At 70.1% G+C, this 48,910-nt stretch carries 84 protein-coding genes (2 of these 84 only partly in view); 63 read left to right on the top strand and 21 right to left on the bottom strand.

Annotated features, from left to right (window positions below; translation table 11 throughout):
* The 12 genes from AB0I79_RS51505 to AB0I79_RS51450 form a co-directional block, all read left to right on the top strand.
* Window positions 1-44 carry the 3' portion of a hypothetical protein gene (locus AB0I79_RS51505; protein WP_357890605.1) on the top strand. 382 nt of this gene lie to the left of the window's left edge, so 44 of the gene's 426 nt are visible here — the last part of the coding sequence; its start codon lies beyond the left edge, outside the window; its stop codon occupies window positions 42-44.
* On the top strand, window positions 37-441 hold the full coding sequence (locus AB0I79_RS51500; RefSeq protein ID WP_357890602.1) for a hypothetical protein: 405 nt from the start codon (window positions 37-39) through the stop codon (window positions 439-441). The genes AB0I79_RS51505 and AB0I79_RS51500 overlap by 8 nt, the downstream gene beginning before the upstream one ends.
* Window positions 434-1,405 (top strand): NADAR domain-containing protein, encoded by a 972-nt coding sequence (locus tag AB0I79_RS51495; RefSeq protein WP_357890599.1) that lies wholly within the window; start codon window positions 434-436, stop codon window positions 1,403-1,405. The genes AB0I79_RS51500 and AB0I79_RS51495 overlap by 8 nt, the downstream gene beginning before the upstream one ends.
* Window positions 1,398-1,877, top strand: coding sequence for a hypothetical protein (locus AB0I79_RS51490; RefSeq protein WP_357890596.1), 480 nt, complete (start codon window positions 1,398-1,400; stop codon window positions 1,875-1,877). The genes AB0I79_RS51495 and AB0I79_RS51490 overlap by 8 nt, the downstream gene beginning before the upstream one ends.
* A gap of 87 nt (window positions 1,878-1,964) precedes the next feature.
* Entirely contained in the window at window positions 1,965-2,369 is a 405-nt protein-coding gene (locus tag AB0I79_RS51485; protein ID WP_357890593.1) for a hypothetical protein, read from the top strand.
* A gap of 725 nt (window positions 2,370-3,094) precedes the next feature.
* Window positions 3,095-3,919, top strand: a complete 825-nt coding sequence (locus AB0I79_RS51480; protein ID WP_357890590.1) for a hypothetical protein — start codon at window positions 3,095-3,097, stop codon at window positions 3,917-3,919.
* A 56-nt stretch (window positions 3,920-3,975) separates the two neighbouring features.
* Window positions 3,976-4,635, top strand: coding sequence for a hypothetical protein (locus tag AB0I79_RS51475; protein ID WP_357890588.1), 660 nt, complete (start codon window positions 3,976-3,978; stop codon window positions 4,633-4,635).
* Between the two features lie 88 nt (window positions 4,636-4,723).
* Window positions 4,724-5,422 (top strand): hypothetical protein, encoded by a 699-nt coding sequence (locus tag AB0I79_RS51470; protein ID WP_357890585.1) that lies wholly within the window; start codon window positions 4,724-4,726, stop codon window positions 5,420-5,422.
* Window positions 5,423-5,612: 190 nt separating this feature from the next.
* Complete coding sequence (locus AB0I79_RS51465) at window positions 5,613-6,374, top strand: TFIIB-type zinc ribbon-containing protein (protein WP_357890583.1); 762 nt, start codon at window positions 5,613-5,615, stop codon at window positions 6,372-6,374.
* The gene (locus AB0I79_RS51460) at window positions 6,371-6,658 is read left to right on the top strand and encodes a hypothetical protein (RefSeq protein WP_357890580.1); all 288 of its coding nucleotides are present in this window, start codon (window positions 6,371-6,373) and stop codon (window positions 6,656-6,658) included. Before AB0I79_RS51465 ends, AB0I79_RS51460 begins: the two co-directional genes overlap by 4 nt.
* A gap of 169 nt (window positions 6,659-6,827) precedes the next feature.
* Complete coding sequence (locus AB0I79_RS51455; RefSeq protein WP_357890577.1) at window positions 6,828-7,115, top strand: hypothetical protein; 288 nt, start codon at window positions 6,828-6,830, stop codon at window positions 7,113-7,115.
* A 248-nt stretch (window positions 7,116-7,363) separates the two neighbouring features.
* Window positions 7,364-8,068: a hypothetical protein gene (locus tag AB0I79_RS51450; protein WP_357890574.1), complete on the top strand. Its 705-nt coding sequence runs from the start codon at window positions 7,364-7,366 to the stop codon at window positions 8,066-8,068.
* A gap of 68 nt (window positions 8,069-8,136) precedes the next feature.
* Here AB0I79_RS51450 and AB0I79_RS51445 read toward each other — a convergent pair whose 3' ends face one another.
* The 3 genes from AB0I79_RS51445 to AB0I79_RS51435 form a co-directional block, all read right to left on the bottom strand.
* Window positions 8,137-8,280, bottom strand: a complete 144-nt coding sequence (locus tag AB0I79_RS51445) for a hypothetical protein (protein WP_357890571.1) — start codon at window positions 8,278-8,280, stop codon at window positions 8,137-8,139.
* Window positions 8,281-8,390: 110 nt separating this feature from the next.
* Window positions 8,391-8,786, bottom strand: a complete 396-nt coding sequence (locus tag AB0I79_RS51440; RefSeq protein WP_357890568.1) for a hypothetical protein — start codon at window positions 8,784-8,786, stop codon at window positions 8,391-8,393.
* A gap of 64 nt (window positions 8,787-8,850) precedes the next feature.
* Window positions 8,851-9,063 (bottom strand): hypothetical protein, encoded by a 213-nt coding sequence (locus tag AB0I79_RS51435; protein WP_357890565.1) that lies wholly within the window; start codon window positions 9,061-9,063, stop codon window positions 8,851-8,853.
* 349 nt (window positions 9,064-9,412) lie between these two features.
* Here AB0I79_RS51435 and AB0I79_RS51430 point away from each other — a divergent pair, with 349 nt between their 5' ends.
* On the top strand, window positions 9,413-9,646 hold the full coding sequence (locus AB0I79_RS51430) for a hypothetical protein (RefSeq protein ID WP_357890562.1): 234 nt from the start codon (window positions 9,413-9,415) through the stop codon (window positions 9,644-9,646).
* Window positions 9,647-9,649: 3 nt separating this feature from the next.
* Here the strand turns inward: AB0I79_RS51430 and AB0I79_RS51425 are convergent, their stop codons facing one another.
* Complete coding sequence (locus AB0I79_RS51425) at window positions 9,650-9,976, bottom strand: DUF6225 family protein (protein ID WP_357890559.1); 327 nt, start codon at window positions 9,974-9,976, stop codon at window positions 9,650-9,652.
* A complete protein-coding gene (locus AB0I79_RS51420) occupies window positions 9,973-10,224 on the bottom strand; it encodes a hypothetical protein (RefSeq protein WP_357890556.1) in 252 nt (83 codons plus the stop codon). The genes AB0I79_RS51425 and AB0I79_RS51420 overlap by 4 nt, the downstream gene beginning before the upstream one ends.
* 73 nt (window positions 10,225-10,297) lie before the next feature.
* Between AB0I79_RS51420 and AB0I79_RS51415 the strand changes: the two genes are divergently transcribed.
* From AB0I79_RS51415 to AB0I79_RS51405, 3 genes are read left to right on the top strand one after another with little or no spacing between them, the layout of a single operon-like run.
* Window positions 10,298-10,513 carry a DUF2829 domain-containing protein gene (locus AB0I79_RS51415; RefSeq protein WP_357890553.1) on the top strand — a complete coding sequence of 72 codons (216 nt, stop codon included), beginning with the start codon at window positions 10,298-10,300 and terminating at the stop codon, window positions 10,511-10,513.
* A complete protein-coding gene (locus AB0I79_RS51410; protein ID WP_357890550.1) occupies window positions 10,494-10,763 on the top strand; it encodes a helix-turn-helix domain-containing protein in 270 nt (89 codons plus the stop codon). The genes AB0I79_RS51415 and AB0I79_RS51410 overlap by 20 nt, the downstream gene beginning before the upstream one ends.
* On the top strand, window positions 10,760-10,930 hold the full coding sequence (locus AB0I79_RS51405; RefSeq protein ID WP_357890547.1) for a hypothetical protein: 171 nt from the start codon (window positions 10,760-10,762) through the stop codon (window positions 10,928-10,930). Before AB0I79_RS51410 ends, AB0I79_RS51405 begins: the two co-directional genes overlap by 4 nt.
* A gap of 67 nt (window positions 10,931-10,997) precedes the next feature.
* On the opposite strand, the gene AB0I79_RS51400 is transcribed toward AB0I79_RS51405, so the two are convergent.
* From AB0I79_RS51400 to AB0I79_RS51350, 11 genes are all read right to left on the bottom strand, one after another.
* Complete coding sequence (locus AB0I79_RS51400; protein WP_357890544.1) at window positions 10,998-11,207, bottom strand: hypothetical protein; 210 nt, start codon at window positions 11,205-11,207, stop codon at window positions 10,998-11,000.
* A gap of 12 nt (window positions 11,208-11,219) precedes the next feature.
* A complete protein-coding gene (locus AB0I79_RS51395) occupies window positions 11,220-11,528 on the bottom strand; it encodes a hypothetical protein (RefSeq protein WP_357890541.1) in 309 nt (102 codons plus the stop codon).
* Window positions 11,525-11,824 (bottom strand): hypothetical protein, encoded by a 300-nt coding sequence (locus AB0I79_RS51390; RefSeq protein ID WP_357890539.1) that lies wholly within the window; start codon window positions 11,822-11,824, stop codon window positions 11,525-11,527. Before AB0I79_RS51390 ends, AB0I79_RS51395 begins: the two co-directional genes overlap by 4 nt.
* A complete protein-coding gene (locus AB0I79_RS51385) occupies window positions 11,821-12,123 on the bottom strand; it encodes a hypothetical protein (protein ID WP_357890536.1) in 303 nt (100 codons plus the stop codon). Before AB0I79_RS51385 ends, AB0I79_RS51390 begins: the two co-directional genes overlap by 4 nt.
* Window positions 12,116-12,544: a hypothetical protein gene (locus tag AB0I79_RS51380; protein ID WP_357890533.1), complete on the bottom strand. Its 429-nt coding sequence runs from the start codon at window positions 12,542-12,544 to the stop codon at window positions 12,116-12,118. Before AB0I79_RS51380 ends, AB0I79_RS51385 begins: the two co-directional genes overlap by 8 nt.
* Window positions 12,541-13,071, bottom strand: coding sequence for a hypothetical protein (locus AB0I79_RS51375; RefSeq protein ID WP_357890530.1), 531 nt, complete (start codon window positions 13,069-13,071; stop codon window positions 12,541-12,543). The genes AB0I79_RS51380 and AB0I79_RS51375 overlap by 4 nt, the downstream gene beginning before the upstream one ends.
* Complete coding sequence (locus AB0I79_RS51370) at window positions 13,068-13,427, bottom strand: hypothetical protein (RefSeq protein ID WP_357890527.1); 360 nt, start codon at window positions 13,425-13,427, stop codon at window positions 13,068-13,070. Before AB0I79_RS51370 ends, AB0I79_RS51375 begins: the two co-directional genes overlap by 4 nt.
* Window positions 13,427-13,819: a hypothetical protein gene (locus tag AB0I79_RS51365; protein WP_357890524.1), complete on the bottom strand. Its 393-nt coding sequence runs from the start codon at window positions 13,817-13,819 to the stop codon at window positions 13,427-13,429. Before AB0I79_RS51365 ends, AB0I79_RS51370 begins: the two co-directional genes overlap by 1 nt.
* A 98-nt stretch (window positions 13,820-13,917) precedes the next feature.
* Window positions 13,918-14,292, bottom strand: coding sequence for a hypothetical protein (locus tag AB0I79_RS51360; protein ID WP_357890521.1), 375 nt, complete (start codon window positions 14,290-14,292; stop codon window positions 13,918-13,920).
* Window positions 14,293-14,435: 143 nt separating this feature from the next.
* Window positions 14,436-14,624: a hypothetical protein gene (locus AB0I79_RS51355; RefSeq protein WP_357890518.1), complete on the bottom strand. Its 189-nt coding sequence runs from the start codon at window positions 14,622-14,624 to the stop codon at window positions 14,436-14,438.
* Window positions 14,625-15,051: 427 nt separating this feature from the next.
* Window positions 15,052-15,642: a recombinase family protein gene (locus AB0I79_RS51350; protein ID WP_357890515.1), complete on the bottom strand. Its 591-nt coding sequence runs from the start codon at window positions 15,640-15,642 to the stop codon at window positions 15,052-15,054.
* A gap of 219 nt (window positions 15,643-15,861) precedes the next feature.
* Between AB0I79_RS51350 and AB0I79_RS51345 the strand changes: the two genes are divergently transcribed.
* Genes AB0I79_RS51345 through AB0I79_RS51290 form a run of 12 tightly spaced genes read left to right on the top strand, consistent with a single transcriptional unit; the run spans window position 15,862 to window position 19,642 of the window.
* Window positions 15,862-16,143: a hypothetical protein gene (locus AB0I79_RS51345; protein ID WP_357890512.1), complete on the top strand. Its 282-nt coding sequence runs from the start codon at window positions 15,862-15,864 to the stop codon at window positions 16,141-16,143.
* Window positions 16,140-16,448 carry a hypothetical protein gene (locus AB0I79_RS51340; RefSeq protein WP_357890509.1) on the top strand — a complete coding sequence of 103 codons (309 nt, stop codon included), beginning with the start codon at window positions 16,140-16,142 and terminating at the stop codon, window positions 16,446-16,448. Before AB0I79_RS51345 ends, AB0I79_RS51340 begins: the two co-directional genes overlap by 4 nt.
* Window positions 16,449-16,495: 47 nt before the next feature.
* The gene (locus AB0I79_RS51335; RefSeq protein ID WP_357890506.1) at window positions 16,496-16,843 is read left to right on the top strand and encodes a hypothetical protein; all 348 of its coding nucleotides are present in this window, start codon (window positions 16,496-16,498) and stop codon (window positions 16,841-16,843) included.
* Complete coding sequence (locus AB0I79_RS51330; RefSeq protein WP_357890503.1) at window positions 16,840-17,139, top strand: hypothetical protein; 300 nt, start codon at window positions 16,840-16,842, stop codon at window positions 17,137-17,139. Before AB0I79_RS51335 ends, AB0I79_RS51330 begins: the two co-directional genes overlap by 4 nt.
* Entirely contained in the window at window positions 17,136-17,447 is a 312-nt protein-coding gene (locus AB0I79_RS51325; RefSeq protein ID WP_357890500.1) for a hypothetical protein, read from the top strand. The genes AB0I79_RS51330 and AB0I79_RS51325 overlap by 4 nt, the downstream gene beginning before the upstream one ends.
* Window positions 17,444-17,620 (top strand): hypothetical protein, encoded by a 177-nt coding sequence (locus AB0I79_RS51320; protein ID WP_357890497.1) that lies wholly within the window; start codon window positions 17,444-17,446, stop codon window positions 17,618-17,620. The genes AB0I79_RS51325 and AB0I79_RS51320 overlap by 4 nt, the downstream gene beginning before the upstream one ends.
* Window positions 17,617-18,066, top strand: a complete 450-nt coding sequence (locus AB0I79_RS51315; protein WP_357890494.1) for a hypothetical protein — start codon at window positions 17,617-17,619, stop codon at window positions 18,064-18,066. The genes AB0I79_RS51320 and AB0I79_RS51315 overlap by 4 nt, the downstream gene beginning before the upstream one ends.
* 32 nt (window positions 18,067-18,098) lie before the next feature.
* Window positions 18,099-18,416 carry a hypothetical protein gene (locus AB0I79_RS51310; RefSeq protein WP_357890490.1) on the top strand — a complete coding sequence of 106 codons (318 nt, stop codon included), beginning with the start codon at window positions 18,099-18,101 and terminating at the stop codon, window positions 18,414-18,416.
* Window positions 18,413-18,793: a hypothetical protein gene (locus tag AB0I79_RS51305; RefSeq protein WP_357890487.1), complete on the top strand. Its 381-nt coding sequence runs from the start codon at window positions 18,413-18,415 to the stop codon at window positions 18,791-18,793. Before AB0I79_RS51310 ends, AB0I79_RS51305 begins: the two co-directional genes overlap by 4 nt.
* Window positions 18,793-19,044 (top strand): hypothetical protein, encoded by a 252-nt coding sequence (locus AB0I79_RS51300; protein ID WP_357890484.1) that lies wholly within the window; start codon window positions 18,793-18,795, stop codon window positions 19,042-19,044. Before AB0I79_RS51305 ends, AB0I79_RS51300 begins: the two co-directional genes overlap by 1 nt.
* Window positions 19,041-19,295 (top strand): hypothetical protein, encoded by a 255-nt coding sequence (locus AB0I79_RS51295; RefSeq protein WP_357890481.1) that lies wholly within the window; start codon window positions 19,041-19,043, stop codon window positions 19,293-19,295. The genes AB0I79_RS51300 and AB0I79_RS51295 overlap by 4 nt, the downstream gene beginning before the upstream one ends.
* Window positions 19,292-19,642: a hypothetical protein gene (locus AB0I79_RS51290; protein WP_357890478.1), complete on the top strand. Its 351-nt coding sequence runs from the start codon at window positions 19,292-19,294 to the stop codon at window positions 19,640-19,642. Before AB0I79_RS51295 ends, AB0I79_RS51290 begins: the two co-directional genes overlap by 4 nt.
* A 209-nt stretch (window positions 19,643-19,851) precedes the next feature.
* Here the strand turns inward: AB0I79_RS51290 and AB0I79_RS51285 are convergent, their stop codons facing one another.
* Entirely contained in the window at window positions 19,852-20,106 is a 255-nt protein-coding gene (locus AB0I79_RS51285; protein WP_357890476.1) for a hypothetical protein, read from the bottom strand.
* Between the two features lie 24 nt (window positions 20,107-20,130).
* Here AB0I79_RS51285 and AB0I79_RS51280 point away from each other — a divergent pair, with 24 nt between their 5' ends.
* From AB0I79_RS51280 to AB0I79_RS51270, 3 genes are all read left to right on the top strand, one after another.
* A complete protein-coding gene (locus AB0I79_RS51280) occupies window positions 20,131-20,745 on the top strand; it encodes a hypothetical protein (protein WP_357890473.1) in 615 nt (204 codons plus the stop codon).
* Between the two features lie 13 nt (window positions 20,746-20,758).
* Complete coding sequence (locus AB0I79_RS51275) at window positions 20,759-21,850, top strand: GNAT family N-acetyltransferase (protein ID WP_357890470.1); 1,092 nt, start codon at window positions 20,759-20,761, stop codon at window positions 21,848-21,850.
* Window positions 21,851-22,036: 186 nt separating this feature from the next.
* Window positions 22,037-22,174, top strand: a complete 138-nt coding sequence (locus AB0I79_RS51270) for a hypothetical protein (protein ID WP_357890467.1) — start codon at window positions 22,037-22,039, stop codon at window positions 22,172-22,174.
* A 71-nt stretch (window positions 22,175-22,245) separates the two neighbouring features.
* On the opposite strand, the gene AB0I79_RS51265 is transcribed toward AB0I79_RS51270, so the two are convergent.
* Complete coding sequence (locus AB0I79_RS51265) at window positions 22,246-22,638, bottom strand: hypothetical protein (protein WP_357890464.1); 393 nt, start codon at window positions 22,636-22,638, stop codon at window positions 22,246-22,248.
* A 69-nt stretch (window positions 22,639-22,707) separates the two neighbouring features.
* Between AB0I79_RS51265 and AB0I79_RS51260 the strand changes: the two genes are divergently transcribed.
* The 9 genes from AB0I79_RS51260 (at window position 22,708) to AB0I79_RS51220 (ending at window position 30,089) form a co-directional block, all read left to right on the top strand.
* Window positions 22,708-23,766: a hypothetical protein gene (locus tag AB0I79_RS51260; protein ID WP_357890461.1), complete on the top strand. Its 1,059-nt coding sequence runs from the start codon at window positions 22,708-22,710 to the stop codon at window positions 23,764-23,766.
* 2 nt (window positions 23,767-23,768) lie between these two features.
* Window positions 23,769-24,104, top strand: coding sequence for a hypothetical protein (locus AB0I79_RS51255; RefSeq protein WP_357890458.1), 336 nt, complete (start codon window positions 23,769-23,771; stop codon window positions 24,102-24,104).
* Window positions 24,104-24,364 carry a hypothetical protein gene (locus tag AB0I79_RS51250; protein ID WP_357890455.1) on the top strand — a complete coding sequence of 87 codons (261 nt, stop codon included), beginning with the start codon at window positions 24,104-24,106 and terminating at the stop codon, window positions 24,362-24,364. The genes AB0I79_RS51255 and AB0I79_RS51250 overlap by 1 nt, the downstream gene beginning before the upstream one ends.
* Window positions 24,365-24,408: 44 nt before the next feature.
* Complete coding sequence (locus AB0I79_RS51245) at window positions 24,409-24,903, top strand: hypothetical protein (RefSeq protein ID WP_357890452.1); 495 nt, start codon at window positions 24,409-24,411, stop codon at window positions 24,901-24,903.
* The gene (locus AB0I79_RS51240) at window positions 24,900-26,195 is read left to right on the top strand and encodes a PBSX family phage terminase large subunit (protein ID WP_357890449.1); all 1,296 of its coding nucleotides are present in this window, start codon (window positions 24,900-24,902) and stop codon (window positions 26,193-26,195) included. The genes AB0I79_RS51245 and AB0I79_RS51240 overlap by 4 nt, the downstream gene beginning before the upstream one ends.
* A 202-nt stretch (window positions 26,196-26,397) precedes the next feature.
* The gene (locus AB0I79_RS51235) at window positions 26,398-26,880 is read left to right on the top strand and encodes a hypothetical protein (protein WP_357890446.1); all 483 of its coding nucleotides are present in this window, start codon (window positions 26,398-26,400) and stop codon (window positions 26,878-26,880) included.
* 9 nt (window positions 26,881-26,889) lie between these two features.
* The gene (locus AB0I79_RS51230) at window positions 26,890-28,188 is read left to right on the top strand and encodes a hypothetical protein (RefSeq protein WP_357890443.1); all 1,299 of its coding nucleotides are present in this window, start codon (window positions 26,890-26,892) and stop codon (window positions 28,186-28,188) included.
* On the top strand, window positions 28,188-28,487 hold the full coding sequence (locus tag AB0I79_RS51225) for a hypothetical protein (protein WP_357890440.1): 300 nt from the start codon (window positions 28,188-28,190) through the stop codon (window positions 28,485-28,487). Before AB0I79_RS51230 ends, AB0I79_RS51225 begins: the two co-directional genes overlap by 1 nt.
* Window positions 28,488-28,514: 27 nt before the next feature.
* On the top strand, window positions 28,515-30,089 hold the full coding sequence (locus AB0I79_RS51220) for a phage portal protein (protein ID WP_357890437.1): 1,575 nt from the start codon (window positions 28,515-28,517) through the stop codon (window positions 30,087-30,089).
* A gap of 5 nt (window positions 30,090-30,094) precedes the next feature.
* Here AB0I79_RS51220 and AB0I79_RS51215 read toward each other — a convergent pair whose 3' ends face one another.
* On the bottom strand, window positions 30,095-30,523 hold the full coding sequence (locus AB0I79_RS51215) for a hypothetical protein (protein WP_357890434.1): 429 nt from the start codon (window positions 30,521-30,523) through the stop codon (window positions 30,095-30,097).
* Between the two features lie 229 nt (window positions 30,524-30,752).
* Between AB0I79_RS51215 and AB0I79_RS51210 the strand changes: the two genes are divergently transcribed.
* From AB0I79_RS51210 to AB0I79_RS51100, 23 genes are all read left to right on the top strand, one after another.
* Window positions 30,753-32,630, top strand: coding sequence for a phage minor capsid protein (locus AB0I79_RS51210; RefSeq protein ID WP_357890431.1), 1,878 nt, complete (start codon window positions 30,753-30,755; stop codon window positions 32,628-32,630).
* A complete protein-coding gene (locus AB0I79_RS51205) occupies window positions 32,627-32,797 on the top strand; it encodes a hypothetical protein (RefSeq protein ID WP_357890428.1) in 171 nt (56 codons plus the stop codon). The genes AB0I79_RS51210 and AB0I79_RS51205 overlap by 4 nt, the downstream gene beginning before the upstream one ends.
* A 90-nt stretch (window positions 32,798-32,887) precedes the next feature.
* Entirely contained in the window at window positions 32,888-33,799 is a 912-nt protein-coding gene (locus AB0I79_RS51200; protein WP_357890425.1) for a hypothetical protein, read from the top strand.
* Between the two features lie 54 nt (window positions 33,800-33,853).
* The gene (locus AB0I79_RS51195) at window positions 33,854-34,795 is read left to right on the top strand and encodes a P22 phage major capsid protein family protein (protein WP_357890422.1); all 942 of its coding nucleotides are present in this window, start codon (window positions 33,854-33,856) and stop codon (window positions 34,793-34,795) included.
* Window positions 34,792-35,145, top strand: coding sequence for a hypothetical protein (locus AB0I79_RS51190; protein WP_357890419.1), 354 nt, complete (start codon window positions 34,792-34,794; stop codon window positions 35,143-35,145). The genes AB0I79_RS51195 and AB0I79_RS51190 overlap by 4 nt, the downstream gene beginning before the upstream one ends.
* On the top strand, window positions 35,132-35,476 hold the full coding sequence (locus AB0I79_RS51185) for a hypothetical protein (RefSeq protein ID WP_357890416.1): 345 nt from the start codon (window positions 35,132-35,134) through the stop codon (window positions 35,474-35,476). Before AB0I79_RS51190 ends, AB0I79_RS51185 begins: the two co-directional genes overlap by 14 nt.
* 10 nt (window positions 35,477-35,486) lie before the next feature.
* Window positions 35,487-35,879 (top strand): hypothetical protein, encoded by a 393-nt coding sequence (locus AB0I79_RS51180; protein WP_357890414.1) that lies wholly within the window; start codon window positions 35,487-35,489, stop codon window positions 35,877-35,879.
* A 5-nt stretch (window positions 35,880-35,884) separates the two neighbouring features.
* On the top strand, window positions 35,885-36,196 hold the full coding sequence (locus tag AB0I79_RS51175; RefSeq protein WP_357890411.1) for a hypothetical protein: 312 nt from the start codon (window positions 35,885-35,887) through the stop codon (window positions 36,194-36,196).
* Window positions 36,193-36,567: a hypothetical protein gene (locus AB0I79_RS51170; protein WP_357890408.1), complete on the top strand. Its 375-nt coding sequence runs from the start codon at window positions 36,193-36,195 to the stop codon at window positions 36,565-36,567. The genes AB0I79_RS51175 and AB0I79_RS51170 overlap by 4 nt, the downstream gene beginning before the upstream one ends.
* On the top strand, window positions 36,564-37,025 hold the full coding sequence (locus AB0I79_RS51165) for a minor capsid protein (RefSeq protein WP_357890405.1): 462 nt from the start codon (window positions 36,564-36,566) through the stop codon (window positions 37,023-37,025). The genes AB0I79_RS51170 and AB0I79_RS51165 overlap by 4 nt, the downstream gene beginning before the upstream one ends.
* A 74-nt stretch (window positions 37,026-37,099) precedes the next feature.
* A complete protein-coding gene (locus AB0I79_RS51160; protein WP_357890402.1) occupies window positions 37,100-37,576 on the top strand; it encodes a hypothetical protein in 477 nt (158 codons plus the stop codon).
* Window positions 37,573-38,058: a hypothetical protein gene (locus AB0I79_RS51155; protein ID WP_357890399.1), complete on the top strand. Its 486-nt coding sequence runs from the start codon at window positions 37,573-37,575 to the stop codon at window positions 38,056-38,058. The genes AB0I79_RS51160 and AB0I79_RS51155 overlap by 4 nt, the downstream gene beginning before the upstream one ends.
* A 14-nt stretch (window positions 38,059-38,072) precedes the next feature.
* Entirely contained in the window at window positions 38,073-38,279 is a 207-nt protein-coding gene (locus AB0I79_RS51150) for a hypothetical protein (protein WP_357890395.1), read from the top strand.
* 66 nt (window positions 38,280-38,345) lie between these two features.
* Window positions 38,346-40,592, top strand: a complete 2,247-nt coding sequence (locus AB0I79_RS51145; protein WP_357890392.1) for a hypothetical protein — start codon at window positions 38,346-38,348, stop codon at window positions 40,590-40,592.
* A 2-nt stretch (window positions 40,593-40,594) separates the two neighbouring features.
* A complete protein-coding gene (locus tag AB0I79_RS51140; protein ID WP_357890389.1) occupies window positions 40,595-41,476 on the top strand; it encodes a hypothetical protein in 882 nt (293 codons plus the stop codon).
* Between the two features lie 9 nt (window positions 41,477-41,485).
* On the top strand, window positions 41,486-42,640 hold the full coding sequence (locus AB0I79_RS51135) for a hypothetical protein (RefSeq protein WP_357890386.1): 1,155 nt from the start codon (window positions 41,486-41,488) through the stop codon (window positions 42,638-42,640).
* A gap of 19 nt (window positions 42,641-42,659) precedes the next feature.
* Complete coding sequence (locus AB0I79_RS51130; RefSeq protein ID WP_357890383.1) at window positions 42,660-45,392, top strand: hypothetical protein; 2,733 nt, start codon at window positions 42,660-42,662, stop codon at window positions 45,390-45,392.
* 39 nt (window positions 45,393-45,431) lie between these two features.
* On the top strand, window positions 45,432-46,109 hold the full coding sequence (locus AB0I79_RS51125; RefSeq protein ID WP_357890380.1) for a hypothetical protein: 678 nt from the start codon (window positions 45,432-45,434) through the stop codon (window positions 46,107-46,109).
* Window positions 46,106-46,411 carry a hypothetical protein gene (locus AB0I79_RS51120; RefSeq protein ID WP_357890377.1) on the top strand — a complete coding sequence of 102 codons (306 nt, stop codon included), beginning with the start codon at window positions 46,106-46,108 and terminating at the stop codon, window positions 46,409-46,411. The genes AB0I79_RS51125 and AB0I79_RS51120 overlap by 4 nt, the downstream gene beginning before the upstream one ends.
* Before the next feature lie 16 nt (window positions 46,412-46,427).
* On the top strand, window positions 46,428-46,712 hold the full coding sequence (locus AB0I79_RS51115) for a hypothetical protein (RefSeq protein ID WP_357890374.1): 285 nt from the start codon (window positions 46,428-46,430) through the stop codon (window positions 46,710-46,712).
* On the top strand, window positions 46,702-46,971 hold the full coding sequence (locus AB0I79_RS51110) for a hypothetical protein (protein ID WP_357890371.1): 270 nt from the start codon (window positions 46,702-46,704) through the stop codon (window positions 46,969-46,971). The genes AB0I79_RS51115 and AB0I79_RS51110 overlap by 11 nt, the downstream gene beginning before the upstream one ends.
* Window positions 46,971-47,747: a CHAP domain-containing protein gene (locus tag AB0I79_RS51105; protein ID WP_357890368.1), complete on the top strand. Its 777-nt coding sequence runs from the start codon at window positions 46,971-46,973 to the stop codon at window positions 47,745-47,747. Before AB0I79_RS51110 ends, AB0I79_RS51105 begins: the two co-directional genes overlap by 1 nt.
* 140 nt (window positions 47,748-47,887) lie before the next feature.
* Window positions 47,888-48,280 (top strand): hypothetical protein, encoded by a 393-nt coding sequence (locus AB0I79_RS51100; RefSeq protein WP_357890365.1) that lies wholly within the window; start codon window positions 47,888-47,890, stop codon window positions 48,278-48,280.
* A gap of 86 nt (window positions 48,281-48,366) precedes the next feature.
* Here the strand turns inward: AB0I79_RS51100 and AB0I79_RS51095 are convergent, their stop codons facing one another.
* Both AB0I79_RS51095 and AB0I79_RS51090 read right to left on the bottom strand, forming a co-directional pair.
* On the bottom strand, window positions 48,367-48,723 hold the full coding sequence (locus AB0I79_RS51095; RefSeq protein ID WP_357890362.1) for a hypothetical protein: 357 nt from the start codon (window positions 48,721-48,723) through the stop codon (window positions 48,367-48,369).
* 10 nt (window positions 48,724-48,733) lie between these two features.
* Window positions 48,734-48,910 carry the 3' portion of a hypothetical protein gene (locus tag AB0I79_RS51090; protein ID WP_357890359.1) on the bottom strand. It continues 15 nt past the right edge of the window, so only the last 177 of its 192 coding nucleotides appear in the window; its start codon lies beyond the right edge, outside the window; its stop codon occupies window positions 48,734-48,736.

Below are 48,910 nucleotides of genomic sequence, written 5' to 3'. Positions count from 1 at the left end.
CCACGCTCAACGACCCCGACGAGGGGAATGGTGGCCGTGGCTGACGCGCAGAGGCAACTCACCCCCGAGCAGGCGCGCGTCCTCTACCCGTTCCTGGAGGCCGGCCGACGCGGGCTCGCCGCAGCGAAATGGCAGCTCGGCATGGACGCCGACGACCTCGTCGCGCCGATCGTTCTGGCTGTCATCGCGGAAGTGCAGCGACGCGTCGTGGAGAGCGGGCAGCTCGGCAGCGAAGCGCCCGCGGCCGAGGGCCTGGCGGTCGTTCCGGTCGAGCTGCTGCAGGCCCTCTCCGACCCGGGCGAGTGCGGGTTCGACCACCACGGCGGCTGCCAGGAACACGGATACCTGTCGCTCGAACCTGGCGAGCGGTGCCCGCAGGCTGAACTCCGTGAGCTGCTGGCCACGCTGACCGGCGGGGAAGAGGGTGAAGCCAGTGGCTGACCGGTACTTGGTGCTCGTCACCGGCTCCCGCACCTGGACCGACCAGCGCACCATGCGCGACGCCATGGCCGCGATCGTCGCCGAGCACGGCCCCGGCCGGGTGACGTTCCGGCACGGCAGAGCCAAGGGCGCCGACATGATGTGCGACCGGATCGCCCGCCAGCTCGGCGCGCACGTCGAGCAGCGGCCCGCCGACTGGGACGTGTGCGCCGGCCCGCAGTGCAAGCCGTCGCATCGGAAGAAGCGCCCGGACGGGTCCACGTACTGCCCCACGGCGGGGCTGCTGCGCGACCGGGAGATGGTGGACGACGGCGCGCACGAGGGCCTGGCGTTCATCAACCCGTGCGCCGACCAGCGCTGCCGGGAGCCTCAGCCGCACGGCTCCCACGGCGCCAGCGAGACAGCGCGCATGGCGGAGGAGGCGGGCATCCAGGTTCGCCGCTTCCCGAAGCCGCCCATCGTGATCCACCGGTTCGCGGGCGACTACGAGGCGCTGTCGAACTTCGCCCGCATCCCGGTCAGCGTGTACTCCACGCTCGAACAGCGGGAGATCACCTACCCGACCAGCGAGCACGCGTTTCAGGCTGCTAAGACCCTGGACCCGAGCGAGCGGGCCGACATCCTGGCCGCACCAGGCCCGAAGGAGGCGAAAGCACTCGGAGGCCAGGTCCGGCGGCGGCCCGGCTGGGACGAGGTGATCCGGTACAAGGCGATGCGCGCCATCATCGCCGCGAAGTTCACCCTCGACAGCTCGGCCGGCCGCGTCCTCCTCGACACCGGGAACGCGCACCTGATCGAGGGCAACACCTGGCATGACCAGCACTGGGGCGACTGCCGATGCGGCCGGAACCAGTGCCGAGAGCCAGGCCAGAACCACCTCGGGCGGATGCTCATGGAGCGCCGCACCGAACTCATCAGCGCCCTCCACCACCACTCACAGGAAGATCAGAACCGCCATGCCTGACCTGCCCCTCACCACCGACATCGCCGAGCAGTACATTCGCGACCTGGAGCAGAACTTCGAGAACGCTGGAGACTGGGGCGTGCAACCCACCCTCTTCGTGATCTGCGTGTACGCCACTCAGCACACCATCGGTCCCCAGCTGCTCGTTCCCGTCCCCGTCTCGCCTGACGCCTGGATCAGCGATGGGCAGTTGCCCGCCGACGCGATCGCATCCATCGACCCGGCCGGCCTGCGGGCCGCCGTATCACCGATGCTCGTGCCGGTGGCAGTCGCGCTCGCTCACGAGGTGGTCGTCCTGTCCGGGAAGGACGCGCGGCTGCTGTACTGCGGCCTCGCGGACGGGACCCTCGTCGGCGCCGGCCGGGTGTGTGGCGAGGCTCCGAACGTGAAGACGTACGCGCCGGACCACCCGCACGACGTCACCCCGGCCGCGGTCCGCCAGCTCGCCATGGCGGTCCTCGGCGGCTCGTGACGCTTGTTGGCGGTACCGCTTACGGTGGGGGCTCACCCATTCCCTCAATGGGGCGAGCCCCCATCGCCGTGTCTGAGGGAGGATCGGGTGAGCGCACGCCTGTTCGGGCTGGTCGCCGCGTGGCTGGAGACCCCGGCCGCGGACGGCATGAGCCAGTCCGAGCGCCTGGTCCTGCTGCTCATCGCCGAACGGGCCCGGGACACCGACCGGCGCATGATCTCTTTCCGGGCGGACCGGCGGGACGACGGCACGAAGATCACGCTGACGGAGCTGCTGCAGGCGCGGGCCGGGCTGACGCCGCGCGGGCTAGCCGACACGGTGCAGCGCCTGTCCAGGCGGGGCCTGGAGGTGCGGGTGCCGGTCGGCAAGGACAAGAACGGGACGGTCATGTACGCGCGTCGCGGCCACGCGACGGACTACCGGCTGCCGGATCTGCCTGCCTCGGTGAGCGTGCCGGAGCGGCCAGCACGGCGCGGTTCACACACCTTCTGACCTGTGGATAACCACCGTCGAGACGATCACTACTGGCCAGTTAGGTCACGTCTGGACGTGAGCCGCACGGGTCACGCTGAGACGTGACCCGCAGGTCACGTCAGGACGTGACCCATGTCCCTACATATGTCCCTACACAACCTCTATCCCTATGGCTCTGGCTGAGGTCCACACACCTACAGGTGGAAGTCCCGGCGATCACGCTCGGAAGCCTGTGGACAACCACGAAGATCACTACTCGCATGAAGGAGATCGCCGAAAGACCCGCGACTGCGGTGACTCGTTCTCCTCGTCGCTGCTGCTTGTCCGTCGTGGTGAGCACTGGCGACGCGAGAGACGCGCGACGAGTGCGCCGCAGTCCGCTCGGAATGGCCATCATGGTGGAGCTGGAGCGACGTTCACGCCATGTCAGGCACCGTGAGACCATGCCGCCGTCAGAGGCGCTCAGAATCGCTCACAGGCAAGATCCATAAGAAGAGAGGTGGACACAGCCGCCGCCAGCATGGTGTTGGGGTCGGTGGGGCGGGGATCTGGTGGGTCAGCTTTGGTTGACGTCTAGAGGTTTTGTCGTGTCCGTAATGGACGCCTGATTTTGGTGTTGTTGCTGGTCATGGAAGTGTGCGTCATCGCTGGTTGACGGGTTGGGGTGCCAGCTTCGTAACGGTACGGTCTCGGTTTTGTCCGTAATCTGGACCCCCTGTTACGCGCGGAACAGGATCGGCGGCATGCAGATCACACGTACGGCCAGAGCGCTCGGGAGCGTGGCAACGACCGCCACGCTCGCCGCCGCGCTGGTCATCACCGCAGGTCACATGGGGGCGCTCACTGCCTCCCGCGTGGCCGATCCCACCATCATGGCCACGTGCCCCGACCAGGATCCCCCGGTCGTGTGCATCGTCGGCCCCCAGGGCCCCCAGGGTCCGGCAGGCGAGCCGGGACCGCAGGGCCCCCAGGGTGAGCAGGGCCCCGCAGGACCGACCGGCCCCGCAGGACCGACCGGACCGCAGGGCCCCACCGGAGAGCCCGGACCGACCGGACCCGCCGGGAGTCCTGGGCCGACCGGACCGCGCGGCGAGCAGGGCCCGCAGGGTCCTCAGGGGCCCGCCGGAGCTACCGGCGCGGCGGGTGCGTCCGGACGTCCCGGCACGACCGGGCCGACCGGTCCCACCGGCGCGGCGGGCAGTCCCGGCCCCACCGGACCGCGCGGCGGGCAGGGACTCCCCGGACAGCCCGGCATGCCGGGAACCGCGCCGGAGTCCTCACCCGTCCCGACGCGGGAAGACGTGCCACCGTTCGAGGAGGCAACGGAGACGCCCTCCACCATCCCCACGGCGGACGCCGCCACCCCGGACAGCTCCGACACGGCCAACGCCAGCGCGGAGAACACCGCCGAATGGGACACCGGCCGCTACGTGATCGGCGTGCTCGGGCTCATCCTGCTCACGGTCGCGATCGTGTGCATCGTGATCTACCGCCGCCGCCAGCGCGCCGCGCATGACGAGTGGTCCGCAACCTTTGTTGGCGGTCCCGCCAGCAAGGACACCGAGTAACCAACCCCCTGCCCCCGCCCACCAGGGGCGGGGGCACCCACCGAAGGGAAACGGCAATGACCAGCAACAACACCCCCACGTTCGAGATCACCGAGGACGTCAAGACCGCGATCCGCGCCGCCCTCACCGACCTGAACAAGGCCCTGGAGGGGCACACCAGCAACAACCCGATGCTCAACGCGTACCGTCTCCCCGCTGCCCGCGCGACGCTCGCGGAGATCATCGCCATCGTGGACGACGAGGGCACGCTCTACGACGGCCCCACGCCTACCGCGTTCGCGGCCATGGACAAGGTGAGCGAGGCGGACCGCGCCGCCTGGTACCGGATGCCCGACCGCGCCGGAGCAGCCGGGCGCATCGCGCGGACGTGCGACAAGTACGGCGTTCCCGCCGACCACATGATCGCGACTCACGCCCTGTCGCAAGCGGAGGTGAAGGCGTGCGTGGGCAGCGCCGATCCGCTGGCCAAGCTCGCGGAGATCCACGCCGAAGCGGCCAAGCGCGAGGCGGAGCGGATCAAGGCGGAGCGCACCGCGCGGATCAAGAAGGCGGTCGCCGCCGGTAAGGCGCTGTCCGACTTCGGCGGCGACCCGTCCAAGCCGTTCGCCAAGGCGCTGGAGGAGGGCGCGGACCGCGCCGAATTGGCGCAGGCGTACACCAACGCCGGGCTCCCCGTCCCGCCGGAGGACAAGCCCAAGCCCGCCCCCAAGAAGTAGCACCACCCCGCGCCCCCGCACGCGCCACACGTGCGGGGGCGCACCCCACCACCACCCCACCAGCCACGTTCCACGACCGGGAGTGACCATGACCAGCTTGCAGACCCTTGCCGCCATCACCGCCGCCGCCGTCAACCTCAGCCACGCCGACCGCGAACGCCACCAGAAGGAATGCGCGATGTGCCGCCCCGACCAGGAATGCCCCCGCGCGGCGGCGATGTCCGCCGATCACGCGGCGCGCGTGCAGCGCTGCCGCTCCAACGTCCTCACGTACCTCCCGAAAGGATCACTCGTCGCCTACTCCGGACGACTGACCCGCATGCATGGTGAATGGTGGGTGCGCAGCACGTGCGGATGCTGCGACCACACCGCGCTCCGGCTCATCCGGGGGCGTGGCCTGATCTTGCCCCACGTGCGCCTGTCCGAGATCACCAGCGCACCGATCCTGCAACCCCGCGCGGGCGAGACGCTGCCCGCCGCGCGGGCAGCCGCACGCGAGATCAGCGCCATCCTCGCCCTGGGCGGCGTCACGCTTCCCCTGCTCGTGGACATCAACGGGCTGGGCGCGTGCACGCTCGCCTACCCGCGCGCCACCTACGACCACGAGATCGCGGTCGCGGAAGCCGCCGACACCGAAGCCGGATCCTACGTGCTGGCCGCGCTGCGCGCCGTGCCGATCCTGGCCAGCGCCGCCGCCAACGGCAACGCCGCCGGAATCCCCGGCATCACGCAGCGCCTGATCAAGCTGCGGGAAGCAGCGGCCAGCACGCATCGCACGCACCGCTGACCCCCGCCAGCGAAGCCCCCGCGCACGCGCCGCGCGGGGGCTTTCCCATGTCCAAGATCACCCCCCGTACCCCCTCCCCACCGGTCCGGCCGTGGTACCTCGGTCGTGCTTTTCCCGAATGGTTTTGATCTTGCCGGTTGGTCGTAGGGTGTCCGAGTCTCACAGGTGCGGCGGCTGGGAAGGGGACGGGATGGCGGATCGGGTGTGCGCGGGGCCGTGCAACAGGCATGCTCGCGCGGCGTGGGCCGCGTTCCTTCGGGAGCGGGATGCGCACGCGGATGCGGTGGACCGCTGGGTGGCGGATGGTGCGCGGGGCGAGCCGCCGCCGGAGCCCGTGGTGCCGGTGCTGTCGTGGCGGCCGGGGGAGCCGCTGCACTGCTCGCGCTGCCGGGGGACGTGCCGCCGGGCGCTGCTCGTGTGCGACGAGCTGGCCGCGAGTCTGGCGGCGCGGCCGGGCGTGGTGAAGGCGCAGACCCGCTGGTCGCGGGTGAAGGGGACCAGGCCGCACGGCAGCATGTCGCGGGAGGCGGAGATCGTGCACACGCTGACGGGGGAGCTGCTCGCGCTGCGCCGGGACGTCGGGGAGCGGCTCGGCTTGGCCGACCATCCGCCCGCCGGCCGGTCCGGGGTGGTGCGGTCAAGGTCGGTGACGTGGCTGGTGGACAAGCTCGACCAGGTGCTGGCGCTCAAGGGGCTCACCGTCCGGTCGGCCGTGGAGGACCCCGACAAGCTGGTGGAACTCGGACCGGTGGAATGGGCTCTCGCCTGGGAGTCGAAACTGCGGCGCCTGGTGGATGACGAGCCCGGCTCGACGCCAGCGCGCTGCCCGAGCTGTGGCCGGCGGCAGTTGGAGTGGCGGCCGCGGGCGGGCTACTACGTGTGCGCCGAGTGCGGCCACCACGTCAGCGAGCAGGAGACGATGGAGCTGGTCACCGAGGAGGCGGGCACGTGATCGAGGATGAGGGGCCGTGGCTGGTGGACGTGACGCCCGGCCCGGTCGTGCCGCTGTGGCGGCTGTGGCTTCAGAACGGCGTCCAACTCGACGGCGACCACCGGTGGTTCGTGGAGTGCCGGAAACCGGACTGCGAGCGGGCGGTCCCGGAGGGAGTGCGGTACTGCTGCACGCCGTGCGCGGTCGCGGCCGAGCACCGGCACGAGATCGACCAGCACCAGGCGAGCTGTGACGAGCTGTGGGCCGTACGGGAGCGGGCGCTGAAGGAACGATTCCCCGCCTGAGCCCCGCCACCGGATGCGAGGATAGGCCGGATCGTCCCTCGCCGTGAAGGAGTACGCCCGTGTCGGTCATGCCTCGCTACCAGGAAGTCACCGAGGCCCGCAAGCGGCTCGCCCCGAAGTACGGCAGCCAGGTCGTGAAGGGCATCGTCGAGCGGTTCGGCTCCTTCGAGTGCCGCCGATCGAGTGCGTGGTTGAGGTGGCGAGAGCGGTGCGCGCCGGTGACGAGCGGGACGACTGGACGCCCGCGCCGACGCCTGAAGATGTCGATGACGCGCTGCGCGCGATGAAGAATGCCCGGGAGCAGCTCCTGGCGGACGAGCTGGCGCTGATCGAGGCGGCGCGGGCGAACGACCGCTCATGGGATGAGATCGGGAAGCTGCTCGGCGTGCCGGTCGCCGCCGCGAAGACGCGCCCGGCGACAATCCGGCGCGCTATCGCGGACATGAACCGGCTCTGACCTGCGGCTTCGTCCACTTCGACCAGGTGTCGCACACGCGCGCCGCTGGTCGGTTACGCTGACGGCAGGCTTACCGCATGCCTGCCTCCGAGCGCTTCCCCTGCCTACGCCAGGGGACGCGCGCCGACGAGGTGAAGGTCCCCGTGGATCGCGTACCCCTCTCGCTCTCTGCGTTCCGTACGGAACGCCGGTCCTCTGTGTCTTCGAGGTGGGGTGCGTAGGGCCGCCACCTGGAAGGACACCCCGACATGACCAGCAACGCACGCTGGAAGAAGCGCGTCCGCGAGTACGCCGCCGCCCACGGCATCGGCTACCAGCAGGCCCACGACTCCCTCACCGCCCAAGCCCCGCCCGAGGCCGTGGCCGGCGAGGGATGGACCACTGACCCCTCCCAATGGACGCACATCGTGGAGGGCCGCTGGCTGGTCGAGTTCACCGAGCACGGCATCGGCGGCGACGAGATCGAACCCCTCCACCTCGACGTGGCCAGCGCGGAGGACCTGAAAGAACAGCTGGGCATGCTCGCGATGCGGCGCGGCTGGATCGACTTCTGGGTCGAGCTCAACGGCCTCGCCGGACGTCTGCGGTTCGACGTGCTCGAACCCGGCACCGACGTCCTCGCCGAGTTCACGCTGCGACTCGACCCCGCCGACGAGGACGTGGTCGAGCTGCCCCGGTCGTTCTCGCACGACATGTACGAGCTGATCGACGCCGTCCAGACCCGTTTCGACTGCACCGTGGACGCGTTCACCTTCGTACGAGGCGCCCGCGGCGGCGACGTCGAGTACGTGGGGCTCATCTACCGGGCTGGGACGGAGATGTACCACCTGCTCCACATCGCCGACCACGACGGCGGCTGGGAGTACACGCTGTCCGGCGGATGGCCGCTCGCCCAGGATGAGGCGGCGACGGCGGCGTTCCAGGCGAAGGTCGCCGAGCACATCCACGCCTGACCCGGACATGAGGAGAGGCCCGCCGCGCTGAGCTCGCGACGGGCCTCTCTTCCCCAGGGGGTTCGGGTCTACTCGACGTCGTCCTCGTCGTCCTCGATCCGGACGCCGAGGTCGTCGCCCGGGTCGTGGGTGTCCGTCTCGTCGCCGGTGTCGGGGGTGACGGTCTCCTCCACCGCGTTCACCTCGGTGGCGTGGTCGTTGCGTGCGGACATGATGGTCTGCCTTTCGCGAGGAGAGCTTGCTTGTCTCCGCCATCATGCCGGGTTTGTTGGCGGTTCCGCCTACGTTCCGGCGGAATTCCTCAGGGCCTTGTTCCGGAGGGTCACCAGTGGTCGTGTGGAGGCTCCAGTACGCAGCACCGGCGCTCGCGAGGAAGGATCAGGCCCTTGACGTGGGCGTCGGCCAGTATGCGATCGTTCTCGGTGGTGACGGTGAACGGGTGGCCGGCCTCGGTCAGAGCGTTCTGGAGCGCGGTCAGGACGGCGGTGATGTCGCGCTCAGTTCCTTCGCCCCAGTATTCGGGAGCGTCGTCCAGCGCGTCTGTGATGTGGGCGTCGGCCTGGGTCAACGACCAGTCCGAGCCGAGCAGGTTCCGGGTGAGGGAATCGATGCAGTCAGCGGGCATCGTGCGTCCGCTGATATCGAATCGGTAGATCTCGGTACTGGCCAGGACGGCGCGTATGGCCGCTTCGACCTCGGGTGGCTTGGGGTCCTGCATGGTTTCTGCCTTTCGCGAGGAGGTTCTGTCCGCCCCAGGATGACGGGCTCGGTGGCGGTTCCGTCTACGAACCGGCGGAATTCCTGAGGGCCTCGACGTCCTCCACGGTGATGTTCCAGGTGAACCCGAACGCCTCTTTCTCCCGCAACAGCGAAGCGACGATCTCCTCGTTGTCGAAGCCAGCATCTATCCGCTCAAGCGCCAGAGCGTCGCGGGTTTCGATGGTGTCGTCGTTCGTGATGATCGGCAAGAAGGGCGGGGCGTCGAAGTGCTCCATGGTGGTGTCCTTTCGCGAGGAGTTGCTGTCCGCCCCAGGATGGCCAGTACGCCGCCGGTTCCGCTGGCATCTCGCGAAACCCGTCTCGACGAGGCATGTTGGCGGTGCCGCCAACGGTTGCGCACTGTGGATCTTCTGTGTCACACTTCCTGCGGGCGGCACCCCTATGCCCACGCGACCCCCGTTGAGCTGGGCCTACGCGTGACGCGTGGACTGGACGCGTCTCTGCCGGTGCGTGTGCCGCCCCCACCCTTTCCCATTCGGCCGGTCGCGTTCGCGCGTCTCCGGCCATCTCAGCGCGTCGATCATTCCTGGACGAACCACGGAAAGCGGGTGGATCGTGACGCCGGTGACCGCCCGCCAGGCCGCCGAACGGATGGAGCGCGAGCCGTGCACCATCCGCAAGTGGGCCAGCCGCTACCACGCCCGCCAGCTCGGCCGCGTCGGGCGGGAGGTCGTGTACGACTACGCGGACCTGGCGTTCATCGAGTGGTGCATCTGGGCCGGCCGCGAGGTACCGGCCACGGCGGAGGCCCGTGACGAGCTACGCGCCGCCCGCCGAGCAGCCACCGCGGCGGCGTGACCGCTACTCGGAAAGGTCGCCCCGAGGACGCTCCGGCCGGACGAGCAGCACGTCGGAAGTGTGCCGGTAGCACTCCAGCGCAAACAGCGGGACCTCCTCCATGCCGTAGCCGTCGCCCCAATCGACCCTGCCGTGACCGGCGTCCACGATGATCTGATCGTCGCACGCGCCCTCTTCGTCTGTGGCCGTGTGGACGAGGATCGGCGCGTCGTCGGGCAGGTGCGCAATGGCTTCCCGGAGCTGACCCGCCGTCCAGGCCGGGCGGCCCTTGGCGTCGGTTACGGTCTCCCACGGCACGACGGCCGTGCGCGGCACGTCGTTGTTGCTCATGCCTGGCTCGCTCTCTCGCTGAACAGGCCAGCACGGCGGCCCGCCCGAAGGTAGTGCAGCGCGTCCACGGTGGACATCTCCTGCTCGTGTGGCGTCAGCTTGTCGAATGTGTCCAGGTACGTGGCCTCGTGGGCGATCTGCTGGCGCGCGGCGGCCAGCTTGCGGGCGTCGTCGTACTCAGCCTGGTCGGCGAACGGCCATCCAGGGCTCACGCCACCAGGCCGCGAGGTGGTCTCCATGTCGCTCATTCCCCGATCGTCCCACCCTCGTCTGCTCTACGTGCAGGCATCGCAGAACGAAAGGACACCGATGGAGCCCCTCATGAACTTCGGCCACGCCCTCGCCCACCTCCGCGACGGGCAGAAGGTCACCCGCGACGGCTGGAACGGCAAGGGCATGTGGCTCGCCCTCCAGGCCCCCGACCAGCACTCGAAGATGAGCCGCCCCTACATCTACATGTCCACCGTGGACGGCGACCTGGTGCCGTGGGTCGCGTCCCAGTCCGACCTGCTTGCCGATGACTGGCGACTGGCGTAGCCGAGCCCGAAGGAGTCCCCTCGTGCAGATCAGACCCCGCGTCCGCATCGTCGGCGCCGAACGCCACCAGCTCGCCCAGCACCTCGCCGGCCGCTACCAGTCAGGCGAGTCCGTCCGGGGCCTGGCCGAGTCGATCGGCCGGTCGTACGGGTTCGTCCACGCGCTGCTGGAGGAGGCGGGCGTCGAGCTGCGGCACCGCGGCGGCAACCACCGTTCCCGCTCGGCGAGCCCGGCCGGAGCGGCGCGGTGACGCCCGCCGAGACCGCCGTCGCGAAGGCAGCGGAGCTGCTGGACAAGGCCGAGGAATACATCCTCGACGAGGGGGCCGTGAAGAACTGCGTGGCCATCGCGGACGGGTGGACGCGGCTGTACCTGGCCCTCACGACCGGCGCAATCATGAACTTCTCGCCGGACTGATCCTCACTCCGGACATGAAGGAGCCCGCCGACAACGCCGGCGGGCTCCACAGGGTGATTCCATGGGCTCAGCAGAGCAGGATCAGCGCCGCCGCCCGCTCCGCACGGACCTGCCGCATCTGCTCAACCTGCTCCTTCGTGTAGAGCTGGTCGCCTTCGCCCTCGGGGTTGTCGTGGTACACCTGCGATACGACGACCTGGCGGGCGGTCGCCTCGTCCGGCGCGCGGACGTCGTGCTGGGCGCCGGTTTCGGGGATCTCGAAGTAGTACCGGGGCATCAGGGCCTCCCTCTACCGAACGTAATTGCTCACCCTGGACGCAGCCACCCCGGCGGCGTTCGCTCCCTCCTCAGCGTTGATGTCGTCGGCATTCAGCGGGTCGCAGTCCCGGCCCAGGTAGATGTCGGCGTGGTCCGACACGAGCGCCATGGACACGTCGTCGTACAGGTTGGCCAGGTCCGAGCTGTCGTCGGGGATTGGCGTGTTCTCGTTCCCGGTCAGGACGAGACGGATCGCGCCTTCCGCGTCTAGGTCGGGGCGTCCCTCCAGGAGGGTGGCGACCTGGTCGAGGGTGTAGGCCACCTGTTCCCAATCGGTCACAAGGCACCTCCATCCTGGTGTTGGGCGTAGCTGCGGAAACGCTCGGCCGCCGCCCGTGCGGCGGGGACAGCTTCAGCGGGCGGGATGTCGCTGATGTAGAGCGAATCCGAGTCCGGGCTGAGGAACGTCTTTGCGTGGTCGGCCTCGATGGCGCGGGCCACATCGTCGTAGAGCACGTCCAGGTGGCCGACGAGCGCGATTCGGATCGCGCCGTCCGGGTCCATGCCGGGCATGCCTTCGAGGAGGTTGGCCACCGTGTCGAGGAAGCCGGCCGCCCGAGCCCAGTCGGTCATCATCGCGTCTCCTTGAAGTAGGAGCGGATGCTCTCAGCGGTCGCACGGGCGGCCGGGATCGCCTCGTCCCTGACCAGGTTCATCAGGTCCAGCGGCTCGTCGTGCCCGTACATGTCGGCGTGGCGGATAAGGAGTTCGTCGGTGGCGACCTCCAGCAGCGGCAGAGCATCCACCCCGGCCGGGACCGGAGAGCCCTCGTTGCACGCCGCCTGTTCCATCGCGGCAGACGGGTGAAGGCCGGGATCGGCCTCCATGAGCTGGATCGCGAGGTCGAAGATCTGAGCCGACCATGGGTCAATCACCAGGCACCTCCGCCCAGGTGATGTCCCTGCTCGTGTGCTCCTCCGCCAGCCTCCGGCACATGGCCGCAGCTTCCACCGCAGTGCGGGGCCGCGCGGAGTCGATGGAGGCATACCGGATGTCGCCACCCGGCCTCCCCGTCTCGCCCGGCGCGGACGGGTCCGTGCAGAAGACCAGCTCCGTACGTTCCACGACGAGCGCCTGCCCGGTGTAGTCGTTCGGCGCGTTGATGTCCTCTCCGTAGTAGGTGATGGTGACGAGCGGGTACACCTGCTCGCCGGTGTCGTCGGTGGTCGGGTCTGCGATGTAGCGGACGCTCCACGCGGTGGTGAGTTGCCCGTCGCTGACGTGGCCTTCGTTCTGGACGCGCTCGCCGGGCGCTGGGCACCAGCTATGCGCAGCAACGGCTAGCGAGTCGCTCACTGGCCGCTCCTTCCTGGGACAGGGACCTGCCAGACGGTGGCGAGGAAATCCGTGACCCGCTCCACGGACACGTTGATCCCCTCGTGCGGCTCCACCAGCTCGAGCCCGACGTAGCCGTCCGCGTACTGGCTGAACTCGTCGATGCAGAGCCACCCTGGGGCGTCCTCGTGCGGACCGACCATCACCGGCACGTTCTCCCCGGAATGGTGAACAAGCACCTCGTCGAACCCGGTGATGACCGCCTGCTCCAGCATGCTGATCGGGAAGTCGTGCCAGTAGAACGACGGCATGTCCCCGAGCAGGTCCAAGTAGGGACCGCCATCGGACAGCAGGTCACAGCGGACCAGGCTGACCGTTCCCGGCCAGTCCTTCCGCCAGACCAGCGCCGTGCCCACGGTGGACGGGCAGCTGATGACCTTGCCGTCCTTCATACGTTCCACCAGCGTGGCGATCTCCAGAACCACGGTGACGTCCGGGATCGCCAGGTCGGGCCGCCAGAACAGCATGTCGAGATCACGGCTGCTCATGGGCACCCCGCCAGTTCGACGCGGTGGGCCTGCTCCCACATCAGCAGCGCAACCTTGTCCAGGTCGTCACCCTCGACGTGCGGGCGGTCGCCGGCGGCGTCGATCCGGTGGAACAGCTCGGCCATGTGCCGGGCCGCGCTGCGGACCGACGTGGGGCACGCCTCGAACTGGATCTCGGTGACCCGCCGGGCGATGTACCAGTCGGCCGCCTCCGCGTCGGTGACGTCGCCGAGGCTGGCCGGCTGGTGGCCCCAGATGGCGCGGGCCAGCGCCTCGTTCAGGTCGAGGTCGTGGTCGCCGAGCATGATGTCGGCCGCCCGTTCCAGCACGTACGCGAGGTGCGCGAAGCTGGCCATCAGCTCCCGCCTCCTCGGCCCCAGCCTCGGCTTTCGGTGCCCGCGAACCTGATCCTGGCTGCGGAGGTGGGCGCGTCGCCGGGCGGGATGGTCACCTGGTGGGTGACCTGCTCGCCAGCGGTGATGCGCACGTTGATGCCGTGTTCCTCCACGCAGAACGACAGAAGCACTGTTTCGGGATCTTCGCCCAGGGTGAAGGTTACGCTGGAGCCGAAGGTGAGCGGCCCGCTGAGCAGATCTATGACGTGGAAGACCCCCAGCGGATCGAGTGTGGTCCGCCAGCCCGACACATCGAGGACAACCGATCCGTATTGGGCGTAGTCCGGGCCGGGGCGCGCGTCCAGGTAGGTGCCGTCCGGGCCGGCGTATGTGGGCGTATGTGTGTCACTCATCGTGCACCGCCTCCGGGTCGCTGGCGACGCAGGCGGCCATCTGCTCCCAGGTGTGCTGGGCGTACAGACTGCCGCAGTGGCACAGGGCCAGGATCGTCTCACTCACCGCTGGTGACCTCCTCGACGGCCGCGCGCACGGCGTCGGCCTGGTCGTGGGGGATGGTCACCTGGCCGTTGCTCCCGCAGGCCGGGAAGCTGACGTTCAGGGTCAGGCCGTCCGAGTCGGAGGTGGCGGTCAGCCACAGCGTGCCGTCCGGGTCGGAGACCGGGATCGTGACCTGGCCGTGCTGCGCGGTCGGGCCGAGCATGCCGAGCAGCCGCGTGATGTCGTAGGTCTCCAGCCCGAAGAGGATGCCGGAGACGTTGACGATGACGCTGCCGGGTGGGGCGTCGGGGAGGGTGTCGAGGACGTCGAAGTAGGTGCCGTTCGGGCCGACGTAGACGGCGGTGTTGATGATCTCGGTGAGGGTCATGGTGGTGTCCTTTTCGCGAGGAGAACAATTGGACGCCACCGTACGACCGGTGTGGTGATCGAGTCGCGAGGCTTCTCAAACCGGCCGGAGACATGAAAGAAGCCCGCCACGTGGTGTGGCGGGCTTCCGGGGATGCAGGCTGGTCAGCCGGTGATCGCCTTCTTGGCCAGGTCCTCCACCTCCTGCTGCAGCTCCGGGGTGTACGGCAGGTGCTCGAACGTGGCGATCGGGTTGTCCTCGTGGAGGACCGTGTAGCTGGTCGGGTTGAGGGTGTCGTAGGCGACGGTGTACGGGTGGCCGGTGATCGCGAACGAGCTGATGTCCTGGAGCATGGCGGGTTCCTTTCGCGAGGAGTTCGCCGCCACGGTACGACCGGCACCTAGATCATGTCGGGAGCCTGCTCAGATTCGGCAGCGCGGATCACGGCGACCATCTGACGCAGCACCTCCAGCTCGCGTGACGGCGGAAGCTCAGCGCCACGCGTGCAGATCCTGTACTGCCCAATGCCCTGGTCCTGGCAGAAGGCGACCAGCTCGGTGTAGGCAGCGCGTTCCGTCTCATCGTTGATCCAAGCCGGGAGGTCAGGCGGGCTGGGCGCGGGGGGCGCGGCCGGACCGCGGCGCCACAACCGTCGTATGTCGAACACTGGCGTCTCCCTGTGGTGGCGGTGGTGATCTACTGTCGCATGGCCCGGGCGGCGAGTGCCATCCAGTGATCTCGCCGGCGGTCGCGACGGCGCGCAAGTCCCCGCGAGGACCGTCATGGAGCCGCGGGTTCCCTGCGGGGGTCGAGGTGACGGTAGACAGTGGCGCGGCTGACCCGCAGCTGATCTGCGATCTGCTGCACGGTGTACTTCCGCTTCCCATCCGGCCCGGTCATGTCGTACAGCGCCCGAGCCATCTCCACGCCTTCGGGGTCGAGCGCTGGCGGCCGGCCGCCGACCCGGCCGCGGGCGCGGGCGGACTCGAGTCCTTCGAGGGTGCCTTCGACGATGAGTTCGCGCTGGAACTCGTCGATGGCGCCGAAGATGTGGAAGACGAGCCGCCCGGTGGGGGTGGTGGTGTCGATGTCCTGCTTGATGACTTTCAGGCCGATGTCGCGTTCGCGGAGCAGCACGGCCAGTTCGAGCAGGTTCTTCAGCGAGCGCGCCGCGCGGGACAGGCGGGTGATGACGAGGGTGTCGCCGGGCCGGGCGTAGTCGAGCGCCTTGTCGAGCTCGGGGCGGCTGGCGAGCTTGCCGCTGGCCTTGTCGATGAAGATCCGAGTGCATCCGGCGGCTTCGAGGGCGTCGCGCTGGCTGTGGGGGTTCTGGTCGCGGGTGCTGACACGTCCGTATCCGATGAGGGCCACGCTGAGAGTGTCGCATAAACGCCAGTCTGGCGGTGTGGTGAGACGTTGATTTCGTACGCGGGTTTTGAGATTGATCGACCTGGTCAAGCGTGATCACGTGAAGATCATTCAGTGTCGTCTCAGAAACGATCGTTAATGGACACGCGGGAACCGGTGCGCAACCGGACTGTGCGCGTCTAGCATCGCGAGTGAATCAATCTCCTCGCGAAAGAGATGATCATGAGTGAAGCTCACACCACCACCACGGCGGCGGCATGGCCCGCCTTGATCGCCGCCGCCGGGCGTCGCGCCGGGCCGAGCACCGAACTGCTCGACGGCCTGACCATCCTGCGCGTCGATCTCCAGGAGGCGAAGGCCATCCTCCGGGGCATGTTCGGCTCCGACCCCACCACCCTGTCCCTGTCCGAGTGCGATGAGGGTGTCAAGGTCGAGCACGCCGACTGGGAGTTCATCTCCGAGATCCGGGCGGCGCTGCGCGCTGAGGGGTGGGAGGTCCGATGACGACCTACGCCATTCAGAAGGCGGAGGGCGCCGACCTCAAGCTGCCCTACCCGTACTTCGCCGACGAGTCCGGCATGATCGGCCGCCAGGACAAGTGGAAGGGTAACCCGACGCAGGTCATCGGCTTCCAGAGCGACCCGAACATCATGGAGATCGACCTGCTGTGGCAGGACGCGATCCTCGACCCGGACCGGGCGTCGGGCATGTACCTCGTCACGGCCGACTCCGAGGGCACCTTCACCACGCACCTGACCCTCGTGGAGTCGGTGAAGGCCGTCACCCTGTCGGGCGGTGAGGGCCGGTGAGATCGGATCAGCCCGTCGCGGTCAGCCAGTGGCCGGTGCCCCCCATCGTGACCCAGCGGTTCCCCGAGATCGAATCCACCGCCTGGACGTGGACCTCACCGCTGCGTCTCCGTGCCCATGACCACCGCGGCGTGGTCCTGGTCGTCATGGACGCCGAGCGCACGCAGCTCGCGGGCCAGTGGATCGCCGCCGGGGACGAGGCCGACCGTGATCTCGTCGCCCGAACGTACGCCACCTTGCACTCCCTCGTGGGTGCCTGGGTGGCATCGCGCATCGCGTGTGAGGACGGCACTCCTCTGCGGGCCGAGCATGACCGAAGGCTGTGCCGCTGGTGCGGCCTCAAGTGGGATGAGCACATTATGCCCTCGATGGCCCAGGCCGGTGAGGTCCGGTGAGCATGCGCACCACGTTGTCGCCCGAGAAGCTGGCCGAACTGGCGGCCCAGGGGAAGGCCGAGGCGGCGAAGTGCCGCTTCGTGGACCCGGACGTCGTTGCTGCGTCCAAGAAGATCCTGCGCGAGCGGGGGGAGGCCTGGGCGGCGAGCGTCCTGATGCGCGACATCTCCCGCCGCTCTCTGGGTGTCCCGCATCTGCCGTTCTTCCACGAGGGGGAGATGGAGACGCTGATCCTGGCCGACCGCGCCGAGTGGGACCAGCTTGCTGCGGCGGCTCAGGGCGGTGAGGCTCGATGAGGAATCTTCCCCAGGGCGCGCACCTGGCCTACTGGCGGGCCAACCCTGACACGCTGCACGTCATGGTGGTCCGGTCGGACGGCAGCTACGTGTGGCAGTTCCCGATCGTTCGTGACGGGGCCACGGAGTTCGGCGAGATGCTGTCCGTGCAGGTCTATCGGGATGGCTTCGCGGCGTTCCGCCAGGCGCCCGAGGTGTTCGCGGCCCTCAGCGACCCCTACGCCCCCGACTCGCTGGACGAGGTCGAGGAACGGTTGAAGCGTCTCGGCGCGGTTGAGCAGCGCCCCCAGGGCGGTGAGGTGGGATGACGCCCCCGATCGCCGAGATGTCACCGGACCGGCAGCGTTCCTACGTGCGGACTGGGACGCACATCCTGGTGTGCAAGATGATGCTCGCGACGGGTCTCACCGAGGGGGAGATTGCGCGGGCGGTCATCGAGGCCGCGAGCTTCGACGGCGCGTTGGGCGGTGAGGCCCTATGAGCAGATCCCCGGAGTTCCCGTACACGCAGGTGCCGACCGCTGACCTGCTGGTCATCAAGCACCTGCTGGACCGTAACCATGAGGTGTGGGTCGAGGCGTCCGGCCTTGCCGCCCGGGTTAACGCCGAACTCGCCGAGTTCCGCGACCCGGCCGAGCAGGAGCAGGCCCGCGCCGAGTTGTCGGCGCTCGCGCAGCAGGCGCTCACCGCCGCCCAGGTGAGGACTGTCGCCCAGCAGGCGGTCACGCGGAACACCGCGTGGATCGACGTGGACAAGGTCGTCATCTGCGAGGCCGACCCGAGCGACAGTGGGGCGGTACTGCTGCGGCTGGACCCGGCCGCTGACTGGGCCGCGTGCCGCGACCTGCTGGTGGAGAGCGGATACGCGGTCGAGGTCATCGATCCGGTCGGCACGCGGATGCGCGTGAAGGCGGGTGAGGCCCGATGATCCGTCGCAGTGGAAGCCGCCGCAAGGCTGCCATGATCCGAGAGGTCATTCTCGGCGGGCCGCCGCACCGGCCGCCGCAGCGGAAGGTGGTGACGACGCGCAACGTGCGCCGTCACGCCGCGCGGGCCATCGTCGATCGACTCGGGTACGACGTCCCGGAGGCGATCATCTCGTGCGACCGCGACCCTGACACCGCGGGGGCCGTGCTGCTGCACGTCAACTCCGGCGGGAACGCGATCGAGTGCGAGAACGCGCTCCGCTCGGCCGGCTACCGGGTAGAGCCGGGCGGTCCGCCGCCTGGCGCGTACGGGGTGCAGCTCCGCGTGCTTCCAGGCGGTGAGGCCGGATGAGCGTCGTCGTGTTCAAGACCGCGCCCGACCGGGACTGCTACGTGCTGTGGCAGACGGTCAACGACTCGCCGGTGTTCATCGGCGACCGGGCCCAGACGGCGGCCCGGCTCCAAGCGGAGCTTGGCCACCACGTCCCTGTGGAGGAGACTCTGTCCTGGGCGGACCGGAACGGCAGCTCGTACATCGACGGCACCGGCTGGTGGGACTACGAGGGTGTGCCCGCCGGCGGCGAGTGCTTCCCGGACGGGGAGATGCGGTTCGTGCCCCGCGCCAACCTGGAGGAGTTCGTTCTCGCCGCCGCGGTGGACGATGTCGGGCGGATGGTGGAGCTGTCCGTCGAGATGGAGGAGTCAGGCTCGGTCGGGGGTGGCGTGTGATGGACGGCGGCCGAATGCGGTGGGTGAGCGACGGCTGCCTAGTCGTCTCGGCTTACTCGCTGTCGTGGGGCTTCGTGGACGGCATCGTGGAAGACTACGGCCTCAACCCCGACGACTTCCCCGAGATGATGACGGACATGCAGCAGAGCGTGGGCGAGGCCGTCATCGACACCATCCTCCAGGTGCTCGATGAGAACGCCGCCGACCCGAGGATCGCCGCGGTGCTCGCTGAAGCGCGAGGCCAGGCATGACCCCGCGTCTCACCCCGCGCCGGCTGAAGTTCCTGGGCACGCTGGCCGAGCATGACGGCAGCGTGGTCCTGTTCGGCTCGTACGAGGACATCCCCGAGTACGGGCTGAGCAAGGATGACGTGCTCGCGCTGGTCGCGCTGGGCGTCATCGACGTAGGGGAGTCGAGTGGTCATCGCGGTACGGCGCGCACGGCGGTGCTCACCGACGCGGGCCGAGCCGAGCTGGAGCGGCGCGGGGCAGGTTCGTCATGAGCCGCACCGTCCTGCCTGGCAGGAACAAGCGGTACGCTGCGGCCCGGCTGTTTTTGCACAATCGCCACTGCAACGCCTGCGATCCCGCGCAAGCTGCCGAGCACGCACGGCTGTGGCATGACGCTGCCCGTGCGCTGGTCCTGTCCTACGACTCCGACGACCCGTACATGTGGCGGTGGGTGCAGAATGTCCACGCCACCTTGTGCCCGGACGGCTACGACTACGCGCGGGCTGACGGACGGTACGGCGCGGTCGAGCAGCGGCAGGCGAGCGTCGAGCACGAGCGGAAGTTCGCCGATTCGGACGTGGTGAGAGCACTTCGGGCCGCGATCGAGGCGGCGGCATGAGCGGCTGGCGAAGGCGCTCAACGAAGAATGATCTTCGCGTGCTGGCGGAAGGCGGACACTGCCAGCACGCGAGAACCGCTCGAAATGCTCATCATGGTGGCCGCTCGCGGCCCTGACGACCTGGCCTTATGGTCGGTGTCACTCGCGAGGTGAGGCGCTGAGATTCGATCTCAGCGCCTCACCTCTTTCATGATCGTTTAAATTCGGCTTCACTGCTCATCCGAGGCATGTGCTGCCTCACCAGCGGAGGCCGTCCACCCCGCGCTGAGCCTGTAAAGGATCGACGTGACGATGGCACGCGCCATCTTCTCGGCGGTGGTGTCGTCGTTGACCGTGGTGCGCTGCTCAAGCACCGTCCGCACGTATTCGATCATCTCGGCGCGGGACCCCGGCCCATCGTGGGTCAGTAGGAGAAGCCGCCCGCCTCTGTCGATCTCGGCGTGCACAGCGAGAAGTTCGTCCACTCCGCCACCCTAGCGAGGACCAGAATGCGGCACATCGAGCACATGCCCCTCCCCGAGATCGCCCGCGCCGTCCGGAACCCGAAGGAGCACGACCTCCCCACCATCCGCAAGTCCATCCAGAAGTGGGGCTGCACCCTCGCCGGCGAGCTCGACGAGCGTACCGGCCGCCTCGTGGCAGGGCACGGACGACTCCATGTGCTGGAGGAGATGGCCAGCGACGGCGCATCCCCGCCCGAAGGCGTCAAGGTCAGCGACGACGGCGTGTGGCTGGTGCCCATCCTGCGCGGCTGGTCGTCCCGCTCCGACGCGGACGCCGAAGGCTACCTCGTGGCCAACAACTCCACCTCGGAGCGCGGCGGATGGGACCGCGGCGCCCTCGCCGACATGCTCACCGACATCTACGAGGCCGACGAGGAACTGCTGGCCGCGACCGGCTACGACCCCACCGACATCGAGGACCTGGTGCCCGCCGACCTCGGAGACGCGCCCCCCGCGCCGGTCCCGACGCCGGGCCCGGCCGAGCGCGTCGAACCGCCGGACGTGTGGGGCGTCATCATCACCTGCGCAACCGAAGAGGAGCAGGTCGAACTCCTGGAACGGCTGGCCGCCGAAGGCCGCTCCGTTCGAGCCCTCATGTAGGAAGGGAGCCGCCGTGCGCGCGGACATCACCCTCGCCACCCCCGTCCACCGCACCGCACGCGTCCTCCAACTCCAAGGCATGTTCGACGTGCCGCTGGAGAAGAAGCTGACGAACTCCTGGTCGGTGGACCTGCCCGTCGAAGAACGCCGGTGGAATGTCGGCCTGCTCGTCGGCCCGTCCGGGTCCGGCAAGTCCACCATCGCGCAAGAGCTGTGGCCCGGGCGGCTCGTCCGGGACCGCCCGTGGGGCGACCGGGCGCTCGTGGACGACTTCCCGCCCGGCATGGGCATCAAGGACATCGTCGGCCTGCTGACCGCCGTGGGACTTTCGAGCCCGCCCGCGTGGCTCCGGCCGTACAAGACGCTGTCCAACGGGGAGGCGTTCCGCGCGTCGATGGCCCGGGCGCTCGCCGAGCACCAGGGGCTGCTCGTCGTGGACGAGTTCACTTCCGTGGTGGACCGGCAGGTGGCGAAGGTCGCGAGCCACGCGGTCGCGAAGTCCGTCCGCCGGGCCGGGCGGCAGCTCGTCGCGGTCACGTGCCACTACGACGTGACGGACTGGCTGCAGCCGGACTGGATCTACGACCTGGCGGCGGGCTCGTTCTCGTGGAGGTCGGTTCAACCCCGGCCGCGACTCCAGCTCGACATCCACGCGGCCGACCGGTCCCTCTGGCAGCTATTTCGCCACCATCACTATCTGAGCAGCGACATCAGCAACGCTGCCCAATGCTTCGCCGGGTGCATCGACGGCAAACTGGTAGCTTTCGCTGCCTACAGGCACTTCCAGCATCCGAAGGTGCGTGACATCAAACTCGGTCACCGCCTGGTGGTGCTGCCGGACTTCCAAGGACTGTCGATCGGCGGGCACTTGGAGGACTGGATCGGCCAGCACCTGCACGCGCAGGGCTTCCGGTACCGGAATGTGACGTCGCACCCGGCGTTGATCGCCTACATGGAGCGCAGCCCGCGGTGGCAGCGACAAGGCCGCGCCACCAAGCTGCACACCTCCTCGAAGCGGCGGAACCAGCACGCCAACACGCTGGACCCACGCCGGCTCGGGCTCGTCTCGTTCGAGTACATTCCGCCGCCGCGACTGCGGAAGTAATTCGCAACCATCGTTGCGGCTATTCGGCTTGGGAGGTCGCCCAGGCCCGCGGTGATGGAGGTCCCACCAGGCGAGGAAAGCGCTGGTGTCGAACGCCCGCCGGCCGGTGTCGGGATCGACGGTGAAGGGCGGCCACGCCTCGCCTCGCTGCGCGGCCGATGACAACGCTCGGGTGACAGCGCTGCGGTGGACATCGAGCAGCCGGGCGAGCTGTGCTGCACAGCGTGCATCGTCCACCTCGGGCTGCGCCTCGGAGCCGCCGCCACTTTGATCGTTACTGGTGTCGGTCACGTCAACCGCATGCCCGACACCGAACTAACGTGATCACCAAAATCGGCAACGATCGTTGCTGATTTCGTGCCGTCCTGGCCGCGCCCACGCGCGGGACGACCGCGTTAGAAGCTGATCGCGGACGTCGTGTTGTGCACCGCCCGCCACGCCTGGGCGAGATGATGGGCGGCTTCGAGCGCCTGGTCAAGAGACGCCTGCGCTGCGGCGACCGCCTGCTCGGGGTGACCCTTATACGGCCCATGCGTGACCCGGAGCTTCCCGTCCGACTGCTGCTTGGCCAGGTAGTCGCCGAGCTGCCTGGTGAGCTGGTCCAGCCGTTCAGCGGCGGCGCGGATCTCGCCCGCGACCGAGGCCACATCGGACGGCCACTGCAGGCCGTCCTCCCCATCGCGGGTGGCGTAGTTGAGGACGCGTATGCCCTCGGCCACAGCCTGGGCGACTTCGCGCGTGTAGTCGGAGCTGTGCGGCCCATCGGGGCTCAATGCGACGGTCGTCATCCCGCCATGCTCGCACCCGGGCGCGGCCTCGCGCTCACACTTCCCCCTCGCCGCTCCAAGGAGTTCGTCATGCGCTGGCACACCCTCGACTACCTCAAGCGGGACGACGCGCGCCGGCCAGGCCGTCGCGTCCATCGCGGGTTCTGGCTGGAGGAGCTGCCGCGGCTGATGCTGCTCTGCCGCCTGCGCGGCCACCGGCCGGTCGTGGACGGGTACGGTCCGAGCCGGCCCGGCCTGGACGCGGCGCGGTGGGTGGTGTGCGACCGGTGCGGAGTCCGCCCCGACCCGCAAGGCAGCCTCGACCCGGACGGCTGGGCGATCGGCCAGTCGTACGACGGCCCGTACGCCGGCGAGGAGATGCGCGATCCGCTGCTGCGCACGCTGCTCGGCCCAGGGAACACGTTCGTCCGGGGCGGCTTGCACTTGCCCGGCCGGTGGCCTGACCAGCCGACCGGGACGCTCGGCGGGGAGCTGGTCGTGGGGAAGTCGTTCGGCGTGTTCTCGGCCGAGGTCAAGGTAGGCAACTCGGGCAGCGAACACGTCCTCGCCGCCCACCTTCGGGTGTGGCCATTCGGCGCGCTCTACCTACACACCGAGCGGTTCGGCACCTGGGTGCAGCGCCGCCTGAACCCGACCGGCTACGACTCCCGCGTCATCAGCCTCGCCATCGACGGGTGGAAGATCCGCACGCAGCTGTGGGCCCGCCGCGACCACTGGTCCCGTGACGACCCGTGGTGGATGCACGGCTCCATCAGCCTCGACCTGGTGGAGAAGGTGTTCGGGCGGAAGCGGTACAGCTACACCGACCACGCCACCTCAGACGGGCTCGTCGCGCTCGGGATCGGCGAGGTGCACCCGGTGCGGCTCACCCTCCAGCGGCAACGGCTCGGCCGGCCCCGGCTCGAACGCCGCGCCCGGTACTCGTGGATCGTCGAGTGGACCGCCGTCAACGGCGAGGGCATCCCGACCCGGGACGGGCGGGGCACCGTGTCGGCCGCGGTCGAGGTAGGCGACGATGCGGCCACCAGCGGCCAGTGGGCAGCCGCCGCATGCGTGGCCATCGCCGACAAGATCGCCCAGGACCGCGCCCGGTACGGCTACCAGGCGGCGACAGGAACGGAGAACTGATCATGGCTGTGGACATCCGCGACTACGAGCCCATCGACACCGTCGTGCAGGCCGTCGAGGTCAACGGGCTCGACCTGGACGACATCGTCGCCTGGATCAACGACACCTCCAAGCTGAAGGGCATCGTCGGCCAGACCGCGCTGCGCGGCCGGTCGGCCGAATACATCGACCTGCAGACGCCCGAGGGCATGCTGCGCGCGGTGCTGGGCGACTACGTGGTGACGGACGGCGCGGGCTCGTTCTGGAAGGTGTCGCGGTCGGTGTTCCAGCGCAGCTACGCCCTCATCGCGCCCGCCGCCAGCGAGGACGGCGGCGGCGAGGGTGAGGGCGGGGAGTAGTGCGGATCCAGGTGCTGCGGCTGCCGCTGTACGAGCTGGGCGGCGTCTCGGAGGAGCCGTTCGCGCTCATCGCCGACCAGGCCCCGCCTGAGGGGGACGGCTGGTCGATGCCTGCGCTGGCGGTGTTCGCCGAGCAGATCGGCGCCCGCGGCGTGTGGGTGACCCCGCAGACGGTGGAGATCGTGGACCAGTTCCCGCCCGAGATCGTGGATCACGTTCCGTTCGACGACCCAGCCACGGAGGCGATCGACGGCGGCTGACTTGTTGGCGGAACCGACAACTAGGCCGGAGAGGTGGGCAGGCGATGGCCGACGACAAGCGCAAGCTTGAGCTCGCCCAGCGGCGCAATCAGGCGCTCCAGATGCGGATCGCCGGCGTCTCGCCCACGCTGATCGCTGAGCGGCTGGGCTACAACAGCCCGCAGGCGGCCTCGGGCGACATCACCGCGGCGCTGAAGCGGGCCGCCAAGGCGGAAGGGCTGGCGGCCGAGCACCTGCTGCATCTGGAGATCGGCCGCCTGGACCGGATGATGGCCGCGCTGTGGCCGCGCGTGCTCAAGGGCGAGGTGAACGCGGCCGAAGCCTGCCTAAAGATCATCAATAAGCGGGCGGGCCTGCTGGGCCTGGACCAGATCAACCGCAACGGCCACCCCGACCATGACATGGCGTCCCTGCTCGGCGCGATGCTGGCACAGCTCCAGCAGCGCTACGAGGTCGCGGAGCCAGACCTGGACGCCATCACGTCGGCCGAGGTCGTCACCGGTGAGGTGCTGTACGACGACGCCGGGGGCGAGGCGTGACCGGCGGCGCGCTGGGGCTGGCGGTCCGGTTGTCGCCCAAGCAGGAACGCAGCATCGCGGAGTCCACAGCGCGGCTGAACGTGTGGCAGGGAGCCATCCGCAGCGGGAAGACGATCGCGTCGCTGATCAGGTGGCTGGCGTTCGTCGCGAACGCGCCACGCGGCGGCAGCCTGGTCATCGTCGGCAAGACGGCGGACACCATCTCGCGGAACGTGTTCGACCCGCTGATGGACCCCGCCATCACCGGGCCGCTCGCCGCGCGGATCTCCTACACCAGGGGTGCTCCCACCGCGACCATCTTGGGCCGCAAGGTGGAGATCATTTCGTGTGCGGACGCCCGCGCCGAGACTCGGCTGCGCGGCATGACCTGTGCGGGCGTGTACGTCGATGAGATCACGCTGCTGGAGCGGGCGTTCTGGGACATGCTCCTGTCCCGGTTGAGTGTGCCGGGCGCGAAACTGTTCGGCTCCACCAATCCCGACAGCCCCAGCCACTGGCTCAAGCGGGACTTCCTCGACCGGGCTGGCGAGCTCGACCTGAGGTCGTGGCACTTCCGCCTCGACGACAATCACGCGCTGGACCCGGCGTACGTGGCCGCGTTGAAGAAGGAGTACACCGGCCTCTGGTACAAACGCTTCGTTCTCGGGGCGTGGGTCATGGCCGAGGGGGCGATCTTCGACATGTGGGACGAAGACCGCCACATGGTCACCAGCCTGCCGCTGATGGAGAAGTGGCTCGCGTGCGGGATCGACTACGGGACCGCGAACCCGTTCGACGCGGTGCTCGTCGGCGTCAGCGTGCCGGATGAGCGCGGCCAGCGCCGGATCTACGTCACCAACGAGTGGCGGTGGGACTCCCGCATCCAGCGCCGTCAGCTCACCGACGCCGAATACAGCTTGCGGCTCGCCGACTGGCTCGACGGCATCCCCGACACCTACGGCCCCGGCACGCGCGGGGTCCGGCCGTCGTGGCTGATCGTGGACCCGTCCGCCGCGTCGTTCATCACGCAGCTCCATCACGACGGGTTCCGGCCCCAGCAGGGCGACAACTCCGTCCTGGACGGGATCCGCACCGTCTCCAACCTGATCGCGGCCGACCGCCTACGAGTGCACGCCTCCTGCCGCGACCTGCTGGACGAGATCGTCGGCTACGCCTGGGACGACAAGAAGGCGGAGAAGGGCGAGGACGCCCCGGTCAAGGAGCACGACCACTCCGTGGACGCCCTCCGCTACGCCCTCCACACCACGCAGGCGGTGTGGATGCGGCTGCTCGAACCCGTGCCTGCCTACTAGACGCGCGCCGCCCAGGGGAGTTCCGGTTGTGGCGGTCGGACCCTTCCCTGCGGCGGCGCGTCTGCTCCGCGCGGCTTCCCCGTACGCGTGTCGAGCACCCGGCGCGGGCCGCCAGCTTCTTCGGCTGTTGAGGGGCAGCCCGAGAGGCTCCGGCCCGCGCCGCTGGACCCCCACCACCCTGTGACCTGAGGGAGAACCCGTCGTGGCCGACTTCACGTTCAACATCGCGCTCGGCCGGGCCGTCGAGCTGGCCCACCGGGTCAAGACCGGCGACCCCGCCGGCTCCAGCCTGATCGTGGTGGCGCTGGCCGCGTCGGGCCTGGAGACGGACGCGGTGCTGCGCGACAAGGACACGCTGGCCGACGTCGTCGCGGGCACGACCAACGAGGTCCCGGTCGGCAACGGCTACGCCCGCAAGTCGATCGTGGCGGCCGACCTCAACCCGGTCGTCCCGGACGACGCCAACGACAGGGTGGACCTCGACATCCCGGACCAGACCTGGACGAGCGTGCTGGTCGCGTCGGGCGCCTGGTCGAAGCTCGTCATCTGCTACAAGCCCGCCGCGTCCTCCACCGACGCGCAGATCATCCCGCTCACCGCGCATGACTTCGCCATCACCCCGGACGGGACCGACATCGTGGCGCAGATCTCCGCCGCCGGGTTCTTCCGCGCCGCACCCCTGTAGGCGCGGGCCGTGCTGCGCAGGAACTCCTTCAACGGCGGCACCGCCGGGACGTCCGTCACCGTCGCCAACTCCGGCGGCACCAGCGGCGACGCGTTCCAGGTGACGAACGGCTCACCCACGTACGTCGCCGCCACCGGCACGCGGGCGCCGCTTGCGGCCCAGCTGAACGACCCGGACTCGGTCCAGTGGCGGAACATCGTCACCGCCGGGCGCGAGCTGTGGCTGCGCGCCTACATCATGTTCGCGACGCTGCCCAGCGCGGAGGACTGGTGGTTCGAGCTGAACCAGGCGGCGACCTCCACGGCCGTGGCCCGGCTGACGGTCGGCCCGACCGGCACGATCGCCATCCGGAAGGACATCAACAATCCCATCCTGTGCTCCGTCCCGGCCGCGGTCGCCGCCGGCCAGTGGGTGCGGATCGAGGCGCGGGTGCTGGTCGGCACCACCGCCTCGAACGGGGCCGTCAATCTGTGGGTGTACCAGACGCCCGAGGCGGCGACCACGACGTTGCAGGCGGGCGCCACCGGCGTCAACGTCGGTACCGCGGTCATCGATGAGGCCGCGATCGTCTACGTGCCCGGCTACACGCTCACGGCCGATGACTTCGCCATCTCCGACCAGGGCAAGCTCGGTGCCGCTTTCCCGTCGAACCCGGCCATCGTCGTGCAGCCCGTGTCCACCATCGAGCAGGCCCAGCCGGTGGGGCGGCGCAAGCAGCGCACGCTTGGCCAGCCCGGGTCCCAGGAGACGGCGGTCCCGATCCGGCCGGTCAAGCGGCGTACGCTCGGCCAGGCGGGCGAAGCCGCCACTGCCCTGCCGCTCACCGCGCGGAAGATCCGCACTCTCGAGACCGCGGGCGAGACCGGCACCGCCTTCCCCGTGACGGGTGCGCACCGCCGCCTCGTCGGCCCGGCAGCTGAGGGCGACCAGGCGCAGCCCATCACCAACGGCACTTTCATCGGTGCCGCCGCCGAAACCGGCCAGGCGCTGCCGATCACGCCGCGCAAGACGCGGACACTCGGGGCCGCCCTCGACGTGAGCTCGGCCGCCGCGGTCCGGCCGGCGCGGGCCCGCACGGTCGGCCCGGCCGCCTCCTCGGAGCTGGCGCAGCCTATCGGCCGCCGCAAGATCCGGCTCGTCGGCCCGGCCGCCGAGACCGACCAGGCGCAGCCCTTCCGGCGGCTCGGCCGCGAGGTCACGGGCGTGGAAGGACCGCGCCGCACGTGGGGCGCCGTCCTGACGCGCCGCCAGTGGAGCGCTGACCCGCCTCGCCGTACCTGGTCCGCCTCGCGCACGAAGGAGCCGTGATGGCTGAGTCGATCTCGCACCTGTCGTGCGAATACCTACCGTTCTTCGTGCGCGGCGCGTCCGCCACCGAGCAGGTGGAGATCGCGTTCACCGTGCCCGGCATCGAGCCCGCACCCGGCGACTGGAACGCGGCCGAATGGGCGCCCGGGTCGGCGGGGGAGCGCGGCGCGACCGCGCGCATCCTGTTCGGCCCCGGCGGCACCACCTCCCGCCCGGAAGGCACCTGGCAGGCGTGGGTGCGCGTCACCGCGCCACCGCAGCTCCCGATCCTGCCCGCCGGGCTGATCGACGTCATCTGACCCTGCGAAGAGTGAGGGCGAAAGATCATGCCGCTTCCGGACCATGACCAGGAGTGGCCGCCGCCGCACCTCAAGCGCGAGATGCGGCTGTACCGCGAATGGGGCGCCTGGTACTCCGGCGACCCGGACGAGCTGGCCGACGTGTACGGCACGACCGGGATGATGCACGGCATCGGCCTGGACCCCAAGGGCTGGGACCGGCCGTCCAAGGGATTCACCGGCTGGATCCAGCGCGCCGCACGCTGGTTCTGGGGCGCACCCGTTCCGCTCGGGCAGGTCCGATCCACGAAACTGCACATCCCGATCGCCGGGGACATCGCGACCACGTCGGCGGACCTCCTCTTCAGCGAGCCGCCCACGCTGAGGATCGCCGGGAAGAAGTCCCAGGCCCGCCTCGACCGCGTCATGCGCGACGCGGGCATCTACGGGTCGCTGCTGGAAGCCGCCGAGATCGGCTCCGCCTACGGCGGCGCGTACTTGCGGGCCGGCTGGGACACCGAGATGTACGACCACCCCGTGATGTCGGTGCTGCCGCCGGATGCCGCCGTGCCCGAGTTCAGGTACGGCAAGCTCTCGGCGGTGACGTTCTGGCGGGTGCTCGCCGAAGACGGCGACCGGCAGGTGTGGCGGCACCTGGAGCGGCACGAAAGAGGCCGCGTCCTGCACGGCCTGTACCTGGGCACACCGGACCGGCTCGGCCACCAGGTGCCGCTGCAGGACCACCCGGAGACGGAGATCTACGCCGACCAGGTGGACGAAGACGGCGGATTCGACAGCCGCTACCCGCGCGGCCTGCTCGTCAGCTACGTGCCAAACATGCGCCCGCACCGGCTGATCCGGGGAACGTCGCTCGGACGGTCCGACTACCAGGGCGTCGAGCACCTGATGGACGCCCTCGACGAGGTGTGGACGAGCTTCATGCGCGACTTCCGGATCGGGAAGGGCCGCGTCATCGTCCCCGACATCTTCCTCGACTCGCTCGGGCGCGGCCAGGGCGCCGCGTGGGATCCGGACCGGGAGATCTACTCCGGGCTCGGCATGCTGCCGCCGCCCGGTGCTCAAGCCAACTCGATGTTGACGATCATCCAGTTCGCCATCCGGGTGAAGGAACACGTAGACGGCGGCAAGGCACTCGCCGCCCAGATCCTGCGCGGCGCCGGCTACTCCGCGCAGAGCTTCGGCGAGGCGGACGGGTCCGGGCAGCAGATCACCGCCACCGAGGTGCACGCCCGCGAGCGCAAGAGCTTCTCCACTCGCGGCCGGAAGACGGGCTACTGGAACCCGACCTTGCAGTGGGCGCCGGACGTGCTGCTGTCCATCGACCGTGAGGTGTTCGGGCGGAAGGTCAGCGCGGACAAGGTGGATGTGCACTGGCCGGACGGCGTCCAGCCGGACATGGAAGTGCTCGGCCGGACGGTGGAGCTGTTCAACCGGGCGCAGGCCATGAGCCTGGCGACGAAGATCCGCACCGTGCATCCGGAGTGGGACGACGACCAGGTGCGCGAGGAGACGCACCGCCTGCGTGACGAACTCGGCCTGAACGTGCCCGACCCCGACCGGCTCGAAGACGTGCTCGTGCCCAGCGCCGCCAGCGACGAGTAGGGCCATCACCCAGAGAAGCGCCCTCCCCACCGCTCGTGCGCGGACTGGCGCTTCATGCCTGCGGCTTTGCCGATCTCCGTCCATGACCGGCGTTCCTCCATAGCGACGCGGACGGCGGCGTCGAGGCGGGCCTGCGCGTCGCGTACGGCCTGGGTCGCCTCCCGGATGGCGATGATGCTCTTGGGTTCGAGGTGGGTTTCCCACTCCGACCACACCGCGTCCTCGACCTCGGTCGGGGCGTCGCCGTACTGGTCGAGGCCTGGCGTCCAGACCTTGCGGTCGGTGGTGCTCGCCTGCCCTGCGATGGCGACGCGCTCCCAGAGCGGGCCCTGCCAGCCGCAGTCGCAGTGCCCCCGCCAGCCCACGGCGGTCCGGCCGTCCAGGACGTCGTCGGCATGCCCGACACGTCCATCCGGCCCCACCGTGGCGACCAAGGCGCCACCACTCCTTGATCCGCTTGAGACGCGGCCGTCCGGGAAGACGGTGGCGCACCATCCCTCGTGCCTGCCATCGTCGCTCTGCCAACCCATGAGTCTCCTCCTCCGACGGGTGTCAGGATTTCCTGACGCCCCCCATGCTGTCAGGAAGTCCTGACCGTTGCACGCCAAATCGTGAATCGTGCGCCGTACGGTCCACGTAACGATCAGTGGGAGGGGAGAGCCAGTGAGCGTGCCGACCCTGGCCCTCCCCGCCGGTCCGCAGGAGGCCGCGCAGATCGAGGCCGCCCTGGAGCACGCCCGCGCGGTGGCGGCGATCTACTGGGACGCCGAACGTGAACTCCTCCGTGTGGTCTCGGAGGCCTTGGCCAAGCGGGAGGGCGAACCCGAGTACGCCGGCCCGCGCTTCGCCGAACTCCGGGCGCTGCGCCGCGAGGCCGACCAGGTCGTCCGCCGCCTGGAACGGCTGTCGGAGCGACTGGTGACGACCGGCGTCAACGCGGCATGGCAGCGCGGCGTGCAGCGAGCCACGAGCGAGCTCGAACACCTCGGCGCCCGGCGCGGCATCCCGCAGGGGCAGGGCGTCATCGAACTCGCCCGCCGCGGCGTCCGCCTGGTGGCTTCCACGCAGCCGGGCATGCGGTCGTCGCCGGAGTTCCTGTTCCAGCAAATCGTCAACGAGGTGGCGGCGCTCGCGCTCACCGGCGCGATCTCCCGCCGCCAGGCCCAGGCCCGCGCCCTCGACCGCGTCGCGCGGCGCGGCATCACCGGGTTCACCGACACCTCCGGCCGCGTCTGGTCCGTGACCGCCTACGCGGAGGCGGCGGTCCGGGCCACGATGGCACAGGCCGCGACGGACGGCCACCTGGCCACCCTCGCCGAGAACGGGATCGACCTCGTCATCGTCTCCCGGCTGCCGTACACGTGTGAGCGGTGCGCCCGCTGGGAGGGCAAGGTTCTGTCCCAGGACGGGCCGATCGGGTTCCGGCAGGTCGAGTCGGCCGTGTCCGACGACATGGTGAACGTGCTGGTGGAGGGCACCGTCGCGCAGGCCCGCGCCGCCGGCCTGCTGCATCCCGGCTGCGGCCACACGCTCGGCGGCTACCTGCCCGGCGCGACCCGGCCGCCCCGCCCGGCCCCCCATCGCGGCACCTACCAGGCGGCGCAGAAGATGCGCCGTCTCGAAGCCGATCTACGGTCGGCGAAGCGGCAGTCCGGCGTGGCGCTGGACGCCGAGCACCGACGCAAGGCCGACGCTCGGGCCGCCCGCCTCACCCAGCAGATCCGGGAGCACGCGAAAGCGTCCGGCATCCCGGCCCGCGCCGATCGGCAGCGGCAGGACACCCTCCCGCGGGACCTCGACCGGCTCCCGGACGAGGACCTGGCCGCGCTACTGGGCCGGTGGGGGAACGACGAGGCGGCGGTCGCCCGCATCACCAGCCTGCTGGAGCGGCGCGACGCCGAACGCGACCAGGCGCGCGAGGAGCGGGTGCGGGAGGCGGTCGCCGAGTTGCCTCCGGAGTTCGTGAACGCCTCCGACGACCAGGTTCTTGCCCTCGTTGAGCGGTTCTCGGCGGCAGGGGACACCGTGGCGCTGGAGCGGCTGCTCGCGGAGCTCGACGCCCGCGAGGAGAACCCGACGTGGTCGTGGCGGGCCGACGACACCGCAGAGGACCGCGCCGTCACCGACCTCATCGACGACGGCATCGACCCGATGGACGCCTACGCGCAGGTGTACGGCCTGGACCCGGAGGTCGCGCGGCGGCAGGAGTCTCGCCAGGTGGCCGAGCAGATGCGGCGGCCGGGGGAGACCCTCGACCAGGTGGTGCGGCGGCTGTACGACGAATGGATCGAGGTCCAGTTCGTCGCGGCCGAACGGTACACGCGCGGCATCCTCACCAACGCGGCGGGCCGGGCGGCCGGGATCGACGGCCGGACCCTGCTGTCCGGGCCGCAGGCACGCGCCGACCGGTACGCCTCCGACGAGCTGCGCGCGTGGTGGGAGCAACACCCCCGGATGACGCTGGTCGAGTTCCGGGCGCAGATGCTCGGCCGCGCCTCCGACCGCAGGGCCGCCCAGCGAGCGAAGGAGCAGCGGCGGTGAGCCTCACCGATCTCGACCGGCGCGCGGCGATCACGACCGCGCGGTGGGCCGCGCTGCATGCGCGGCCGGTCACGGACTGCCCGTACGACCCCGCCGGCGACGCCCGTGCCCGGGCGCTCGCCGTGCTGTGGCTGCGCATCTACCGCAGGTACCGGCCTCCGGCCTGACGCCGGGGGCTGAGCACCTGCCCCGTGTGTGTTGGTGGGGGTCCGCCTGGCGCGGGCCCGTTCTCATGTCCGGCTCCAGGAGGGCCCACGATGTTCGATCACATGCTGCCGACGACGCCTGGCGCGATCATCGGCTACCGCAAGTCCGGTCGGCCGATCCGCCTCATCGCGGGAGGCAACGGCGAAGGCGACGGCGGCACCGGAGGCGCTGGCGGCGACGCCGGAGCCGGGAGCGGAACCCAGCCCGGAAGCGAAGGCCAGCCGCAGGAAGGCGCCGCCCGGCAGGGCGGCGGCACGACCGCGGCCGGGGTCACGCAGCCGGACAGGTCCTCGTGGATCAACCCGGACGAGCCGATCAACCCGGACGCCATCAAGGTGGACCAGCTCCCGGCGTGGGGGCAGAAGCTGTTCCGCGACCTGCGCAAGGAAGCGGCCGACTACCGGTCCAAGCTGGCCGACGCGGCCAAGGCCGCCGACGACGCCGCCAAGGCGAAGGGCCCGTCGCCGGAGGAGATCACCGCGCAGGTTCGGGACGACTTCGCTGCGCAGATCGGCAAGGCGCTGGGGCTGGTCGCTGACGAGCAGGACACCAAGCTCACCCCTGAGCAGGTGATCGAGCAGCTCACCTCCGAGAAGGACACCACCGCGAAGGAGCGCGACCAGGAGAAGGAGCGGCACCGCCGCGCCCTCGTCGAGCTGGCCGTGCACCGCGCCGGCTCGAAGATGGGTGCTGATCCTGACGCCCTGCTCGACTCCCGGTCCTTCGTGAAGAAGATCCGCGACCTGGACCCCGATGCCGAGGACTTCGGCACGGCGCTCGGCGACATCATCCAGCTCGCGCTCGACGACAACCCCAAGTACAAGGCGGGCTCCCAGGCGGGGCCGCCTCCAAGGAGCGGAGGAGAGTTCGCCGGCGGGCCTGGCGGGCGCACTCCGGGCTCCGAGCCCACCATCGACGACTTCCGCAAGCGCCGCACGGCGGCGAAGGAGAAGTCGTCCTAACCCAGCTCGTTGGCGGTACCGCCAACGGGCTCCCATGGTCAGGAGTAAGGCCCGATGCCGAACACGTTTCTCACGCCGTCGATCATCGCCCGGCAGGCGCTGGCGAACCTCTACGAAACCACGGTCATGTCCCAGCTCGTGCACCGTGACTACGAAGACGAGTTCGTCAACCGGATCGGCGACACGATCACCATTCGCAAGCCCGCGATCTTCGAGGCGACCCAGTTCAACCGCACCACGGGCATCGTCATCCAGAACGCGACCGAGGGCAGCATTCCGATCACCCTCGACAAGTTCGTTGACGTCAGCTTCGCGGTGACGTCCGAGGAGTTGACCTTGGACATCATCGACTTCAACGCCCAGCTCCTCGCTCCCGCGGTCGAGGCCATCGCGCAGCGGATCGACCGCGACATCCTGACCCTGCGCAGCGACATCGTCCAGCGCACCGGGGTCGCCGGCTCCACGGTGACCGGCGTGACCGGCACCAACGAGTGGGCCTGGGACAACCCGCGCGTGGTCATCGACGCGCGCCGCGTGTTGAACCAGAGGAATGTGCCGCCGACCGACCGGAACGTGGTGGTCGGCCCGGAGATCGAGGCGCAGTGGCTCGGCGATCCGCTGTTCCACCAGGCCGACACGCGCGGCGACACGGAGGGTCTGCGCGAGGCCAACCTGGGGCGCAGGATCTTCGGGCACGACGGCTACCAGACGCAGAACATCAAGGGCCCGGCGAGCGCGCCGGCGACCGGTCAGCCGAACACGGAAATCGGCGTCGCATTTCACAAGACCGCGTTCGCGTTGGTGACCAGACCCCTCGTCCTCCCGCAAGGCGCCGCGAACGCTCACGTCGAGTCCTACAAGGGGTTCGCGTTGAGGGTGGTCATGGGCTACGACCAGGCGAAGAAGCAGGACGTGGTGTCGATCGACACGCTCTACGGCGTCAAGACGTTGGACCCGAACCGCGCGGTGCTGATCCACGGAGTGCAGGCACCGTGATGTGGCGGTACACGAATGCCAACACTGGCCAGGTCGTCCAGCTCGCCGAGCGGGACGCGTGCCTGGACATGCTGCCGAACTGGTCGGCCACCCGCGACCTCGCCGAACCCGCCGTGCCTGGAGCTCCGGCTCTGCCGCCGTCGCTGGTCGATGTCGTCGCGGCGGCCACCGCCGGGATCCGGCCGCCCGAGGGCGCCAAGAAGGACGCGTGGATCGCCTACGCCGTCGCGCGCGGCATGGCCGAGGCCGACGCGCGAGCCCTGCGCAAGGACGCGCTCATCGAGGAGTTCGGCGAGAACTCCAGTAACGACGAGGACACCGAGGAGGGGGACGGCGATGGCCAGGACTGACCTGCCGATCACGCCCATGCCGCGCACCGGGCTTAGCCTGGCCGGGGTGCTGCCCACCCCGGCCATCGCGGACGGCCACATGTTCGGCCAATCCGGCAAGCGGCTCGTCCGCGTGAAGAACTCCGGCGGCACCCCGCGCACGGTGACCGCGGTCATCCCCGGCGAGCTGGAGGGCCAGCCGCTCCCCGACGTGCCCTATGTCATCCCGGCCACCACCGGGGACGTGCTCATCCCGCCGCTCGGCGACGTGTACCGGCAGAGCGACGGCAAGGTGCACCTCAACTACGACGACCCGGCCGGGCTGACCATCGCCGTGTACGAGCTGCCCTGAGGAGGCCGGCGTGGTGGTGTACGCGAACGCGGCCGACTACACGGACTACACCGGTGAGCCCGCCCCGGACGGGATCGACACGGTGCTGGCCCGGGCGTCGGAGCGGATCGACGAGCTGCTCGTGGCGGCGGTCTACGACGTGGACCCCGTCACCAAGCTTCCGACCGATCCGGACGAGGCTGAGGCGATCATGCGGGCGACGTGCGCGCAGGCAGCGTGGTCGCTGGCGGTCGGTGATCCGTACGGCGTGGCGGCGGCGTTCTCCGACGTGAAGATCGGCTCCGTCAGCTTGAAGCGTGCGGAGGGTGGCGGGTCCGGGCCGGCCAGGCACGCCCCGGACGCGGGAGCAATCCTCCGCACGGCTGGGCTCATGCGGTTCGTCATCGACCAGGGCGCCTGGTGACGGCGGTGCTGATCCCGGAGTGGGTGTTCACGCACGAGGCCGTCATCGAGCCGTTCGAGGGCGACGGCGCATACGGGCCGATCTTTGGCGACCCGGTGACAGAGCGGTGCCTGGTGGACGACGAACGGCGGTTGGTCCGCAACGCGGAGGGCAGCGAGACCGTGTCCGACACAACGATCTTCTTCCCGTTCGGCACCCGCTGCCCGGAGGGGTCGCGGGTGACCGTGAACGGCCGGACGACCACGGTCATCGCCTCGTACGCACGCGACGGCGGCGGTCTGCCGACGCCCGACCATACGGAGGTGGTGTGCCGATGACGCAGCGCGCGATCGACGTGGACGTGAGCCTGGACCTCCACGTCAACCCCGACGAGCTGGAGAAGCGAGCCCGAGCGATGATCGTGCAGGGCCTCCGGCACGCCTCCGAGCACGTGCTGACCATGACCCAGCCGAAGGTGCCGTGGCAGGTAGGCGACCTGGAACGGTCGGGCAGCACCGCCGTGGACGAGTCCGCACTGGAAGGCGTGATCTCGTTCGATCAACCGTACGCGGTCGCCCAGCACGAGCAACTCGACTGGCAGCACCCGGTCAAGGGCGAGGCCAAGTACCTGGAGACCACCCTGTACGAGGAAGCGCAGGTGGCGCGGGAGATCATCGCCAAGGCCGTACGGAAGGCGTTCGGCGGATGACCATCCCGGCCGAGCTGCAGTTCTCGCGGGCGCTGCTGAACGGGCTGGCGCAACTCCTCGCCGGCCGGGGCGTCGGGGTGTGGAACCCGGTCGGCAAGTACACTGCCAGCGAGCTCGCGCTGACGATCGGCGGACTGCCCGCCGTCCCGGACACCGCGATCAGCCTGGCCGTGTACGGGACCGGCGGTGACGACCTCGGCAGCGGCGACTCGACCGTGCTCGTGCAGCTCCGGATGCGGGCCAAGAGCGACCCGCGCGATGCCTCCGATTACGCCGACGCCGTCTTCAGTGTGCTGCACGGCCTGACGGAGACGCGGCTCGCATCCGGGGTGCTGGTGCTGCTCGCGCGGCGGACGGTGGTGGCGCCACCCAGCCGCGATTCCTCCGGCCGGTGGGAGCGGGCGGATTCCTACGAGCTGATGGTGCACTGGCCCACTCCGCAGCGGGACGACGAGTAGCCCCGCTCTCCCTCCACTTCTTCGCGGCAGCCTGGCGTGAGCCAGGGCCGCGCGCACGAAACGGAGAAACGATCATGGCGCTGGTGAGCATGCTCGCCAAGCACTGGCGGATGGACGTCAACACGGCCGGAGTCGGTGTGACCACACCCGCGTGGGCACCCGTGCGAGGCCTGTCCAAGTTCGAGAAGACGACGGACGACAACGTGGAAGATGACGGCGATTTCGACGACGAGTCGGGCTATGGCCGCGACGTGATCACCGAGCGGAAGTGGAAGATCGAGGCGGAGGGCCGCAGGAAGCGGAACACCGGCACGCCGTTCGTGCCCGACGCCGGCCAGGAGTACATCCGCAAGGCGGCCCGCAAGGTCGGGGAAGCGGCGTTCATCGAGGTCCGCTGGTACCGGCGCGACGGCTCCGACGAGGCGTACCAGGGCTTCTGCCAGGTCAACGAGTTCACGGTCGGCGGCGAGAAGACCGACCTCGAACCCTTCTCGTTCACGCTGCTCGGCTCCGGTGAGGATGTCGAGATCGACAACCCGTTGGCGGCATGATGGCGCAGTTCCGGAACCTGGACGAGTTCTTCGACCCGAACCTGCGGCTGCCGATCGGCGGGAAGACGTACGTCGTCCCGCCGCCGGACGCGGAGGTGGGCCTGCTGGTGCAGCGGCTTATGCACGCCGGGATCGCCGCCGAAGCCGGGCATGAGGTGGACCAGGAGGGGCTGAGCGCCCTCGCCGAGTCCGTGATCAACAACGAGAGCAAGGACACCGACCTGTACCAGCGGCTGCTCGGCGGAGTCTGGGATGAGATGTTCGCCGATGGGCTGGACTGGCCGGTCATTCAGCACGTCGGCGAGACCGCGCTCATCTGGGTCGCGGCCGGAGCCGACGCCGCCGAGAAGCACTGGGACGCCGGCTCGGGGGAAGCGGCGGCCCCGAATCGGAAGACTCGCCGGGCGGCGGCGGCGCAGGCCCGATCGACCCGATCACGGGGCTCGCGGAGTGGTACGACCCGGACGACGGGCTCGGCCTGACCGGAGGGCCTGCCGTGTCGTGGGTGGACCTGCTGACGCGATGGGAGCTGATCGAGGCCGATCTCCACTCCGAGTACGGGATCGACCTCGACCGGTCCGCCGCGCTGCGCGGCCGGTCGTGGCGGTGGCTCCGCACCCGGATCGCCGGGCTCCTCGTGTGTGACTCGCGCCTCGCCCGCGCGCTCGACCCCGGAGACGAGCGGCCCGGCCGCCGCCGCTAACCCCTCTGTTCGTTGGCGTTCCCGCCAACAGTCCACCGCCACCCCTCCTGTCGATCGTGAAGGGCGGTGGCCGTCGTGAACGTCGGCGAACTGTTCGCCAGGCTGCGGCTCCGCGACAACCTCACCAACCCGCTCAGCCGCGCTCTGAACTTCTTCAAGTCGAAGGCGAACGAATTCGCCTCCCACGCCGGCTCCATTGCGTCCGGCAGCGCCCAGATGGGTGCCCGCCTGGCCGCGCTGTCGGTGGCCGGAGCGTCGGCCGCCGCCGGTCTGGCGTCGGCTGCGCAGGGCGCGGTCGCGCTGCTGGCCGCGCTCGCCCCTGCGGCCGGGATCGTGGCCGCGCTGCCGGGCGCGCTCGCGCTCGGCGCCGCCGCGCTGATCACGCTGCGGGTCGCGCTGGCCGGGGTGAGTGAGGCGTTCGGTGCGGCGCTCGGCAACGACGTGGCCGCCTTCGAGGCGAGCCTGGCCGGGCTGTCACCAGCGGCCCGAGCTGCGGCACTGGAGCTGCGCGCCGCGAAGCCCGCCGTGGACGCGCTGCGCTCGTCGGTGCAGGACGCGTTCTTCGCCCCGCTCGCCGGCCACATCACCGCCGTTGCCGCCGCCCTGACCGGGCCGCTGCGGTCGGGCATGTCCGGCGTCGCCTCGCAGATGGGGCTCGGTGCGGCCGAGGTGGCACGGTTCGCCGCCTCCGGGCAGACCGTGGCCGCCGTCTCGTCGATCTTCGCTTCGCTGCGTGCCGCCGTGGCGGCGCTGCTGCCCGCGATCTCGCCCCTGCTGGGCGGGTTCCGTGACCTGGCTGTCGTCGGCGCGGGCTTCTCGGCCGGGCTCGTCCCAGGTATCGCCGCGGCGGCGGCCCGGTTCGGCCAGTTCCTGTCGAACGCTGCCGCGTCCGGGCAGGCGCTCGCCTGGATGCAGGGCGCTGTGGCCGTGTTCCGGCAGCTCGCGAGCATCGCCGGAGACGTGATCGGGATCGTGCGCGGCGTCTTCTCCGCGATGCAGACCGGCGGCACCGGCGCGCTCGGCGTGATCGGGCAGCTCCTCGGCCAGGTGAACGCGTTCGTCAACAGCGCGCAGGGCCAGCAGATCCTTGTCACGATCTTCCAGTCGTTGTCGCAGGTCGGAAGCGCCCTCTTCCCGATCTTCCAGGCGCTGGCCGGATCGCTGGCGCTGGTGGCACCGCACGTCGCGAACATCGCGGTCGCCCTCGGACCTGGGCTGGCCGCCGCCGTCTCCGCGCTCGGACCGGCGCTGGCCGCGCTCGGACCTGGGCTGACGCTCGTGGCGCAGATGCTGTCGCAGGCGTTCGCGAACCCTGCGTTGCAGGCCGGGCTGCTCGCGCTCGGTCAGGGTTTGTCGGCGGCGCTGGCCGCCGTCGCCCCTCTGCTACCGGTGATCGGCCAGCTCGCCGGGATCATCGGCCAGGTCCTCGGCATGGCCCTGCAGAACCTCTCGGCCGTCCTCGGGCCGGTGATTTCTTCCCTTTCGTCCAGTTTGCAGCCTATTCTTCCGGTTTTGTCGCAAGCGGTCACCGAGCTGGCGGCGGCCACGGCCCCGCTCGCGGCGGCTTACGGGCAGCTCCTGGCCCAAGCCCTGAAAATGATCTTGCCGCCGTTGCTGCAGCTCGCCCAGAGCCTGCTGCCGCCGATCCTCGACCTGGTCAAGGCCATGATCCCGCTGGTCACGTCCTGGGTCGGCGAACTGTCCAAGATCCTCGGCGTGATACAGCCGCTCATCCCACCACTGGTGCAGATCGGGACGGCGCTGCTGCCCGTCTGGATCAAGATCATCACCGCCGTGGTCAAGCTGCTGCAAGGCGACTTCCGGGGCGCCCTCCAATCGATCATGTCGGCGATCAAGGGCTTCGGCGACACCATCACCAACGCCGGAAAAGCCCTCATGGAAGGGCTCTGGAACGGCATCGTCGCCGCCGGAAACCAGATCAAGTCCCGCATCGTCGGCTTCCTCCGCTCCATCCTCCCGCAGCCCGTCCTCGACTTCCTCGGCATCGCCAGCCCGAGCAAGCTGTTCGCGTGGATGGGCCGCCAGGTCCCCGCCGGACTCGCCCTCGGCATCACCCGAGGCGGCGGCCTCGTCCGCGCCGCCGTCCAGCGCATGGCCGGGATCGTCGCCGGCGCGGGCATCCCCGACGTGCCCATGCCCGGCCTCGCCGTCCCCGGCGGCGGAGCCGCAGGAGGGCTCGGCGGCACAGCACGCACGGTGATCCACCAGACGAACTACTACCCGCAGGCCGAACCGACCAGCACGAGCGTCAACCGCGGGCTCCAGCTCGCGGGCGCACTGGGGGTGATCTGACCGTGCCTCAGTACCACCTGGACGGAGTGCCGCTCGACCACCCCGCCGGCTGCTGGCGGCTGAAGAAGGGCACCCAGCGCAGGCCCATGCCTGGCGCGCGGGCGGTCCGCGTCACCGTGCCCGGCCGCGCCGGAGAACTCCCGATCACGGGCCTCGACCACGAGCTCACCAGCTTCAGCCTGGTGTTCTCGGTGACCGGCGCGACCCCGGCCGGGGCGGACGGCGGCTTCGCCCAGCTCGAAACCAACCTCGAAGCCCTCAGCGCCCTGCTGGGGGTGCGGCACCGGCTCATGAGCCTCCGCTACCAGGCCGGAAGCATCGTCCGCGTCGCCGACGTGACCATCGTCGCCGCGAGCGAACCGGAGCTGTGGGTCGGCGCCGCCCGCGCCCGCCTCACCGCCGTCGTCGAGGTGCCCTCCGTCTACTGGCGCGACGAGACCACCACCACCTGGACCGGCAATGCCGACGCCGACGATCAGCCCATCACCACGCTGGCCGGCTCGACCGCGCCCATCGTGGACTCGGTCATCCGCATCACCGGCCCCATCTCGTCGATGACCGTGACCGACGTGGCCACCCAGGGGAAACTCGGCCTGCTCACGCCAGGCTCCAACAGCCTGGCGGCGGGGGAGCGCCTGCTCCTCGACACCGCGGCGATGCGCGCCGCCCTGGTGACGACCGACACCTGGGACCTGGCCACGGGCACGGACAAGACCGGCGTGATCAGCGTGTTCGGGCCAGGCTCGGCGTCGCGCTGGTTGCACCTCACCCCGGCCGTGGCGCTCGGCGACCCGTTCTCCCGCGCGGTGCTCATCTCGTGCTCCGGCTCCGGCGTCACCGCCGCCTCGAAGCTCGAAGTGCGAGCGCGGCGGGCCTACCTGTGAGGGGGGCCGGTGCCGTTCGACATCAGGCTCGTCGCCTACGCTCCCAACGGCAACAGGCTGGGCCTCCTCCCGCACCCGGTCAACATCCAAGTCTCCTGGCCGCTCAACGATGTGCCCGCGCTCAAGTTCGCCTACAGCGCGCACGCGGTCGGCGCGCAGCTCCTCGCTCAGCCGTGCGAGATCGGTGTGCAGTGGTCGGCGGACGGCGCGATCTGGACGGAGAACGGGGACGGCCGGTTTATTCTGGCCCGCCGCGAGGGCGACCAGCTCGACTCGTCCGGCGTGTGGCGGTACGACTGCCCGTCCTACCTGTGGGTGCTGCGCAAGGCCGTCACGTACGCGCACGCCTCCATCGCCCCAGTCAACGGGCAGCGCGTGTACGGCTCGCCGACACCGAACGCGACCGCCGGGTTCATCATGAACTCGCTGCTGACGGAGGCGCAGGCGCGCGGCGCCTTGGCCGGATTCGCGTGGACGTTCACCGGCAGCCTCGACACCGCGGGCCTGACCTGGAACCAGACCTTCGGCCTGGGCGTCCCGCTCGGTACCGATGTCCTCGCCGTACTGCTGACGCTGGTCGAGGCGGGCCTGATCGACATCCGCATGACCGGCCCCCGCACCCTGTCCGCGTGGCGGCCGGGGACCGCCATCTTCCGCGACCTCACCACCCTCACCACGCCCGTGGAGCTCGCCGCCGGCCGCGACGTGCGCGCCGCCCCGGACGTCGGCACGCTGGAGGACCTGGCCAGCGCCGCGTACGTCGTCGGCGACAGCTCCTTCCGCACCGAGCGCACCAACGTCGGCAGCCCGCTGCCGTGGGGCCGGTGGGAGGTCGGCGTCCGCCAGGTCGGCGTCACCGAGGCGACCGCTGCCACGCTGGTGGGCGACTCCCTCCTCGTGCGCGGCGCCGTCGAACGAGTCCAGCGCACCCGAGAGCTGTCCTTGGCCGGAGCGCGCTGGCTCCCGCTCCGGGACTACCTGCCGGGCGACCGCATCTTCGCACCCGGCAACGCCGGACAGCGGGTCGCGCTGCGCGTCCGCCAGATCACCCTCACCCGCACCGACCGCGGGGTTGTGTCCGGGAACCTCGTCCTCGATGACCGGCTCGCCGACTCCGAGATCCGGCTACGGCGCCGCATCGCCCACCTGGCCCACCGGCCCTGACCTCCCGGAGGAGCACGTCGTGCAGGTCATCACCCCCGGCACCGCCGACCCGTACGCGCTGCGCCTGGCCGCCTACGCGCCCAACGGGGCCAGGTTCGGGACGTTGCCGCACCACCTCGGGTTCGAGGTCGGCCTCCCGCTCAACGACGTGCCTTCCCTGAAGGTCACCTACCCGGCCGCCGGCGCGGGCGCCGGGTGGCTGGCACAGCCAGTAGAGCTCGCCGTGGAGATGTCGATCGGCGGCGGCCCGTGGCTGGAGCCGAACGACGCCCGCTTCCTCCGCATCCGACGCGGCAGCAACGCCACCGACGCCACCGGCGCCCGCACCTACGACTGCCCCGGCTACAGCTGGATGTTGCGCAAGCTCGTCCTCTACAGCGGGCCGGTGATGGCGGACGGCAAACGGCCGTTCAGCGCGGTCAGCGCGGGGGCGATCCTGCGGACCTTCATCGACGAAGGCCAGGCGCGCGGCGCGCTGCCCGGCCTTGCGGTCAGCTTCTCCACCACGCACGACTCCGCCGGGCAGCCGTGGAACAAGACGCTCACGCTCCAGATCGAGCCCGGAACCGACCTGCTCACCCTCCTCCTCAACCTGTCGGAGCAGGGCGTGCTCGACTGGACGATGGCCGGCCGCACGCTCCGCGCCTACAACGAAGGCACCGTCCTGGGCGAAGACCTGGCCACCGGCGCGGCCCCTGTGGATCTGCGGCTCGGCCGCGACATCGACGACGCCCCCGCCACGGCCACTCTCGAGGATCTGGCGACCGCCATCCTCGTGCGCGGCGAGGCCGGGCTGACCGTCGAGCGGACCAACCCGTCCGCGCCCGCACCGTGGGGACGCTGGGAGGCGTCACAGTCGCAAGGCGGCGTCACCGACCAGGGAACCGCGATCCTCCTCGGGGACAACGCCTTGCAGCGCGCCGGGCGTGAGCGCACTCAGCTCACCCGCAGCATCCGCTTAGGCGCGGCGCGGTGGCTGCCGCTGGCGCACTACCGGCCGGGAGACCGGGTGCTCGCACCGGGCGAGACCGGCGCGATGGAGCCGCTTCGGGTCCGGCAGATCACGTTGTCGGCGGAGAGCGACGGCGCGATCGGCGGCAACGTGACCCTCAACGACCGGTTCATCGAACGCGAGATCCGGCTCGCCCGGCAGGCGGCCGGGATCCTCGCCGGCGGGGTGTCGTCCGGCGGCACGGGCGGCGAGCCCGCGCCGGAGCAGCCTGGCGGCCGCGTGGCGGCGGCCCCGGCCGGGCTGATCGTGACCCCGTCCGCCTACGTGGACGAGTACGGCTTCGCACGTGGTCAGATCACCGCGACCTGGTCGCCGGTCACCGCCGACGTGTCTGGCGTCGCCATCGACCCGGACCGGTACGAGCTGTACGCCCGCGTCAACGAGGCCGGGCAGGTGTGGCGGCTGATCGCCACCTCCGACGACACCACGGCGACCTACTCGCCGCTGGTCGTGACCGCGACGTACGGGTTCAAGGTGCGCGCGGTCGCGCAGGGCACGCCGGGGGAGTTCTCGGCGGTGTTCGTGGCGTTGATCCCCGACGACGTCACCCCGCCACCGGTCCCTTCGACGCCGGTCCTGTCCACGCGGCTTGGCGTGATCGAGGCAGCCTGGGACGGGCTCGCCGAGACCGGCGCGGCGATGCCCGCCGACTTCGAGCTCGTGCGCGTGCACATGGCGGCCGACGACGAAGGCCCCTGGACGGTGGTGGACCACCTGCGCGCGGCCGGGGCCGCGCTCGTCACCGACCAGCCGTACAACGAGCCGCGCTGGTTCCGGCTGACGGCGGTGGACCGGCGCGGCAACGAGTCCGCGCCCTCGGCCGTCGCGCAGATCGCCGCCGCGCCGCTGGTGGACACCGACGTGATCGGCGAGGTCATCTCCGGGGCGAACATCGTGGACGGAACGCTCGTCGCCTCCGACAAGGTCGTCGCGAACACGATCACGGGCGGGCTGATTCAGGCGCTGGCGATCCAGGCAGGGCACATCGCCGCGAACGCCATCACCGCCGACAAGATCCAGGCCGGGGCGGTCACGGCGGCGAAGGTCGCGGCCGACGCCATCGACGGCAAGACCATCACCGGGGCGTTCATCCGCACCGCGGCGTCGGGCCGGCGGCTGGAGTTCGCGCCGCCCGGCGCCACGTACCCGGAGATGCGGTTCATCCCGGCGGGGGCCGGTACCAACTTCACCCGGCTGCGGACGCGGGACGACCGGTTTGCGGGCGAGGCCACGTTCGAGGTCACCTCCGGCACCAACAGCTCCGTCACCGCCGCCAGCCAGACGACGATCGCGGCCGGGTACATGCAGATGCAGGTCCGTGACGCGTCGCTGACCGGCGACAACGGCGGGCTGATGGAGCTGGCCGAGTCGTACGCCAGCTACGGCTACATGCACAACGCGTCCGACGAGCAGTACTTCTGGTTCGACTCCAGCGGCCGGACCCGCCACGTGGGCAAGTGGTGGGACTTCACGAATCTCGGCTCCACGGCGGGCATCCTCGCCGGCTCCATCGTGTTCGCGTCGGCCGGGTCCGGCGCCAACATCCGCTTCCTGTCGTACGGGACGGAGATGAGCGGCAACATGGGGCCGGTCTGCGTGCTGCGGCGCGGCCTGTCCAGCCCGACCTCGCACACCCCTTCGGGGTCGTGGTACGAGACCGAGTCGCTTCAGACCGGGTTCCGGATCAGCTCGTCGTTCCCGGACGGGTTCGCCATCTACTGGTGGTCGCACCGTCACTGACCTGCCCCATCCCAGCTATCCCGCACGAGGGGACTCATCATGCCTGCCGAGCTGGTGCAGGTGTGGGACGCCGAGCTGTCCTACACGCACACCCCGCTCCGAGACACCGGGACACCGGTGGCGCCGCACGTGGACGGGGCCGAACCGCTGTGGTGCGTCTACCAGTACGCCCCCGCGAACGCGGTGGAGATCCACCACGCGCTGCCGCACACGCTGCTGGAGTGGCGGTGCGCCCTGTACGGGCTCGACCCGGACGACGTGCCGACGCTGCTCGACATCGCGATGCACGAGCCGTACATTCCCGACCGCAACGACATGCTGACCCGGACCGATCCCGGCGCGGTGAAGGTCCTGGAAGCCACGCGCGGCCTGCCGACCTGCTGGACCCCCGGCGTCCCCGAGCATGAGCGGCGCGCGGCCTACCTGGAGCGGATCCGGCTCGTCAAGGAGCACCGGGTCAGCATGGAGGCGGCGCCGCGGGCGCTGCGCGCCGAAGCGCTCGCCTACGTCGGCTCGGCCCGGGTCGCGCCGCCGGACCCGCTGGAGCCGATCCTGTCCCTGGTCCGTCTTGACCCCGTCCGGGTGGAGTCGCGGCGCATGGCCGTTGAGTGGCTGCGCGCGGAGCGCGGCGATCAGCTTCCGCAGCCGACGTTCCAGCTCAAGCCCCCGGCCACGTTCGTCGGCACCCAGCCTCGCACCGGAGAGGAGAGCCTGTGAGCGACGACATGCCGAGCGTGTCTCTGGCCCTGGCCAAGCTGCAAGGCTCCGTCGATGTGGGGTTCGAGCGGGTGGATGGCTCTGTCCGGCTCATCCTTCAGCGGCTGGATCAGGTGGACGACCGGCACGCCGACCTGGCCAAGCGCGTGGACGAACAGGATGCCCGGCTGGCCGAGTTGGAACGCACCGCCGTGACCCACGACCAGCTCAGCAACCGAACCAAAATGATCATCGCTGTGGTGACCGTCCTGCTCCTGGTCACGGGCACCGTCATCTCGCTGATCAGCCTCACCCAGAACTGAGCCCTCCACTTTGATCATGTTCCCCGGGCGGGACGGCGTTCTCGTCGTGCCCGCGATCCTTCCCATCCACGTCAGCGGCGACGAGCTCACGATGACCGTCGCCGACTGGCTCGCCCTCAAGGAGATCACCATGCCCGACTCTTCCGAGCCGATCGAGGTCCTCGACGGCCAGGACCCGCTCCCGGTGCCGCCGTTCGCCGACGCGAGTACGACCGTGCTCGACCCCGGCCAGGACGGGCTGCCCCAGGACCCCGGCAGCGCCATCGACGACGACGAGGAGGTGGCCGCGCATGGCGGTTGACCGGCTGCCGATGACCTGCGACATCGTCCGCTACCGGGGCAAGCACGGCTTCCACGCGGTCCGTGCCGCCGTGGTGACGGCCGACGTGGAGACCCTCGACCCCGCCGGCGTGCGCGCGGGCACCGTCCCCGCGCTGGACAGCCCCGCGCACGTGCACCTGCTGGTGTTCACCCCCGGGGCGCGTGGCTCGTTCTGGGAGTTCAACGTGCCGCCCGGCGATGGGCCCGGCACGTGGCACTGGCCGCCGGAGCGCGTGTGATGGCCAAGACGTCCGCGAAGCCCGCCGATCGGCTCCTGGCCGTCGTGCGCTCCCAGCTCGGGGAGACCGAGTCACCCACCGGGTGGACGAAGTACGGCTCCTGGTGGGCGAAACGCCACGACAAACCCGCCGCCTGGGCGACGGCGGCGTGGTGCGACATGTTCCTGGCCTGGTGCGCCGCGCAGGCCGGGCTCATCACCGTCGTCGGGGATCACGCCTACACACCGTCCCACGCCCAGTGGTTCAAGAACCGCGGCCAGTGGGGGCACACGCCGAAGCGTGGCGCGATCGTGTTCTTCGACTGGGGCGGCACCCGCGACATCAAGCGCATCGACCACGTCGGCATCGTCGAGGCCGTCCGCGACGGCGGCCGGACCATCGTGACGATCGAGGGCAACACCGAGAACCGCGTCAAACGCCGCGAGCGCAGCCTCGCCAACGTGGCCGGGTTCGGCTACCCCGCCTACCTGCCCGAGCCGGCCACGCCGAAGCCTCCCGCCGCTCCGGCACTCACCTGGACGGAGACGATGATGAAGGAACTGCCCACGCTGCGGCGCGGCGACGGCAAGGACCCCAACGACCCACGCCGGTGGGACGTCAAGACCGTCTTCTACCTGCTGCACGCCCGCGGCCACGGCCTGGCCGGTGGCATCGACGACACCGTGTTCGGCGCCCCGCTGGAGGACGCCGTCCGCGCCTTCCAGGACGAGGCCGGACTGAAGACAGACGGCATCGTTGGGCCGAAGACCTGGCCCAAGCTCGTCCGCGCCTCCTAACACCCCCGAGGAGTGATCACGCTCAGGTTCATGTCCACTGTGCTCGCCGCCCTCGCCGCCGTGCTGCTCGCGGCCGGGCTCGCCTGCGTCACTCCCTAACCCCTCTCGTTGGCGGGAGCGCCAACAGTCTGGAGATCTACATGTCCAGCTCCACCGCGAAGAAGCCCACTGTCCTGGGCCAGGAACCCGCAGCCATCGCGTACATCCTCAACGCGCTGCTGGCGTTCCTTGTCACCATCCCGCAGCTCGGCCTCACCGAGGAGGCCGCGGGCTACATCTCCACCATCGGATCGGGCGTTCTCGCGCTCATCGTCGCCTGGCAGACCCGGCCGTGGGTGATCTCGACGCTGACCGGCGCCGTCTCCACGATCCTCACCGGCGTCTCCCACTTTTGGCTGGTGCTCACCCCGGCGCAGACCGCCGCGTTCATCCTGCTGCTGTCTGCGGTGCTCGGGCTGGTCCTGCGCGGCCAGGTGTCGCCGAAGTCCGGGCCGGTCGCGCACGTGGTCGTCGTGGAGGAGAAGCTGACGTAAACTCCGGCTGCTCAGACAGAAGAGGCCCCACCCGCTCCGGCGGGTGGGGCCTTCTTCGCGTTACACGCCGCCGATGGGATCACGGCTCATCCGACATCACCACCAGACGATCCCATACGTAGCGCCCAGCCGTCTTCCCGCCATGACCAGCCGTAGGTTGCGATGCCCGCCAAGTGCCGGAGGGTGCCGTCCTCGGCCTGCTCGATGAGCTGGGTGGCCTCGGCCTCGTACTCGTTGTAGTGGCCGTGCCCGCCGTGAGCAGCGCGCAGGGCCATCATGAGGGCGATCCGAGCCTCGTCCGCCACGTGGTAGGCGAGGTTCGACTTCTCCTTGCCCTGAGGTGTGGTGTCGTTGCGGGCGTCCTCGGCCTCGAAGCTGGACAGCTTGGTTTTTCGCGTTGCTGGCGAGCGCCGCTGGTTCATCCCCGCAGGTGCGGGGAGCACAGATACGACCCTAGGACTTGGGAAGGCGAGGGTCGTGCCGTTCTACGATCTGCCAATACTCCTCGGTCGGGATGTCGTCGATGGTCGCGAGATCGTAGCCGTATGTAGTGCCGATCTCCTCGACGATGCCGTTGACGTCGAAGCTGTCCGGGTCATCCCCGAGTGTGCTTCGCACGGCTGCGGTCAG

The organism is Nonomuraea sp. NPDC050202 (assembly GCF_040656115.1).
In the GTDB taxonomy this organism is placed as follows: Bacteria; Actinomycetota; Actinomycetes; order Streptosporangiales; family Streptosporangiaceae; genus Nonomuraea.
Note: the sequence above shows the minus strand (reverse complement) of the source record. Positions and strands in the feature narration are given on the sequence as shown.

Bases quoted from the DNA above. Each gene is read 5' to 3' on its own strand.
- AB0I79_RS51490 (WP_357890596.1), top strand. From the start codon at position 1,398: ATGCCTGACCTGCCCCTCACCACCGACATCGCCGAGCAGTACATTCGC.
- AB0I79_RS51480 (WP_357890590.1), top strand. From the start codon at position 3,095: ATGCAGATCACACGTACGGCCAGAGCGCTCGGGAGCGTGGCAACGACC.
- AB0I79_RS51475 (WP_357890588.1), top strand. From the start codon at position 3,976: ATGACCAGCAACAACACCCCCACGTTCGAGATCACCGAGGACGTCAAG.
- AB0I79_RS51470 (WP_357890585.1), top strand. From the start codon at position 4,724: ATGACCAGCTTGCAGACCCTTGCCGCCATCACCGCCGCCGCCGTCAAC.
- AB0I79_RS51465 (WP_357890583.1), top strand. From the start codon at position 5,613: ATGGCGGATCGGGTGTGCGCGGGGCCGTGCAACAGGCATGCTCGCGCG.
- AB0I79_RS51450 (WP_357890574.1), top strand. From the start codon at position 7,364: ATGACCAGCAACGCACGCTGGAAGAAGCGCGTCCGCGAGTACGCCGCC.
- AB0I79_RS51445 (WP_357890571.1), bottom strand. From the start codon at position 8,280: ATGTCCGCACGCAACGACCACGCCACCGAGGTGAACGCGGTGGAGGAG.
- AB0I79_RS51440 (WP_357890568.1), bottom strand. From the start codon at position 8,786: ATGCAGGACCCCAAGCCACCCGAGGTCGAAGCGGCCATACGCGCCGTC.
- AB0I79_RS51435 (WP_357890565.1), bottom strand. From the start codon at position 9,063: ATGGAGCACTTCGACGCCCCGCCCTTCTTGCCGATCATCACGAACGAC.
- AB0I79_RS51425 (WP_357890559.1), bottom strand. From the start codon at position 9,976: ATGAGCAACAACGACGTGCCGCGCACGGCCGTCGTGCCGTGGGAGACC.
- AB0I79_RS51420 (WP_357890556.1), bottom strand. From the start codon at position 10,224: ATGAGCGACATGGAGACCACCTCGCGGCCTGGTGGCGTGAGCCCTGGA.
- AB0I79_RS51415 (WP_357890553.1), top strand. From the start codon at position 10,298: ATGAACTTCGGCCACGCCCTCGCCCACCTCCGCGACGGGCAGAAGGTC.
- AB0I79_RS51410 (WP_357890550.1), top strand. From the start codon at position 10,494: ATGACTGGCGACTGGCGTAGCCGAGCCCGAAGGAGTCCCCTCGTGCAG.
- AB0I79_RS51400 (WP_357890544.1), bottom strand. From the start codon at position 11,207: ATGCCCCGGTACTACTTCGAGATCCCCGAAACCGGCGCCCAGCACGAC.
- AB0I79_RS51390 (WP_357890539.1), bottom strand. From the start codon at position 11,824: ATGATGACCGACTGGGCTCGGGCGGCCGGCTTCCTCGACACGGTGGCC.
- AB0I79_RS51375 (WP_357890530.1), bottom strand. From the start codon at position 13,071: ATGAGCAGCCGTGATCTCGACATGCTGTTCTGGCGGCCCGACCTGGCG.
- AB0I79_RS51370 (WP_357890527.1), bottom strand. From the start codon at position 13,427: ATGGCCAGCTTCGCGCACCTCGCGTACGTGCTGGAACGGGCGGCCGAC.
- AB0I79_RS51365 (WP_357890524.1), bottom strand. From the start codon at position 13,819: ATGAGTGACACACATACGCCCACATACGCCGGCCCGGACGGCACCTAC.
- AB0I79_RS51360 (WP_357890521.1), bottom strand. From the start codon at position 14,292: ATGACCCTCACCGAGATCATCAACACCGCCGTCTACGTCGGCCCGAAC.
- AB0I79_RS51355 (WP_357890518.1), bottom strand. From the start codon at position 14,624: ATGCTCCAGGACATCAGCTCGTTCGCGATCACCGGCCACCCGTACACC.
- AB0I79_RS51345 (WP_357890512.1), top strand. From the start codon at position 15,862: ATGAGTGAAGCTCACACCACCACCACGGCGGCGGCATGGCCCGCCTTG.
- AB0I79_RS51340 (WP_357890509.1), top strand. From the start codon at position 16,140: ATGACGACCTACGCCATTCAGAAGGCGGAGGGCGCCGACCTCAAGCTG.
- AB0I79_RS51325 (WP_357890500.1), top strand. From the start codon at position 17,136: ATGAGGAATCTTCCCCAGGGCGCGCACCTGGCCTACTGGCGGGCCAAC.
- AB0I79_RS51320 (WP_357890497.1), top strand. From the start codon at position 17,444: ATGACGCCCCCGATCGCCGAGATGTCACCGGACCGGCAGCGTTCCTAC.
- AB0I79_RS51315 (WP_357890494.1), top strand. From the start codon at position 17,617: ATGAGCAGATCCCCGGAGTTCCCGTACACGCAGGTGCCGACCGCTGAC.
- AB0I79_RS51310 (WP_357890490.1), top strand. From the start codon at position 18,099: ATGATCCGAGAGGTCATTCTCGGCGGGCCGCCGCACCGGCCGCCGCAG.
- AB0I79_RS51305 (WP_357890487.1), top strand. From the start codon at position 18,413: ATGAGCGTCGTCGTGTTCAAGACCGCGCCCGACCGGGACTGCTACGTG.
- AB0I79_RS51300 (WP_357890484.1), top strand. From the start codon at position 18,793: ATGGACGGCGGCCGAATGCGGTGGGTGAGCGACGGCTGCCTAGTCGTC.
- AB0I79_RS51295 (WP_357890481.1), top strand. From the start codon at position 19,041: ATGACCCCGCGTCTCACCCCGCGCCGGCTGAAGTTCCTGGGCACGCTG.
- AB0I79_RS51290 (WP_357890478.1), top strand. From the start codon at position 19,292: ATGAGCCGCACCGTCCTGCCTGGCAGGAACAAGCGGTACGCTGCGGCC.
- AB0I79_RS51280 (WP_357890473.1), top strand. From the start codon at position 20,131: ATGCGGCACATCGAGCACATGCCCCTCCCCGAGATCGCCCGCGCCGTC.
- AB0I79_RS51265 (WP_357890464.1), bottom strand. From the start codon at position 22,638: ATGACGACCGTCGCATTGAGCCCCGATGGGCCGCACAGCTCCGACTAC.
- AB0I79_RS51260 (WP_357890461.1), top strand. From the start codon at position 22,708: ATGCGCTGGCACACCCTCGACTACCTCAAGCGGGACGACGCGCGCCGG.
- AB0I79_RS51255 (WP_357890458.1), top strand. From the start codon at position 23,769: ATGGCTGTGGACATCCGCGACTACGAGCCCATCGACACCGTCGTGCAG.
- AB0I79_RS51245 (WP_357890452.1), top strand. From the start codon at position 24,409: ATGGCCGACGACAAGCGCAAGCTTGAGCTCGCCCAGCGGCGCAATCAG.
- AB0I79_RS51225 (WP_357890440.1), top strand. From the start codon at position 28,188: ATGGCTGAGTCGATCTCGCACCTGTCGTGCGAATACCTACCGTTCTTC.
- AB0I79_RS51220 (WP_357890437.1), top strand. From the start codon at position 28,515: ATGCCGCTTCCGGACCATGACCAGGAGTGGCCGCCGCCGCACCTCAAG.
- AB0I79_RS51200 (WP_357890425.1), top strand. From the start codon at position 32,888: ATGTTCGATCACATGCTGCCGACGACGCCTGGCGCGATCATCGGCTAC.
- AB0I79_RS51195 (WP_357890422.1), top strand. From the start codon at position 33,854: ATGCCGAACACGTTTCTCACGCCGTCGATCATCGCCCGGCAGGCGCTG.
- AB0I79_RS51185 (WP_357890416.1), top strand. From the start codon at position 35,132: ATGGCCAGGACTGACCTGCCGATCACGCCCATGCCGCGCACCGGGCTT.
- AB0I79_RS51170 (WP_357890408.1), top strand. From the start codon at position 36,193: ATGACGCAGCGCGCGATCGACGTGGACGTGAGCCTGGACCTCCACGTC.
- AB0I79_RS51165 (WP_357890405.1), top strand. From the start codon at position 36,564: ATGACCATCCCGGCCGAGCTGCAGTTCTCGCGGGCGCTGCTGAACGGG.
- AB0I79_RS51160 (WP_357890402.1), top strand. From the start codon at position 37,100: ATGGCGCTGGTGAGCATGCTCGCCAAGCACTGGCGGATGGACGTCAAC.
- AB0I79_RS51155 (WP_357890399.1), top strand. From the start codon at position 37,573: ATGATGGCGCAGTTCCGGAACCTGGACGAGTTCTTCGACCCGAACCTG.
- AB0I79_RS51125 (WP_357890380.1), top strand. From the start codon at position 45,432: ATGCCTGCCGAGCTGGTGCAGGTGTGGGACGCCGAGCTGTCCTACACG.
- AB0I79_RS51115 (WP_357890374.1), top strand. From the start codon at position 46,428: ATGTTCCCCGGGCGGGACGGCGTTCTCGTCGTGCCCGCGATCCTTCCC.
- AB0I79_RS51110 (WP_357890371.1), top strand. From the start codon at position 46,702: ATGGCGGTTGACCGGCTGCCGATGACCTGCGACATCGTCCGCTACCGG.
- AB0I79_RS51105 (WP_357890368.1), top strand. From the start codon at position 46,971: ATGGCCAAGACGTCCGCGAAGCCCGCCGATCGGCTCCTGGCCGTCGTG.
- AB0I79_RS51100 (WP_357890365.1), top strand. From the start codon at position 47,888: ATGTCCAGCTCCACCGCGAAGAAGCCCACTGTCCTGGGCCAGGAACCC.